This window comes from Solirubrum puertoriconensis, from assembly GCF_001483135.1.
Classification (GTDB): Bacteria; Bacteroidota; Bacteroidia; order Cytophagales; family Hymenobacteraceae; genus Solirubrum; species Solirubrum puertoriconensis.
In genome coordinates, this window is sequence record NZ_LNAL01000007.1 from 57,672 (window position 1) to 113,518 (window position 55,847).

Annotated in this window: 52 protein-coding genes (2 of these 52 cut by a window edge); 22 read left to right on the plus strand and 30 right to left on the minus strand. The window is 59.4% G+C overall.

Annotated elements, in window-relative coordinates:
- Positions 1–346: the 5' portion of an aspartate kinase gene (locus ASU33_RS10605; RefSeq protein WP_059070833.1), read on the minus strand. Its footprint begins 1,010 nt before the window's first position; 346 of the gene's 1,356 nt are visible here — the first part of the coding sequence; the start codon lies at positions 344–346; the stop codon falls past the left edge of the window.
- Between the two features lie 624 nt (positions 347–970).
- Here ASU33_RS10605 and ASU33_RS10610 point away from each other — a divergent pair.
- Positions 971–2,698, plus strand: coding sequence for a beta-helix domain-containing protein (locus ASU33_RS10610; protein WP_059070834.1), 1,728 nt, complete (start codon positions 971–973; stop codon positions 2,696–2,698).
- 288 nt (positions 2,699–2,986) lie between these two features.
- Entirely contained in the window at positions 2,987–3,850 is an 864-nt protein-coding gene (locus tag ASU33_RS10615) for a DUF2911 domain-containing protein (RefSeq protein ID WP_059070835.1), read from the plus strand.
- 101 nt (positions 3,851–3,951) lie between these two features.
- Here the strand turns inward: ASU33_RS10615 and ASU33_RS10620 are convergent, their stop codons facing one another.
- The 4 genes from ASU33_RS10620 to ASU33_RS10635 all read right to left on the minus strand — a co-directional run bounded on the left by ASU33_RS10620 (position 3,952) and on the right by ASU33_RS10635 (position 9,562).
- The gene (locus ASU33_RS10620; RefSeq protein ID WP_059070836.1) at positions 3,952–6,066 is read right to left on the minus strand and encodes a glycoside hydrolase family 97 protein; all 2,115 of its coding nucleotides are present in this window, start codon (positions 6,064–6,066) and stop codon (positions 3,952–3,954) included.
- A 115-nt stretch (positions 6,067–6,181) separates the two neighbouring features.
- The gene (locus ASU33_RS10625) at positions 6,182–7,114 is read right to left on the minus strand and encodes an alpha/beta hydrolase (protein WP_078063130.1); all 933 of its coding nucleotides are present in this window, start codon (positions 7,112–7,114) and stop codon (positions 6,182–6,184) included.
- 102 nt (positions 7,115–7,216) lie between these two features.
- Entirely contained in the window at positions 7,217–8,161 is a 945-nt protein-coding gene (locus ASU33_RS10630; protein ID WP_059070838.1) for a restriction system modified-DNA reader domain-containing protein, read from the minus strand.
- 42 nt (positions 8,162–8,203) lie between these two features.
- The gene (locus tag ASU33_RS10635) at positions 8,204–9,562 is read right to left on the minus strand and encodes a M28 family peptidase (RefSeq protein ID WP_059070839.1); all 1,359 of its coding nucleotides are present in this window, start codon (positions 9,560–9,562) and stop codon (positions 8,204–8,206) included.
- A 165-nt stretch (positions 9,563–9,727) separates the two neighbouring features.
- Between ASU33_RS10635 and ASU33_RS10640 the strand changes: the two genes are divergently transcribed.
- Positions 9,728–10,600 carry a helix-turn-helix domain-containing protein gene (locus ASU33_RS10640; protein WP_059070840.1) on the plus strand — a complete coding sequence of 291 codons (873 nt, stop codon included), beginning with the start codon at positions 9,728–9,730 and terminating at the stop codon, positions 10,598–10,600.
- A gap of 86 nt (positions 10,601–10,686) precedes the next feature.
- The gene (locus ASU33_RS10645; protein ID WP_059070841.1) at positions 10,687–11,646 is read left to right on the plus strand and encodes a phosphate/phosphite/phosphonate ABC transporter substrate-binding protein; all 960 of its coding nucleotides are present in this window, start codon (positions 10,687–10,689) and stop codon (positions 11,644–11,646) included.
- Between the two features lie 10 nt (positions 11,647–11,656).
- Here ASU33_RS10645 and ASU33_RS10650 read toward each other — a convergent pair whose 3' ends face one another.
- From ASU33_RS10650 to ASU33_RS10700, 11 genes are all read right to left on the minus strand, one after another.
- Positions 11,657–12,898: a beta-ketoacyl synthase N-terminal-like domain-containing protein gene (locus ASU33_RS10650; RefSeq protein ID WP_059070842.1), complete on the minus strand. Its 1,242-nt coding sequence runs from the start codon at positions 12,896–12,898 to the stop codon at positions 11,657–11,659.
- Complete coding sequence (bioA, locus tag ASU33_RS10655) at positions 12,891–14,219, minus strand: adenosylmethionine--8-amino-7-oxononanoate transaminase (RefSeq protein WP_059070843.1); 1,329 nt, start codon at positions 14,217–14,219, stop codon at positions 12,891–12,893. Before bioA ends, ASU33_RS10650 begins: the two co-directional genes overlap by 8 nt.
- Positions 14,220–14,421: 202 nt before the next feature.
- Entirely contained in the window at positions 14,422–15,027 is a 606-nt protein-coding gene (gene bioD / locus ASU33_RS10660; RefSeq protein ID WP_286130485.1) for a dethiobiotin synthase, read from the minus strand.
- A 19-nt stretch (positions 15,028–15,046) separates the two neighbouring features.
- On the minus strand, positions 15,047–16,198 hold the full coding sequence (locus tag ASU33_RS10665; RefSeq protein WP_059070845.1) for an aminotransferase class I/II-fold pyridoxal phosphate-dependent enzyme: 1,152 nt from the start codon (positions 16,196–16,198) through the stop codon (positions 15,047–15,049).
- Positions 16,199–16,454: 256 nt separating this feature from the next.
- Positions 16,455–17,462, minus strand: coding sequence for a biotin synthase BioB (gene bioB / locus ASU33_RS10670; protein WP_059070846.1), 1,008 nt, complete (start codon positions 17,460–17,462; stop codon positions 16,455–16,457).
- A 305-nt stretch (positions 17,463–17,767) separates the two neighbouring features.
- Positions 17,768–18,778, minus strand: coding sequence for a 23S rRNA pseudouridine(2604) synthase RluF (gene rluF, locus ASU33_RS10675; RefSeq protein ID WP_059070847.1), 1,011 nt, complete (start codon positions 18,776–18,778; stop codon positions 17,768–17,770).
- A gap of 56 nt (positions 18,779–18,834) precedes the next feature.
- Complete coding sequence (locus tag ASU33_RS10680) at positions 18,835–19,248, minus strand: hypothetical protein (RefSeq protein WP_059070848.1); 414 nt, start codon at positions 19,246–19,248, stop codon at positions 18,835–18,837.
- Positions 19,249–19,346: 98 nt separating this feature from the next.
- Positions 19,347–20,411, minus strand: coding sequence for a proline iminopeptidase-family hydrolase (locus tag ASU33_RS10685; protein WP_059070849.1), 1,065 nt, complete (start codon positions 20,409–20,411; stop codon positions 19,347–19,349).
- Between the two features lie 116 nt (positions 20,412–20,527).
- A complete protein-coding gene (locus ASU33_RS10690) occupies positions 20,528–21,592 on the minus strand; it encodes a serine hydrolase domain-containing protein (protein ID WP_078063060.1) in 1,065 nt (354 codons plus the stop codon).
- 113 nt (positions 21,593–21,705) lie between these two features.
- A complete protein-coding gene (locus ASU33_RS10695; RefSeq protein ID WP_059070851.1) occupies positions 21,706–22,440 on the minus strand; it encodes a YebC/PmpR family DNA-binding transcriptional regulator in 735 nt (244 codons plus the stop codon).
- Positions 22,441–22,599: 159 nt separating this feature from the next.
- The gene (locus tag ASU33_RS10700; RefSeq protein WP_149867161.1) at positions 22,600–22,971 is read right to left on the minus strand and encodes a hypothetical protein; all 372 of its coding nucleotides are present in this window, start codon (positions 22,969–22,971) and stop codon (positions 22,600–22,602) included.
- 267 nt (positions 22,972–23,238) lie between these two features.
- Between ASU33_RS10700 and ASU33_RS10705 the strand changes: the two genes are divergently transcribed.
- The 5 genes from ASU33_RS10705 to ASU33_RS10725 all read left to right on the plus strand — a co-directional run bounded on the left by ASU33_RS10705 (position 23,239) and on the right by ASU33_RS10725 (position 28,339).
- Positions 23,239–24,144 carry an arginase family protein gene (locus tag ASU33_RS10705; RefSeq protein WP_059070853.1) on the plus strand — a complete coding sequence of 302 codons (906 nt, stop codon included), beginning with the start codon at positions 23,239–23,241 and terminating at the stop codon, positions 24,142–24,144.
- Between the two features lie 131 nt (positions 24,145–24,275).
- On the plus strand, positions 24,276–25,424 hold the full coding sequence (locus ASU33_RS10710) for a TlpA disulfide reductase family protein (RefSeq protein WP_059070854.1): 1,149 nt from the start codon (positions 24,276–24,278) through the stop codon (positions 25,422–25,424).
- Between the two features lie 32 nt (positions 25,425–25,456).
- Entirely contained in the window at positions 25,457–26,620 is a 1,164-nt protein-coding gene (locus ASU33_RS10715) for a sensor histidine kinase (protein ID WP_059070855.1), read from the plus strand.
- A 20-nt stretch (positions 26,621–26,640) separates the two neighbouring features.
- On the plus strand, positions 26,641–27,405 hold the full coding sequence (locus ASU33_RS10720; protein ID WP_059070856.1) for a LytR/AlgR family response regulator transcription factor: 765 nt from the start codon (positions 26,641–26,643) through the stop codon (positions 27,403–27,405).
- Between the two features lie 100 nt (positions 27,406–27,505).
- Positions 27,506–28,339 carry a DUF4097 family beta strand repeat-containing protein gene (locus ASU33_RS10725; RefSeq protein WP_059070857.1) on the plus strand — a complete coding sequence of 278 codons (834 nt, stop codon included), beginning with the start codon at positions 27,506–27,508 and terminating at the stop codon, positions 28,337–28,339.
- Positions 28,340–28,500: 161 nt separating this feature from the next.
- Here the strand turns inward: ASU33_RS10725 and ASU33_RS10730 are convergent, their stop codons facing one another.
- The 4 genes from ASU33_RS10730 to ASU33_RS21655 all read right to left on the minus strand — a co-directional run bounded on the left by ASU33_RS10730 (position 28,501) and on the right by ASU33_RS21655 (position 32,527).
- Positions 28,501–29,520 carry an MBL fold metallo-hydrolase gene (locus ASU33_RS10730; RefSeq protein ID WP_059070858.1) on the minus strand — a complete coding sequence of 340 codons (1,020 nt, stop codon included), beginning with the start codon at positions 29,518–29,520 and terminating at the stop codon, positions 28,501–28,503.
- An 89-nt stretch (positions 29,521–29,609) separates the two neighbouring features.
- Positions 29,610–30,848, minus strand: coding sequence for a glycosyltransferase family 4 protein (locus tag ASU33_RS10735; protein WP_078063061.1), 1,239 nt, complete (start codon positions 30,846–30,848; stop codon positions 29,610–29,612).
- 621 nt (positions 30,849–31,469) lie between these two features.
- Entirely contained in the window at positions 31,470–31,778 is a 309-nt protein-coding gene (locus ASU33_RS10740; RefSeq protein ID WP_059070860.1) for a hypothetical protein, read from the minus strand.
- 308 nt (positions 31,779–32,086) lie between these two features.
- On the minus strand, positions 32,087–32,527 hold the full coding sequence (locus ASU33_RS21655) for a hypothetical protein (protein ID WP_059070861.1): 441 nt from the start codon (positions 32,525–32,527) through the stop codon (positions 32,087–32,089).
- A 357-nt stretch (positions 32,528–32,884) separates the two neighbouring features.
- Between ASU33_RS21655 and hutU the strand changes: the two genes are divergently transcribed.
- Positions 32,885–34,654: a urocanate hydratase gene (gene hutU / locus ASU33_RS10750; RefSeq protein WP_173664839.1), complete on the plus strand. Its 1,770-nt coding sequence runs from the start codon at positions 32,885–32,887 to the stop codon at positions 34,652–34,654.
- Positions 34,655–35,832: 1,178 nt separating this feature from the next.
- Positions 35,833–36,570: an NADPH-dependent F420 reductase gene (locus ASU33_RS10760; protein ID WP_059070863.1), complete on the plus strand. Its 738-nt coding sequence runs from the start codon at positions 35,833–35,835 to the stop codon at positions 36,568–36,570.
- 206 nt (positions 36,571–36,776) lie between these two features.
- On the opposite strand, the gene ASU33_RS10765 is transcribed toward ASU33_RS10760, so the two are convergent.
- A complete protein-coding gene (locus ASU33_RS10765; RefSeq protein ID WP_078063062.1) occupies positions 36,777–37,346 on the minus strand; it encodes a cupin domain-containing protein in 570 nt (189 codons plus the stop codon).
- A gap of 270 nt (positions 37,347–37,616) precedes the next feature.
- Positions 37,617–38,156: a hypothetical protein gene (locus ASU33_RS10770; protein WP_059070865.1), complete on the minus strand. Its 540-nt coding sequence runs from the start codon at positions 38,154–38,156 to the stop codon at positions 37,617–37,619.
- A gap of 331 nt (positions 38,157–38,487) precedes the next feature.
- On the opposite strand from ASU33_RS10770, the gene ASU33_RS10775 reads away from it, so the two are divergent.
- Both ASU33_RS10775 and ASU33_RS10780 read left to right on the plus strand, forming a co-directional pair.
- Positions 38,488–38,961, plus strand: a complete 474-nt coding sequence (locus ASU33_RS10775) for a hypothetical protein (RefSeq protein ID WP_149867162.1) — start codon at positions 38,488–38,490, stop codon at positions 38,959–38,961.
- Positions 38,962–39,063: 102 nt separating this feature from the next.
- On the plus strand, positions 39,064–40,257 hold the full coding sequence (locus ASU33_RS10780; RefSeq protein ID WP_059070867.1) for an acetyltransferase domain-containing protein: 1,194 nt from the start codon (positions 39,064–39,066) through the stop codon (positions 40,255–40,257).
- Positions 40,258–40,295: 38 nt separating this feature from the next.
- Here ASU33_RS10780 and ASU33_RS10785 read toward each other — a convergent pair whose 3' ends face one another.
- On the minus strand, positions 40,296–41,237 hold the full coding sequence (locus tag ASU33_RS10785) for an NmrA family NAD(P)-binding protein (RefSeq protein ID WP_059070868.1): 942 nt from the start codon (positions 41,235–41,237) through the stop codon (positions 40,296–40,298).
- Positions 41,238–41,729: 492 nt separating this feature from the next.
- Between ASU33_RS10785 and ASU33_RS10790 the strand changes: the two genes are divergently transcribed.
- Complete coding sequence (locus ASU33_RS10790) at positions 41,730–41,927, plus strand: cold-shock protein (RefSeq protein ID WP_059070869.1); 198 nt, start codon at positions 41,730–41,732, stop codon at positions 41,925–41,927.
- Positions 41,928–42,067: 140 nt separating this feature from the next.
- Here the strand turns inward: ASU33_RS10790 and ASU33_RS10795 are convergent, their stop codons facing one another.
- On the minus strand, positions 42,068–43,630 hold the full coding sequence (locus ASU33_RS10795) for a flavin-containing monooxygenase (protein WP_059070870.1): 1,563 nt from the start codon (positions 43,628–43,630) through the stop codon (positions 42,068–42,070).
- A 354-nt stretch (positions 43,631–43,984) separates the two neighbouring features.
- On the opposite strand from ASU33_RS10795, the gene ASU33_RS10800 reads away from it, so the two are divergent.
- Positions 43,985–44,581: a hypothetical protein gene (locus ASU33_RS10800; protein ID WP_059070871.1), complete on the plus strand. Its 597-nt coding sequence runs from the start codon at positions 43,985–43,987 to the stop codon at positions 44,579–44,581.
- A 91-nt stretch (positions 44,582–44,672) separates the two neighbouring features.
- On the opposite strand, the gene ASU33_RS10805 is transcribed toward ASU33_RS10800, so the two are convergent.
- The 3 genes from ASU33_RS10805 to ASU33_RS10815 form a co-directional block, all read right to left on the minus strand.
- Positions 44,673–45,389, minus strand: a complete 717-nt coding sequence (locus tag ASU33_RS10805; RefSeq protein ID WP_059070872.1) for a 3-ketoacyl-ACP reductase — start codon at positions 45,387–45,389, stop codon at positions 44,673–44,675.
- Positions 45,390–45,567: 178 nt separating this feature from the next.
- A complete protein-coding gene (locus ASU33_RS10810; RefSeq protein WP_059070873.1) occupies positions 45,568–45,939 on the minus strand; it encodes a DUF3140 domain-containing protein in 372 nt (123 codons plus the stop codon).
- Between the two features lie 48 nt (positions 45,940–45,987).
- Complete coding sequence (locus ASU33_RS10815) at positions 45,988–46,455, minus strand: DUF5872 domain-containing protein (RefSeq protein ID WP_059071448.1); 468 nt, start codon at positions 46,453–46,455, stop codon at positions 45,988–45,990.
- A 182-nt stretch (positions 46,456–46,637) separates the two neighbouring features.
- On the opposite strand from ASU33_RS10815, the gene ASU33_RS10820 reads away from it, so the two are divergent.
- The 6 genes from ASU33_RS10820 (at position 46,638) to ASU33_RS10845 (ending at position 51,729) form a co-directional block, all read left to right on the plus strand.
- Positions 46,638–47,069 carry a hypothetical protein gene (locus tag ASU33_RS10820; protein ID WP_059070874.1) on the plus strand — a complete coding sequence of 144 codons (432 nt, stop codon included), beginning with the start codon at positions 46,638–46,640 and terminating at the stop codon, positions 47,067–47,069.
- Between the two features lie 111 nt (positions 47,070–47,180).
- A complete protein-coding gene (locus ASU33_RS10825) occupies positions 47,181–47,966 on the plus strand; it encodes a hypothetical protein (protein ID WP_149867163.1) in 786 nt (261 codons plus the stop codon).
- 323 nt (positions 47,967–48,289) lie between these two features.
- Entirely contained in the window at positions 48,290–48,943 is a 654-nt protein-coding gene (locus ASU33_RS10830) for a class I SAM-dependent methyltransferase (RefSeq protein WP_059070876.1), read from the plus strand.
- Positions 48,944–49,396: 453 nt separating this feature from the next.
- On the plus strand, positions 49,397–50,203 hold the full coding sequence (locus ASU33_RS10835) for a class I SAM-dependent methyltransferase (protein ID WP_059070877.1): 807 nt from the start codon (positions 49,397–49,399) through the stop codon (positions 50,201–50,203).
- 15 nt (positions 50,204–50,218) lie between these two features.
- On the plus strand, positions 50,219–51,139 hold the full coding sequence (gene ctlX / locus ASU33_RS10840; RefSeq protein ID WP_059070878.1) for a citrulline utilization hydrolase CtlX: 921 nt from the start codon (positions 50,219–50,221) through the stop codon (positions 51,137–51,139).
- 164 nt (positions 51,140–51,303) lie between these two features.
- A complete protein-coding gene (locus ASU33_RS10845) occupies positions 51,304–51,729 on the plus strand; it encodes a BLUF domain-containing protein (protein ID WP_059070879.1) in 426 nt (141 codons plus the stop codon).
- A gap of 86 nt (positions 51,730–51,815) precedes the next feature.
- On the opposite strand, the gene ASU33_RS10850 is transcribed toward ASU33_RS10845, so the two are convergent.
- Both ASU33_RS10850 and ASU33_RS10855 read right to left on the minus strand, forming a co-directional pair.
- The gene (locus ASU33_RS10850) at positions 51,816–53,339 is read right to left on the minus strand and encodes a malate:quinone oxidoreductase (protein WP_059071449.1); all 1,524 of its coding nucleotides are present in this window, start codon (positions 53,337–53,339) and stop codon (positions 51,816–51,818) included.
- Positions 53,340–53,637: 298 nt separating this feature from the next.
- Positions 53,638–54,225: a hypothetical protein gene (locus ASU33_RS10855; RefSeq protein ID WP_059070880.1), complete on the minus strand. Its 588-nt coding sequence runs from the start codon at positions 54,223–54,225 to the stop codon at positions 53,638–53,640.
- A gap of 172 nt (positions 54,226–54,397) precedes the next feature.
- Here ASU33_RS10855 and ASU33_RS10860 point away from each other — a divergent pair, with 172 nt between their 5' ends.
- Positions 54,398–55,138, plus strand: coding sequence for an SDR family oxidoreductase (locus ASU33_RS10860; protein ID WP_059070881.1), 741 nt, complete (start codon positions 54,398–54,400; stop codon positions 55,136–55,138).
- A gap of 390 nt (positions 55,139–55,528) precedes the next feature.
- Here the strand turns inward: ASU33_RS10860 and ASU33_RS21270 are convergent, their stop codons facing one another.
- A protein-coding gene (locus ASU33_RS21270; protein WP_149867164.1) for a hypothetical protein crosses the window boundary here: on the minus strand, positions 55,529–55,847 show its 3' portion. 95 nt of this gene lie beyond the right edge of the window; only the last 319 of its 414 coding nucleotides appear in the window; its start codon lies off the right edge, out of view; it ends in the stop codon at positions 55,529–55,531.

The window sequence follows — 55,847 nt, forward strand, 5'->3', positions numbered from 1 at the left end:
CCAGAATCACCTTTTCGCCCGAGGCCGACAGCGGCGTGCGGGTGAGGTTGAAGATGGTTTTGAACGACTCGTCGAGCAGCTTGGTGGCCTCCTGGGCCACGGCCGCATCGGGCAGCAGCTCCTTGGCTACCATGTGGTAGTGCTGGCGCAAAATCTCGGTTTGCGAGGTAGCCGCCGTGATTTCGCCTTCGAACAGCAGCTTGGCAATGGCTACCAGCGCATTGGTGGTGCCCGACATGGCCGAGAGCACCACGATGCGGGGCTCCTGGGCCTTAATAAGCTCGGCCACGGCACGCATCCGCTCGGCCGACCCGACGGACGTGCCGCCGAACTTGAGAACTTTCATGAGAGTAGAGAAAGTGGAGTGACAAGGACTCAACCACTTGCAGGGTGGTTGCTAGGTGAAACGCAAGAAAAAAGCGCCGGTTGGAGGACCGGCGCTAACTACTTTGAAGTAAGATTAAACAAGTGGCAGGGCGACGGTCAGCTACGGGTACGTTTCACCCGTTTAGCGCACTTACCCTTTTTGCCCATAGCACACACGTCAGCCGCAGCCAGGGTAACCAGGCCGGCCGAAGCGGTTTGCGAAGCGAAAATGAAAGCGGTGCTGAACATGCTGATGCAAATGTAACTCTGCCGATGCCCCGATAAGCTGGGATTAGCTGAGTTTGCGGCCGCGAAGTACGGACATAAAGCCGCAACAACCAGCACCCCGAAAAAATATATGTGTTACACAGGGCCAGGCACAAGGATGTACTGCGGTGCCCTAGGTGCTAGGCGGGGCGCTAAAACTCGGCGCCTAGGACTCAGTAACCCGAATTGTCGTTGAGTGCTGAAAAGTAAGCATCAGAGCAACAGGTTTGTAATTGTATCATCACCAGAATATGTGATTGTGGCCTGCGGAGCTTGCAAGTAGGTTTGGGGCACCAATCTGACCTAGGGTCAGCCACGCACCCCAACCTCCCTACCTATGAAAACGCTTAGCAACTCGGCGCTGCGCACGGCGCTGCTTGGCAGCTTTGGCCTCGCCGCACTGATCGGCTGCAACAAGAACAACGAGCCGGAGCCCAACAAGCCCACTCCCGGCGGCAATAATACCTGCAGCTACACCGTGGTGTCGGTTACCAACGCCATAAACACGCCTACTACTTGGCAGAGCTGCAAAGTGTATGTGGTAGGGCCCAACGTCACGCTGGGCAGCACGCTCACCATCGAGGCTGGAGCCATCGTGAAGTTTCAGGCCAACGCAGGCTTGTCGTTAACGGCGGGTGGGCGCATTGAGGCGGTGGGTACTGCCGATAACCCTGTGGTGTTTACCTCGGTTCTCGACGACGCCAACGGCGGCGACACCAACAACGACGGCACCGCTACCACGCCGGCCAAGCGCAATTGGGGCAGCATTGCTCTAGCGGGCCAAAGCGGTTCGCGCTTCGAGCACTGCCGGTTTATGTACGGTGGGGCGGGGGCGCCCAACACAACGCTCGATCTGTTTGGTGCCTCGGCCACGGTGCGCAACTGCCGGTTTGTGCGCAACGGCGGTGGTGCTCCCAACTTTAAAGGAGCCCTCAGTGCCAGCCGTGCGCCTACCAACACGGTAATCGAAGGCAATACGTTTTACCTGAACGAAATGCCGCTGCGCATCACCAATCTGTATAGCCTCAACAACTCCAATACCTTCAGCAACCCCGCCAACGCGGCCGAGAAAAACGACTACAACGGCATTTGGGTAGAGGACGCCACCAGCACCTCGGTGGCGTTGACTTGGGGCGAAACCGAAGTGCCCTTCGTGGTGGGCGGCCTCACGCTTGATGCGCCCATGACCCTGGAGCCCGGCGTAATGGTGAAGTTCGACGACCTAGGCAACCTGGTGCTCACGGCCAGCTCGGGCCGCATACTAGCCAATGGTACCGCGGCGCAGCCCGTCGTGTTCACGTCCATCCACGACGATGCCACGGGCGGCGACACCAACGCCAACGGCAATGCCACCGCCCCGGCCCGCAAAAGCTGGCGCGGCTTGGTGCTGAACACCACCACCGGCTCGGTGCTCGATAATTCCCGCTTTTACTACGGCGGCAGCGGTGGCACGGTACTCAACCTAACCGGCGCCGTGGCAGAAGTGCGCAACAGCGTATTTGCCCACAACGGCGACGATGTGAGCACGGCTACCCGCGCCGTGCTCGATGCCCACGCCTCGGCGGGCGGTACCGTTATCCGCAGCAACACCTTCTTCGACAACGTGCGCCCCTTGTCGATTACCTCCAACATCGACCTCGACGACTCCAACACCTTCAGCAACCCCGCCAACGCAGCCGAGAAAAACCAGTACCAGGGCATCTACGTCGACTGGAACGCGAACCTGCTGAAGCCCAACGTGAGCTGGGGCGAAACAGAGGTGGCATTTGTGAACCTGAGCAACATCGACCTGGCACCTGCCAACACGCTGGCCCTTGGCAACAACGTGGTGCTGAAGTTTAACCCCGGCCTGCAAATGACGCTGCGCACCGGCACCAGCCAACTGCTCAACCACAACGGGTCCGGCGTACGCTTTACCTCCGTGAAGGACGACGCCCTAGGGGGCGACTCGAACGGCAACGGCACTGCCAACGCGCCCGCCGCCAACGATTGGCGGGGCATCTACATCGATACGCTACCGGGCGTGTGGGTGCAGGGTAGCCACATCCTGTACCAGAGCCACTAAGCGCCGCGCATCTAGGCTTAGCTACTATTCAATTGTTCTATTTCTGTGTAGCCGCTTTGGTGCCAAAAGGCACCAAAGCGGCTGCCATGTTTGGGCCTTGTGGTCCTAAGTCGGGCACGCGCAATACCCACACCGGAGCAGCGTTGTAGGCCCCGGAGCTCTGTGGCGTGTGTATTTCGGCGGCATTCGGCTACCTTACCGAACGTTTGTTGGGCTTCTTGCTAATTTTCGGCCTGTACTGGGACGATGTTTGCTTGTAAGTTCGACTGAGTTCCACACCCGACCTGCATGAAACTACTTCCCACTCTGGTTTTGGCTGGAGGCTTGTGTAGCGTAGCCGCGCTGCCGCTGCAAGCCCAACAACTGCGGCTGCCCGTGATGAGCCCTACCGTGCGCATGCGGCAGGATTTCTCCACGTCCTACATCGAGCTGGCGTACGGCCGCCCCTCCAAGCGCGGCCGCGACATCTTCGGTAAGCTCGAGCCCTACGGCCAGGTGTGGCGCACGGGGGCCAACTCGTCTACCCGCATCAAGTTTGGCGAGGAAGTAAAGTTTGGTGGCCAAGTGGTGCCGGCCGGTACCTACGCCTTGTTCACCATTCCCGACCCCAAGGAGTGGACCATCATCCTGAACAAAGACACCTCGCAGTGGGGTGCCTACGACTACCGGCCCGAACTCGATTTAGCGCGCGTGAAGGCCAAGCCGCGCACCTCTAACACCGCCGCCGAGTCGTTTTCCATTATGCTGGAAAACCTGCAGCCCGCCGCCGCCGACCTCACCCTGCGTTGGGACAAAGTGCGCGTGAGTGTGCCCATTGAGGCCGATGCCGACGCCCGCATCATGGCGCAAATTCAGGACGCCATGAAGACGGACAAGAAGCCGTACTTCGCCGCCGCGCAGTACTACTACAGTACCGGCAAAGACCTAAACCAAGCCATTACCTGGCTCGACGAATCCATTAAGCAGCAGCCCAGCTATTATGCCTATTACTGGAAGGGCAAAATGCTGCAAAAGGCCAACCGCAACTCCGAAGCCGCCGAAGCCGCCCGCCAGTCGCTGGCCTTGGTGAAGCAAGAGAAAAACGAGCACAGCCGCGACGAATACACCCGCCTGAACGAGCAGCTGCTTAAGGAGGTGAAAGGCAAAAAGTAAGCGGCATTTTTAGCCCCCAGAAGCCGCAGAGGGCTTACGCGGAGGACGCTGATATCAGCGCCTTCTACGTAAGCCCTCTGCGGCTTTTGCGGAAAACCGACCTAGCGCCGCGCGGGCTTAAAGCTGATGGCTGTACCACCACCGGCAGCCAACTGCAGCTTTAAATTCGATTTGCTGGTTACCCGCACATTCCGGATCTGGTACACCATGGGGTTTTTCTCCCAATCGGCGCCTTTACCGTCGGCGTAGATGGTGGCCTCGTAGGTGGTGTTGGGCGAGAGGAAGTCGAGCTTCACTTGCTGGTTGCGGGCCTGCTCGTCGGTAATGGCACCTAGGTACCACTCGTCTTTGCCTTTGGCTTTGCGCGCGATGGTGAGGTAGTCGCCGGGTTCGGCCAGCAGCACGCGGGTGTCGTCCCAATCCACAGCTACGTCCTTGATGAACTGAAAGGCATCGAGGCGCTGCTCGTAGGCTTCGGGCAGGTCGGCGGCCATTTGCAGCGGCGAGTACATGGTAACGTACAGGGCCAGCTGCTTGGCAAGGGTAGTGTGCACTTGCCGGCCTTTGTTGCGCTCGGGGTTCCAGCTTTCCAACTTTATCTGGAAGACGCCCGGCGTGTAATCCATGGGGCCGCCCATCAGGCGCGTGAAGGGCAGAATGGTTTCGTGCTCGGGCGGGTTGCCTTCGCTCCAGGCGTTGAACTCGTTGCCGCGTGCGGCCTCGCTGGCCAGCCAGTTGGGGTAGGTGCGGTGCTGGCCCGTCGGCCGCACCGATTCGTGCATATCCACCATAATCTGGCGCTTGGCCATGTGCTCGGCGGTGCGGTTGTAGTGGTTCACCATCCACTGGCCATCGTGGTGCTCCCCGCGCGGAATAATGCGGCCCACGTAACCGGTTTTCACGGCGTCGTAGCCGTGGTCTTTCATAAAGCGCAGGGCTTCGTCTTGGCGGCGCTCGTAATTGGTAACCGAGCCCGAGGTTTCGTGGTGCATAATCAGCTTCACGCCCTTGCCCGTGGCGTAGCGCTGCAGCTCCTGCACGTCGAAATCGGGATAGGGCGTCACAAAGTCGAACACCTCCTCCTTCCAGTTGCCGTGCCAGTCTTCCCAGCCCACGTTCCAGCCTTCTACCAGCACGCCCTCAATGCCGTGCTTGGCTGCAAAATCGATGTAGCGCTTCACGTTGGCGGTGTTGGCACCGTGGCGTCCGTTGGGCTTAAGCGCGTTCCAATCGGTGGAGGCCAGCTTTAGGTTGCCCGTGTCGGAATAGTTCCAGGAGGCTTTGTTGACGTGCATTTCCCACCACACACCCACAAACTTCTGCGGCTTTATCCAGCTTACATCCTGCAGCTTGGTGGGCTCGTTCAGGTTCAGAATAAGCTTCGAGGCCAGTACCTCGGTGGCTTTGTCGCTTACCACCACCGTGCGCCAGGGCGTGTGCTCGGGCGCTTGCAGGTAAGCCGCGGCCCCGGTAGCCGAGGGCACCAGCTGCGCACCTAGGGCGTAGTTCTTGGTGTCCACGTTCAGCATCATGGCAGGGTAGTTCACCAAGGCTGCTTCGTGGATGTTCACGTACAACCCGTCGTCCGATTTCAGCATTAAGGGCGTTTGCACCGTGGTTGGCGCTGCCTTCAGCTGAATGGGCGTAATGGGCAAGGTGTTTACCTCGCTCAGGCGGGTGGTTTGGTAAGCGTACTCGTTCGAGTCGTAGTCGCCGGGTATCCAGAAGGCTTTATGGTTGGCGGGCAAGTTGAACTCGGTACGCTCTTGCTGCACCACAAAGTACTGTAGGTTGGGCTGCTGCGGCCACTCGTAGCGAAAACCTAGGCCGTCGTCGAACAACCGGAAACGCACCTGCATCTGCCGCTTTTCAGTGCCCGGTTGCTGCAGCGTTACCAGCAACTCTTTGTAGCGGTTGCGGATTTGCTTCACCTCGCCCCACACCGGCGCCCAGGTTTCATCAACCTGCGCCGAATCAACTTTGATTACAGTTAGCCCTTTGTCGAACCCTGGCTGGCCTTGCAGCAACACACCTAGGCGGCTGGGTTTCAGCACCTGCTTCTGCCCGAAGCTGAGCTGGTACAGCGGCTCGCCCTCGGGGCTTAGCCGAAAGTTGAGCGCGAGCTTATTGGTAGGGGAGTGGAGGGTTTGAGCCAGCGCGGGCCCGGAGGCAAGCAGCGCGGCGGCAAAGGCAAAGGCAAAGGCAGCACGGGTCATAGGGCGCAAGGTAAGGCAGCTGCGGCAGTTTAAGTTGCGCAGTTTATTTGCAAGATGCCTGTTTTATCGACTGTGCCACCAACCTGTTTTTGCAACACCGACTACCCATCGGCAGTTACCCCAAGGCTACCGCCGATAACTTGGTGGCACTTGCTCGCTCTCTGATAATCTTCCCGATTTCATCCAGAGCCTGCCGGGCCTCACGCATTACGGGCAGCAAGGGCCAGATGTGCGGCATACCTGCGCCACGTACCACCCGTAGCGGTACCTCTGCGGTCATCAGTTTTTGAGCCAGCAACTCTTCGTCGGGGCGCGTGATGTCGCGCTCGGCAATGAATAAGTAAGTAGGCACGAAGCCCTCGAACGAGCCGTAAAGCGGCGAAATATCAGAGCTGCGCAACGACAACGGGCCGGCACACATGCGCTTGGCCGACAACACGCCCGCCGTAGCAAGCATGATATCCTGCTGATCCAGCGACAGTATTGCCGGGTTGGTCATGCTTGCATCGGCCACCGGCGACACCAGAATGAGGCTATTGGGCAGTTCGGCCACAGCTCGCTGCAGCAGCCGTTGGACCAGCAGCGTTAGCAGCGTGCCGCCCACCGAATCACCGATGAGAATAATGTTGCGGGCGGCGTAGCGCGTGAGCAGGTGGGCGTAGGCGTCGTCAAGGCTGCGGTTGAGCGCGCCGATCTGGTTTTCCGGCGCTTTGGGATAGTCTACCAAGTAAGCCGTCAGCTGGGTTTGCTGCGCAAGCCGGGCAATGCTGTGCCAGTTAATTTCGGTGGGGCCGTAGACAAAGGCGCCGCCGGGGCAGTACAGTACAGCCACGTCCGGCTGGCTGACGGTGGCGGGCAATATTTCCGTCAGCGTGGCTAGCCCGGCCTTTACCGTCCGGAACTCTTGCCCCAGCGTATGGCGCGACGTGGGCACGTGCACATCATCGCGGCGCAGCTTAGCGTAGTCGATGGGGGAGCCGGCAAAGGTTTTCTTCAAGCCTTTGAGCTTGATGACGGAGGCAGTTAGGTAGTAGGTCAGGCTAGGCATGTTGCAGATAAGGGTTAGCTGTTGTGCACTGACCAGCAAAGCCATTGCCCCGCTGCACTACGCACGAGCAATTCACCCTTTTATGTGGTGCTGGGCTAAGCTCTAGATAGCCTTAAGATGTGTGCTCAGAAGTTTATCTCGAAGATCTGCAATGAGTTCACCATTAATGGTTTTCCAAGCTGTCCATCCATTTACTGTCTGTCTATTGCTTCCAGCGTTCTTTATCCCAGCTAAGGCAGCATAGCTTGGACTTGTAAATACTTGACCTAAGACTGCAAGTGAGCCGTCATCTTGTATCACAGCTTCATACTTATTCTGACTTCCGTTCTTAGGCTTGTACGTCATAAATAACTTATCAAATGGTTGTATGTAGCCAGCAGCTATTAGATCAAATATCTCAATATTGTTTTTAGATAAACTACCCGATAATGTTTTATATTTTTCTTCTTCCTCTATATCTATTGTAGGTTTAAATTCCTCGGGAAATTCGTAAATAATATTGTTTGGATCTCCTAATTCTACAAACTTGCTAAGTGTCCAAAGTTTTAATTTTAGTTTTTGCTGCCTGGCCCAATCACTTAGATCATTGGGGATAAAGTCTATTGGAATGCCTATGACAGGATCTTGATTTAATATCTCGCTAACTATTTTTCTTACATCAACTGAGTTGATGTTTAGGTTGTCAAACTTTTCTTTGGTTTGAGAATTTACATCGCTATATAACTTTACTGCTGCATCTTCAAGGATGCGTTTAGTTGACGTTTGTTGAGAAGCCACTATCTGCTTAGATACTTGTTTGGCAATATGATTCCATACATCATGATGACCTAGTTCAGCCTCAACGATGTACCATTTGCGCTGACCTATATCGATAGCAAATACATCTGGTATGGTTCCTAAACCATCAGCGGTTCTAATTTTAGTCTTAGGCAAGTAGAATGAATCAGGCCCAAACAAGTATTCGTAATTATTTATTACAACTTGCTCAAGTTCTGCTTCGTTCTTGAAGGGTGTTTTTAGGTATTTTCTTGTAGCAAAAATTAACATTGTTTTATTGTATTATCACATCAAATAAATTGAGTCAATTAATTACCGCACCGGCTTCGGTATTACCGGCAAGCTTTCGTGGCCTTGCTCATCCACCGATGCCACGCCGAAGATGAAGTTATCCTTGCTATGGGGCAAGTCGGCGGTGGTGCCTTGCACGGGGAAGCGCTGCTGCCATACCGGCGACGAAGTTTCGCGCATCAGCACCACGTAACCAGCGGGCTTGCGGCCGGTAGTGGGAGCGTCCCACTTCAGCTCGGTACGGTTGGTGAGGTTGGCCGTGAGCACGCCTACGTTTTGCGGCGCGGCGGGCGCCAGAGCCAGGCTAGCCATGGTGGCCAGGTTTACGCCGGTGTTCTTGCGCAGGTACTCGTAATCCACAAACTCGGGCAAATCACCGTACTGGCGGCCGTTTTCGGTGCGCAGGTCCTGGTGTTGGTGCGTAAAGTCCTCGTTCATCTCGGAGAAGCGCACCGCGGCGTAGCCTTGCTGGTTGAAGGGCGTGTGGTCGCCGCCGCGCAGGAAGCGGTCGGGGCGGTACTCCAGTGCTACGGTGTGGCCGGCTACGTACTGCTCGCCGGCTTGCTTGGCATAGCGGGCCAACTGGCGCGAGGGCGAGTCGTTTTCGGAGGAAAGCTGGCGGCGCAATTGGGCCTGCTCGGGGGTTTCGTTGGCGGGCACGCCTTCGCTAAACACGCGTACTAGGTTGGGTTGGTGCAAGTCGGGGTCGTGGCCGTGCGAGTTGCCCACAATGTCGTTGTTGAGCATGCCCACTATGTTCCAGTTGTTGGCCTTGGCCTTGCGGGCCAGGTAGCCCGAGCCGATCAGGCTTTGCTCTTCGCCCTGCACGGCCACAAAAATGAGCGTGCACGGGAATTTGCGGGTGCTCATCACGCGGGCCATTTCCATTACTACGGCTACGCCCGAGGCATCGTCGTTGGCGCCGGGGGCGTCGGCCGTGCGGTTCATTACGTCGGTCACGCGCGAATCGAGGTGGCCGCTCACGATGAACACGCGGTTGTCGTTGGGATCGGTACCGGGCAGGGTAGCCATTACGTTGGCCATCACGGTTTTCACGTCCACACGCCGGCCGTCGGGCTTCACCGTAAAGGTGTCTTGCTCCACCTTCAGGCGGCCGCCGCTGGCCTTGCTGTACTTCCAAAACTCGTCTTCGACCCAACGCCGTGCCGCGCCAATGCCACGCTTCTTGCTCTTGGTATCGGAGAGGGTGTGGCGCGTGCCAAACGACACCATTTTATACACGTCGTCCTTGAGGCGGTCGGCCGAAATTTCGGCTACCATTTTCTGGATTTCGGCGTCGGTGGGCGGAGTGGTGGGGGCTTGGGCGAAAAGGGCTAGCGGGAAGAGGAAAGCAGCAGACGCGAGCAGCGAAAATTTCATGGCGGGGCGTAGGGGAAATTGGGAGCCTAACTTACGTTGCTACCCGCAATTTCGGCTGCTATGCACCCATTAAAGTGCACGCAGCGCAACCACATAGAGGCCGCAAACGCGGAAACTATGCAGCTCAGCAGGCCAAACGGCAACCAACACGGGTTATCTTGCTGCATGGTTATTCAGTTACCGCACTACTTCCGGGAACAGGCCGATACCTACCGCACCATCGAGCTGAACGCGAGCACGCTGGCCTCGTACCGGCGCAACGAAGACTCGCGCAACAACCAGGTGCACCTCAGCGAAAACCTGCTGTTGCTGGTAGTAGGCGGTCAGAAAATTGTGCGCACGCCAGGCCAACCCGATCTGGTGGTAAAGGCCGGCGAAGGCGCTTTTATCCGGAAGGGCTTGTACCTGATGTCGTCGTTGTGCGCCGATGAGCAGCCTTACGAGAGCGTGCTGTTTTTCTTGCACGAAGAGCCGGTGCGACAGTTTATCGGTCAGTACGCCGGCCACTTCGCCGCCGATGCCGCACCCGATGATCATAACCCGCCCGCAGCGCTACCCTTTGCCATTGGCCCAGTGCTGGAGGGCTACGTGCGCTCGGTGCAGCCCTACTTCGAGCAGCCGGCCGCAGCGCCGCAGCCGTTGCTGCAGCTAAAGTTTCAGGAGTTGCTGCTGCACTTTGTGCTGGCACCCGATGGCGCGCGGTTTCGGGAGTTTCTGCTGCGCATCAACCACGCAGCCAGCTACGATTTGCGCCTGCTGATGGAGCAGAACTTTCAGCGGCCGTTCAGCTTGGCGGAATTTGCGTTTTTGTCGGGCCGCAGCCTGTCGTCGTTTAAGCGCGACTTCAGCAGCACCTTTGGGCAACCGCCGGCGCAGTGGCTAAAGGCACGCCGGCTCGAGCAGGCCAGGTTTTTGTTGCGCACCACCTCGCTCAGCGTGGGGCAGGTGGGCGACGAAGTGGGCTTTGCCAGCACCTCGCACTTTGTGCAGGCCTACAAAGAGCGGTTTCAGCACACGCCGGGGCAGGCGGTGGCCTGAGCCGCTGGGGACATTCTTTGGCCCGCAGCCGCTACCCGCTGGCCTGGCACTCAAACTAGCTTTGTCGGAGAGAAAACGACTTAGCTATGAAGACCTTGCTCGCCCTGTTTGCCGTGGTGTTGCTGCTGGCAGCACCTGCCTTTGCCCAACCTTACAAAGCACCCGCGGCCGCGCCCTTGGTGGTGGCTACCTACGCCTATGGCGGCAACGACCGAGTAGCCAACATCAGTCCCTTAGCCGAGGAGCTAGCCCAAAAACTGGGGCGAAAAGCCCAGGTAAAAAGCTATCCAACCGTACCTGCGCTATTGCAAGCCGTGCGGGCCGGGCAAGTTGATGTGGCCCTGCTGAATACCCTAGGTTATTTGCTGCTCGATGCCGAAGCGAAGGCAGCCGTGGTACCTTTGGCTATGCTGCAACAACCCACGGGTGGCAGCGGCAATTACCAAGCGTGCCTGGTAGCCCATCAGCGCAGCGGTGTAAGCTCGTTGGCCGATCTGACGAGCAACGCAGGCAAGCTGCGCTTGGCATTCGCTGGCGAGCATTCTACCTCGGGTCACGTGGTGCAGCGCCTGCAGCTAAGTGCCTTAGGTATCGGGGAGCCCGAGAGCAGTTTCGCGGCCATTAGCTACAGCGGCAACCATGCGGCCGTGCTGCAAGATGTGCTACAAGGCCGCGCCGACCTAGGCGCCTGCGGCCTAGGTGAGTATCTGCGTCTGCAGCAACAAGGAGCCGCCCAGGAGCTGCGCTTGCTGTGGGCTTCCGAGGACATTCCGCTGGGCCCCGTGGTGGCGCGGCCGTCGTTGGGTAGCATACAGCTCCGCCGGTTGCAAGAGGCGCTGCTTGCCCTGCACGAAACCAACCTAAATGCGCTGGCACAAGTGCGGGCTGCTTGGGCTGAGGCCAAACATGCGGAGCGCTTTGTGCCGGTACAGGCAGGGGCATACCGGAGCCTTTACCAAATTGCTGATAGCCAGGATCAGCGCATGCACAACCTGCCGGGCCAAGCCGATGAGCTGCGGCGCATATTGGCGCACTACGGGCAGTAGCTCTTAGGTGCTAATCGGCCAGCGCAACGATGGTACTGGCCGCGTTGCCGCCAAAGCCGGCCGCATTCACCATGATACGGCGCAAGGGCTTCTGTACGGGGTGTTCGTTGATCCACGTTGCAAAGGGCAAGGCAGCTGGAGCCGCGCCCAACAGCAGCTCGCAGGCGTAGTTCAGGCTGAGCGCAGCGGAGGCACCTAGGGTATGGCCCACGAGCCACTTGTTGGAGGTACACGCCGGTAGCTGCCCGCTAAATATGGCATGTACGGCCCGCCGTTCGGCAGCGTCGCCGGCAGTGGTGCCGGGGCTGTGCAGCACCAAGGCATCTACTTCGTGGGGCTGGCAGTTGGCTTGCTGCAGCGCCTCGCGCATGGCTCGCTGAAAGTGCTGCCCATCGGGCGAGAGGCCGGTTTTGCTGGGTATGGCTTCGAAACCAAAGCCTACGCCTTCGAGCACAAGCAGCGGGGCGTTACGTTGTTTGCGTTCGGCTTGCAGGGCTTCGGGGCCGAGGCGTTCCAAAGCAAAAACAGCAGCGCCTTCGCCTAGCACAAAGGTGTTTGGGGCACCGGCACCCGGCTGGCAAGGCCACTGCTCGGCCCCAAAGGGCGAGTAGATACCTAGGGCTTGCATTTGAGCCAGTGTGAAGTTGGTGAGCGGAGCCTCGGTGCCACCAGCCAAAAAGCGCTGCGCCATGCCGGCGCGGAGCCACGCCACCGCATTGCCGAGTGCCTGAAATGCGCTGCTGCAAGTGCTGGAATGGCTGAGTGCTGCGCCTTGGCTGCCGGCATCAAAAGCAACCCAGCTGGCAACGTTGCCCAATGTGGTGAGGGGCGAGGCCGCAGCGGGTACACTACCCTCGGTTAAGTAGCTGTTGTGAAACTCCTCGAACCGACCCGTAGCCCCGCGCGATGAGCCAATGCTTACCGTGAGTAGAGCGGCTTGCATATCGGAAGATGGATTGCCTGATAATTCATCTTCTGAATGCCAGCCGGCTTGCATGCGGGCAGTGCGGGCGGCCAGCAACCCAAGCAACACGGTACGGTCGAGTTGGCGGAAAGCGGGTTGCTGCCGACGCAAGGCCTGGAGTAGCTCTTCCTCGGCCGCGGGTATGCTGCCAACGGGTGCTTGCTGCGCACCTAGGGAACGAGCAGTAAATGGGGAGGCTGCCGAGACGGGCGCAACCGCCGCTGTACCTAGGGCCGAAACGCTGCCGCGGCCACGAATTACAATGGCAGTCCGGGCGAAATCAGTCATGCGGAAACTCAGGAATCGAAGCCGGCGTGGTTTCGGTAGCGGCGCGCAACACCAGCTCGCGCATGGCTAGCAAGGTGTCGTACACCAGGCGCAACTCGTCGTTGCTGATGCAGTAGGGCGGTAGCACGTACACGATGTTGCCGAGCGGACGCAGCAGCACGCCGCGCGAAACAGCCAAGGCGTAGAACTCGTCGCGCAGGCGGCTGAAGTACGAAGTGGCTTCGTCGGGGGCGTACTCCACGGCCAGAATGGTGCCGAGCTGCCGTACTTCCCGAATGCCGGGCAAGCCGTGCAACTCCTTCGCAAACTGCGCGTGGGCAGCGGCAATCCGCTCGCGGTCGGCAAACGACTCGGGCGCCAGCAGCAGATCGAGGCTGGCCAGGCCGGCGGTGCAGGCTACCGGGTTGGCCGTGTAGGAGTGCCCGTGGAAGAAAGTCTTGGTCCGGTCGCTGCTCAGGAAAGCCTCGTAAATAGCGGCCGAGCAGCTAGTCACACCTAGGGCCATGGTGCCGCCCGTGAGGCCTTTCGACAGGCACATGATGTCGGGTTGCTCGCGCAGGTGGTCGGAGGCGAACAGCCGGCCGGTGCGGCCGAAGCCGGTCATTACTTCATCGGCAATGATGAAGATGTCGTGGCGGCGGCAAATGCTCAGCAGCGCATCTAGAGCTTCGGGCTCGTACATCACCATGCCGGCCGTGCCGAGCACCAAGGGCTCGAAGATGAACGCGGCCACGTCGTCGCGCTGGGCCAGGGAAGCCATTTGAGCAATTACCTCGGCTTCGCGGCCGCGCACCGGCACGTCGATAAACTCCACGTTGAACAGCAGCGGGGCAAACGGCGCCGTGAAGGCCGAACGCGCACTTACGCTCATGGCGCCGAAGGTGTCGCCGTGGTAGGAGTCGCGGAAGGCAATGATGGTGCGGCGCTCCGGCTGGCCTAGGTTGTGGAAGTACTGCAAGGCCATTTTGATGGCCACTTCAACCGACGTAGCGCCGTTATCGGAGTAGAAAACGCGGTTCTGTGTGCTGGGCAAAATCTGCAGCAAGCCTTCGGCTAGCTCCACCGCCGCCGGGTGCGTGAAGCCGGCGAACATAACGTGCTCCAGGGTAGCCAGCTGCTCGCTTACGCGCTTGGTAATGTGCGGGTGCGCGTGGCCGTGCAGGTTCACCCACCACGAGGCAACCGCATCGAGGTAACGCGTGCCGTCTTCGGCAATCAGCCACGCACCTTCGCCGCGCACCACCGCAATGGGCAGCGGCGCGGTTTGCATTTGGGTGTACGGATGCCAGAGAACAGCGGCGTCGCGTTGGGCTAGGGACATGGAAGCAGTAGGTAATGGAACCGCAAAGATGGCGCACAAACCGCCGATGTAGCGCGACTGGAGCGCGGGCTTGAGCCCGCGTTTGCCAGAACGAGGCCGTTCCCTGTAGCGCGGACTTTGCAGTCCGTGTCCGCAGATAGTTACTTCTAATCAGCTAAAGGATTGGGAATACTATCCGTGGACGCGGACTGCAAAGTCCGCGCTACAGCTGCACTTGTTCGGCGTAGCGCGCCACGGTAGCGGCGTTGAGCTGCACTTCTTGCTGCAGGCGGAAGAGTACCGGCGCAGGCGTGTGGTGCAAAATGGCCTCTTCAGAAGGCGCATCGAGTTGGCTGTCGCCGTTGAAAACAAGGCCGCGCAACGGAATACCACGTTGGCGCAGCACCTCAAGCGTAAGCAGTGTGTGGTTAATGCTGCCTAAGTAGTGGCGGCTTACCACCACCACTCCGAGCCCTAGGTGCTTTACCAGATCGGCTACGAGTAGGCCGGGGGCCAGGGGCACCAGCAGGCCGCCGGCGCCTTCTACTACCAAGTGGTTGTTGGTGGCGGGTAGCCGAAAATCATTGAGCTGAATGGTAATACCCTCGGCGGCAGCAGCGCGGTGCGGCGAGGCCGGCATCTGCAGGCGGTGCCGCTCGGGGTGGAAGTGCGATGCCGAATTGCTCACGAGGCTACGCACGGTGTCGGAATCGGTGAAGTCGAGGCCGCCGGCTTGTACGGGTTTCCAGTAGTCGGCACCTAGGGCTTGCACCAGCACGGCGGCGGCAACGGTTTTGCCCACATCGGTTCCGATACCGGTAACAAACAAACGCTGAGGAGGGGTAGAGCTAGGCAGCGGCGAGAGCGGCGCGGAGGGCGTCGGCGAATGCATCTATTTCGGCAGTGGTATTGTAGGCATGAACAATGGCGCGCAGGCATTGTTGGCCCGCAGGCACCGTAGGCGGCACAATAGCCCGCACATCAAAGCCAGCTTGCTGCAGGGCTAGGGCAAGGGCGCGCACCTGCGCCGGCGTAGCATCGGGTAGCCTGATGGGGTGAATAATCTGGCTTTCGGCGGGCATTTGCACGCCAGGCACATTGGCTAAGCGTTGCCGCAAGTAGGCCGATAGCGCAAACAGCTGCTGGCGCTCGGCGCCTAGGTGCGGCAGTAGCTCGTAGGCGGCAGCCAAGCCAGCCAGCGTGAGGGGCGGCAGCGAGGTGGTGTAGATGAAAGGCCGACTGAAGTTCAGGAGGTAGTCGTGCAATACGGCCGAGCCAACTACGGCGGCACCCTGGCTACCCAGGGCTTTGCCGAACGTAACTACCCGCGCCAGCACCTTATCATCCAGCCCCAACTCAGTTACCAGTCCTTCGCCGTTGGGGCCGTGCACGCCCACGCTGTGGGCTTCATCAACTACCAATTGCGCATCGGATTCGGAGCAAACAGCGGCCAGTTCGGTCAGCGGAGCAGCATCACCGCCCATCGAGTACACGGCCTCTACCGCCACAAACACTACGCCGGTACTTGGTTGCTGGCTTAAGCGGCGGCGCAGATCACCTAAGTCGTTGTGCCGGAAGTTGTAGGCCGTAGCAAAGGAGCTGCGGATACCTTCCTTAACCGAGGCGTGCGAGGCCTCGTCGTACAGAATCACGTCGCCGCGGCGCGGCACCGCCGAGAAGAACCCCAGGTTGGCGGTGTACCCTGAGTTGAAGAGCAAGGCCGCCTCGGTACCGTGGAAGGCGGCAATGCGCGTTTCCAAGGCTTCGGCTTCGGTTGAATTACCTGTGAGCAAACGGGCACCCGTGCTGCCGATGTTGGTAGCCTGGGCCGCAGCTTGCCGCACAGCCGCCGCAAGTTGCGGCGAACGGGCCAGCCCCAAGTAGTCGTTGGAAGCAAAATCAACCAAGCCTTGCGCGGGCAAGGTTAGGCGGCGGCGCGTGCCTTCGGCCTCGCGCTGTTGCAGCTGCTGCGCAAGCCGCGAAAGGAGAGGAGAGGCCATGAATACGCGAATCGAATGCTAGAGCTAAAAACTAGAGGCTAAGGCTGAGTTAAGACTAGTTCCCCTCCTCAGATGAAGAGGGGCTAGGGGTGATTGACTTCTCCTTGAACGTCATGCTTCGGCGGAGCTCAGCATGACAGACGAGAAAATTAGACCTAGGTACTTTTAGCTCTAGCCTTTCAACCACCCCTAACCCCTCCTCATCTGAGGAGGGGAACTAGTTTTAGCCTCTAATTCTAAGCTCGAGTGCTAAGGATTAGGCCTCTACCGTGGCGGCTTTAGCCAGCACGGTAGCGCCTTCGGGTACGTGGTTCTTGAACGACTGACGCGGCTTCAGACCTAGGAGTGCGAACATCTCTTTGTCAGCGTCGAAATCGGGGTTGGGAGTGGTCAGCAGCTTCTCGCCCGAGAAAATGGAGTTGGCACCGGCCAGGAAGCACAGGGCTTGCTCCGTTACGGGCATCTCCTGGCGGCCCGCCGACAGGCGTACCATCGTGTTGGGCATCAGAATCCGGGCCGTGCCAATCATGCGCAGCATTTCCCACACGCTCACGCGGGGTTGCTCGGCCAGCGGGGTGCCCTGTACGGGTACCAGCGCGTTCACCGGCACCGACTCTGGGTGGGCCGGCAGCGTGGCCAGGGTGTGCAGCATTTTCACGCGGTCCTCGTCGGTTTCGCCGAGGCCGATGATGCCACCCGAGCAAACCGACAGGCCAGCCTTGCGCACGTTTTCGAGCGTGTTCAGGCGGTCGTCGTAGGTGCGGGTGGTGATGATATTGGAGTAATTTTCTTCGCTCGTATCGAGGTTGTGGTTGTAGGCGTACAGGCCAGCCTGCTTGAGTTTCTCAGCCTGGTAGTCGTTTACCATGCCCAGGGTGGCGCACACCTCCAGGCCTAGGTCGTTTACCTGCGACACCATGTTCAGCACGCGGTCGAAGTCGCGGTTGTCGCGCACTTCGCGCCAGGCGGCACCCATGCAAAAGCGCGTCGAGCCCGATTCTTTGGCGCGCTGGGCAGCCGCTAGTACTTCGGCGTCGGGCAGCAGTTTGTGCGCTTGTACGCCGGTGTGGTAGCGGGCAGCCTGTGGGCAGTAGGCGCAGTCTTCGGGGCAGCCACCGGTTTTAACGCTCAGCAGGGTGCACACCTGCACTTCGCCGGTAGTTTGGTGCTGGCGGTGTACCTCGCTGGCTTGGGCCACCAGCTCGAGCACGGGTTGGTAATAAATGGCTTTTACTTCGTCGAGCGTCCAGTCGGTGCGGAGCATATGAGTCGGTGGGAAGGGGTTGTGGTCAACTGAGAAAAGGCCGTAAGCGGCAAACCAAACGGCCCGCCGCAGCTGCAGGAGCTGCGGCGGGCCGCAAGTTACACGCGAAGCCGGTTTTGAAAGCAGTTTTGCCGTGTCAGGTGTCGCCAATAGAACGGCCTAGTCTTGGGTAAGGCAATGATCTGGTTCACCTAGAGACTTCCGAGGAGGCTCACAATCAATATTCTCGCCACATCTGTAATCAGCAACGATGCATCTGAATACTCACCTGTTCAGCATTGATAAATGGACGCCTAGGCAGCGTGTTACCTACCGCTCGAATGCCTGCCGCGCGGCTTGCTACTGCGGCCACCGGTTTTGCCACCAGCCGCTGGCTTTGCCGCTTTGCGGCTGCCCTCGTTGGCGGCTTTGGGTTTAATGCTACCGGGGCGGTGGCGGCCCTTGGCTTGCGCATCTTTGCCGTAGGTAGGCAGGGCACCGGGTTTGCGTGAGCCCGACTTACCTGTACCGGTTGGTGTAACTGTTTTGTGGGGCGCCTCGCTTAGCCATTCTTCGCTGGCTATTTGCTGCGGCGTTTTGGCCCGCGAGCGGCGCTTGGGAGCGGTGCCGCTAGAGTGCTCGATGGCTTCGAATATCCCGGCCAATTCTTTCTCGGTCAGTTCGCGCCAGTCGCCCACGCCCAGGCCTTTGAGCGTTACGTTCATCACGCGCCAGCGCTCCAGTTGTACTACCTCGTAGCCGAAAAACTCGCACATGCGGCGAATCTGGCGGTTGAGGCCCTGCACCAGAATAATGCGGAAGATGTAGTCGGTTTCCTTGCGTACCTCGCATTCGCGGGTAACCGTACCGAGCATGGGCACGCCCTTTCGCATGCCCTCCAAAAAAGCTTCCGTAATGGGCTTGTCCACCATCACGATGTACTCCTTTTCGTGCTCGTTGCCGGCGCGCAGGATTTTGTTCACTATGTCGCCGTTCGAAGTCAGCAAAATCAAGCCCTGCGAGTCTTTATCGAGGCGCCCGATTGGGAAGATCCGCTCCGAGTGCTTGATGTAGCGGATGATGTTGTCCTTAACGCTGCGCTCAGTGGTGCTGGTGATACCCGGCGGCTTGTTGAAGGCAATGTAAATGGCGTCTTCCTCGGCGCGTGGCTCAATGAGGTTGCCGTTCACCATCACGCGGTCGGTGCGGTTCACCTGGTCGCCGATGTTGGCGCGCTTGCCGTTGATGGTCACCTGCCCCATTTCGATGTAGCGGTCGGCTTCGCGGCGCGAGCAAAGGCCGCTTTCGCTGATGTATTTGTTGAGACGAGTAGCCATGGGCAGAGAGTTGGAATGAGTTAAGAGTCTGGAGGGAGAACTGGCAGCAGGGGCTGCTAGGGAACCCTGGTGGTCAGGTAATCAAGGTCGTTGCGGAGCAACGCGTTCAGGTATTCCCCGGCCTCTTGCAAGGTTTGGCCATGTATCTCCGACAGGTAATTCGGGTGCAGCACCTCCACTAACCCAAACAGCTTCCTCACCTTCTTCGGGCGCTTATAAAAAACGTAGAATTCGTATTCCTGGGGCTCGCCGGCTACCGAAATACTGAGGCCATGCTGGTTGGCCTGGTTTTCTACCTCAAACGAAGGAGCGTAAAAAATCGCGTCGTGCGAAGCACCTGCCATCCGCTCCAAGTAGTTGAGCCACGGGACTTGCTGGAAGAACGATAATGCCTCGGCAGCAGTGGTTATGCCCTTCAGTTCAATTATTTCGGGCTGAAAAGGGTCGCAGAAGGAGGCTCGAAACCGCATGGATGCAGAACTACGATTTCTGGAAAAGGAAACCGCACAAAAGTACGACGGGCTGCCTGGAGTAGGTCAGCCCGTCGGTTGTAGTTGAAAACTTAGCGTTATAGCGCCACCTTCTTCTCGCCCTGGTCTACTCCCTTCAAGAACTTGATCAGCCCTGTCATGTACGTCTGCTGGTCGTCGTAGAAGCTCATGTGCGAGCCGTTGGGGCAAATGAGCGCCGTGCCGTTTTGCACCTTCTGTGCCACCATGCGCATATGCTCCGGATCCATCGTGTCGTACTTGCCGCCAATGCTCAGCACCGGTACCGCGAGCTTGGGCAAATCGGGTACCCGGTTCCAGTTCACCAGTTTGCCGGCCACGCCAAATTCGCTGGGGCCTTGCATGGTAACATATAGCGACTGGTTCATCTTGGCGAACGAGCGGTTTACCGGCTCGGGCCACTTATCGAGCGGTAGGCGCAGGATGTGCTCCACGTAGAAGTTGGGCAGCAACAGCTCCATGTAGCGCGGGTTCTGGAAGTCCTTTTTGGCTTCAATGGCGCGAATTTCCTTCAGCACCTCGGGCTTTAGCTGCGGGGCCAGCACCTCGTCGGCGTAGCGGCCGTAGGCGGGCACATCCATCATCATGTTCGAGATGATGAGGCCTTTCATGTTCTGCTGGTACTTGAGGGCGTACTCAGCGGCCAGGATACCGCCCCACGAATGGCCCAGCAGGTAAAAGTTGTCTTTGTTCAGGTTAAGCGCCTGGCGTACCTGCTCTACTTCTTCTACGTAGCGGGGCAGGCTCCACATGGCCGTGTCCTTGGGGTTGTCGGAGTTGCCGCAGCCGAGCTGGTCGTAGTAAATGAACTCGATGCCCTCTTGCGGCAAGAAGCTCTCCATGCACTCGAAGTACTCGTGCGTGGCGCCGGGGCCGCCGTTGAGCAGCAGCAGCTTGATGCGCGGGTTGTTGCCGAAGCGCTTCGTCCAGACGTTGAACTTGCCCTTGGGCGTGTTGATGGACACCATCTGCACGCCGCCGTCTTTGATGCGCGTGGTGTCGCTGGCAAAGTAGCTAGCGGGTGCGGCGGCGTTGTCGTCGGCATCATCAACGGTTTTTTGCTGAGTGCAAGAAGCGGCGGCGAGCAGCAAGCCAGCCGCAAAAACAGTAGCAGTGAACTTCATAGAACAGGTAGGTGGGGTTGCGGGTATGGGCAGTAAGTGTACCGTTGAGCTAAACGTACTGATAAATAAACAGCGCCCCAACGCCGCCTCGGCGCTTACCGCCCGCTTCGCCTAGGTTACTTTTCTTCCGCGAGCCACTGCATGGCGCGGTACTCGCCGGGGCCCACAAACAGGCGCAGCAACTCATCGGTAAGCTTAAGGCCGTTGGCGCTGTTGGTGAAGAACACCAAACTGGTTTTCTGGGCCGGAAACGTCATAAAGAAGGCCTTGAAGTCGCCGTTGTCGCCCCAGTGCCAAAGGGCGGTACCGGCACTGGTATTGGCCAGGCCCACGCCGTGTGCCCAAGATATGTAAGGGTCGGTGGGGGTGGGGCCCAGGCCGCAACGATTGGCCGGGTTGGCGGTTGTGGCGAGTAGCTGCGCTGTAGCGGGTTTGAGGCCTTGGCCCACCATCAGGGCTTGCACAAAACGGCTGTAGTCGCTGGCGGTGGTGAGCAGGCTAAACCCCGCATTGGGCGCGTTAAACTTGCGCACTTCTGTAGGCTTGCCGCTCGCATCATGCCCAAAACTGGCATCGCGCGCAAAGGCTTCGCGCCACACAAAGCTGCTGTTCTTCATGCGCAAGGGGCCAAATACCTCTTCTTGCGCCAGTACTTGCAACGACTTGCCCGTGACGTGCTCCAGGGTTTTTTGCAGCCACACGAACCCTTCGCCGGAGTAATTCCAGCAGCTATCGGGGACGTACTTCAGCTTTAAGTGCGAAGTGGCCCAGGTGGCACCTAGCGGGTTTTCGGCCCAGTTGGGGAGGCCGCTGGTGTGCGTAAGCACCATGCGGGCCGTAATGGCAGCGGCGCGCGGCTGGGTGCCAAGCCGCGGGTAGTTGTAGTAGCCAAGCAGGGGCTTGTCGAGGTTGATAACGCCGCGGTCGTGCAGGCGCAAAGTGGTGTAGGCCAGCACCACTTTGCTCAGCGAAGCGGCCTGCATGATGGTGTTGGCCGTGAGAGTCTTCGTAGTACCGGCCTCGGGCGCACCTAGGCTGTACTGCACAGTTTCGCCCTTTTTGCTGAACACGAGCTGTAGACCCGGCACGTTTTCTTTTTGAAGCAGGGCTGTTAGTTCGGCTTGTTGGGCTGTGGCTGCAAAAGCACTTAGCCAGAGCAGCATGGTTAAGAATAGTCTCATCGGGGATAAATAGGAGAGCCGACAAAGGGCGGAAAACAGGGCCAATGTAAAGCCAAAGCGGGCTGCCCCTGTAGGAGCAGCCCGCTTTGGTAAATAGTTAGGTGCCGAAACGCTTAGCCCAGGGTGTGGTACACGGCCTGCACGTCGTCGTCGTCCTCGAATTTCTCGATCAGGTTCATCACCTCGTCCAGCTGTTCGCCTTCCAGGTGCACGGTGGTGTTCGGAATGCGTTGCAGCTGGGCGCTGATGACGTTCAGGTTTTTCTGCTCCAAGGCTTTCTGCATCTGGCCGAAGTCGCTGAAAGCGGTTTCTACCACAATGAAGTGCTTCACGTTGCCCTGCTCGTCTTCCTCCGAATCTTCGTAGATGTCGTCGGCGCCGAAGTCGATCAACTCCAGTTCCAGCTCGTCGCGGTCGAGGCCCTCGGCAGCCAGCTTAAACACGCCCTTGCGGGTGAAGGTGAAATCGGAGGAGCCGGCGGTACCTAGGGCGCCGTTGCCGCGGTTGAAGTACATGCGTACGTTGGCCACGGTGCGTGTGGGGTTGTCGGTAGCGGTTTCAACCACAATGGCCACGCCGTGTGGCGCGTAGCCCTCGTATACCACCTCCTGGTAGTTGCCTTCTTCCTTCGAAGAGGCGCGCTTGATGGCGGCTTCTACGCGGTCCTTGGGCATGTTCACGCCTTTGGCATTCTGCATGGCCGTGCGCAGGCGGGAGTTGGTATCGGGGTTGGCGCCGCCTTCCTTCACGGCAATCACGATTTCGCGCCCAATGCGGGTGAAGTCTTTCGACATCCGGTCCCAGCGCTTCATTTTGCGGCCTTTGCGGAATTCAAACGCGCGTCCCATAGTATGAGTGTTGTGCTAAGTGCTTAAGAGTTAAGGCTTCGGCGAGAGGCGCCTAGGTGCCTGCTGCCAAAGGGGCTGCAAGTTAGCCGAAAGCCAAGCCCAGGGCAACACCAGCCCTAGGTGCCCGGCGTGGTGGGGCGCACAGGCTGCAGGGTGCGCCTAACGCAAGGGGCCTGCAGACTGCAGCACGTACACCGCCTTGCTGCCCTCTGGGAAGCCCTTTATGGTGAGTTCAAGGGTTTGCTTCTTGGCGTCGTACCGAAACGTGCCGTTGTCTGCTTTTGGCGTCTGTTGGCTATCGAGGTAGGCAAAGCTGATGTTTTCGCCATTCACGGTAAAGCGGCCGCGCTGCGAAAACGTAACCTGGCCGTTGGGGCCCGTAAGCTGCATGCTCTTCTCGAACAGGCCCGTTGGCAATAGCTTAAGCGTGCCGCCCACGCCGTTGGCTTGCACCGGCTCCTCGCCCGAAGAGTGCACCGTGTAGGAGCGGTAGGTGTAGGTGCCGAAAAACGACTTTGGCAGCTGCGACATACCTACCGAGGTTGGCGGCGGTGCCGGTTTGGAACCGGGTTGCTGCGCCACTGCCAGCCCCGGGCCAATAGCCAAGCAAAGCAGAGCCGCGGCCGATCGTATCATTTGAACTGTCATGTAGCGAAGGTAGGCAGAGGACTTATTCGGTTGTGCGTTGCCAAGGGGTACAAACTCGATTAAGTAAGTTGCCGCACCAAAGCCAAGCCGAGCAAGCCCTTGCCCCATTTGGCTGCGTTGGCCTGATAACCGATTATCCAGCAACTTCCCATGCCCACGTTTCTGCGCGAACTAATCCGCCCCGTTGCCGAACTGCCCGAAGCCGATGTGTGCCTGGTAGGCCTGCCGCTCGATCATGGCACTGTGCTCGAGGGGGGCAGGGCAGGGGCCGTGGGCGCTCCGGCGGCCATCCGGCGCGAGCTGCGGCGCTACCACAAAACCTACAACCTCGAGCACAACGTGCGCCTCGACGGCCTGCGCATTGCCGATGCCGGCGACATTGCGGGCCCCCAGCCGTACAACCACACCGAGCACCACCAGCGCATCCGGGAGCGGGTGGCCGAGCTGCTGCGCCAGTACCCGCGCGTGGTGGTGCTCGGCGGCTCGCACGATGGTACTTACAGCACCGTGCGCGGCCTTTATGATGCAACCGGTAGCCAGGCCCTAGGGGGAGTGAACGTGGATGCCCACGCCGACGTGAAAGACCGTGCCGACCTAGGCAGCGGTACGCCCTTCGGCAAGCTGCTGCGCGAAGGGTTTGTAAGCGGTCAGCGCTTCACCGAAATCGGATTGCATTCCAACCTCAACACCTTTGAGGACATCGAGTTTCTGCATCAGCAGCAGGCTACCATTGTGCCCTTGGCGCACGTGCAGAAGGATGGCATGGCCTTGTACATGGAGCGTGCGGTGCGCCGCGCCGCCGCTGGTACGGCCTTTGTGAGCTTCGATACCGATGCCGTAGCGCAGGCGTTTGCCCCGGCTGTAAGTGCGCCCAGCGCCGATGGCCTCACGCCAAGACAGGCCGTGGAAGCTGCTTTTGAAGCAGGTCGCCACACCGAGGTTCGGCTGTTTGAAGTAGTGGAGTTTAACCCCGTTTTCGACCGCGATTTTCAAACGGCGCGGCTGGCGGCTACGGTGATTACCGCCTTCCTGACGGGAGTAGCCTCAAAGACCTAGGACGCTTAAATTTCTTCGCGCTCGAACGCCGCTGCACACCATTCGCCGGCCGTGGCTGCAACTCGCCGATTAGCATTGGGCGGCCGCATACGCCCTAGGTAGGTTAGCGCCGAACCTACCCTGCAACGGCCATGCTTTCTGCCCGCTTAACCCTGTCCATCTGGTTCCGGCACCTGCTACCTTTCTTCACGGTACTTCTGTTAATCGTCCTAGGTGCAGGCGCTTGCCAGCGCCAAGCAGCACCAACGGTAAGCGCCAGCAGCGGTCCTGCCCAGTTCGAGGTGAAAGGGCAACTTAGCAATGCCACCGCTGGCACGCGCATTGTGCTGGCCGATGGTACAGATTCGGCGTGGCGCCGCCTCGACTCGACCAACACCGACGCTGCCGGCCGTTTTGCTTTGCGCGGGCAAATTGCCGAGCCGGCCGTGTACACGCTGCTGGTTGGCCCCAAAGCCGAATCCGTGCCCGTGGCCCTCGATAATACCGCCCGGGTGTTGCTGACTGCCGATGCCAACCAACTGGCCGCTAGCGCTCAGCAAGGCGGCACCGCCGATGCGCAGGTGTTGCAGCGTTTTCAGGAGGTGTTGCGGCGGCACCGGCAACGTACGCAGGAGCTCATCAAACAAGGCGAGCAGCGCTCCGGCCCCTGGAACGACGCCTGGAGCGAGCGAGTTGTAGGAACGAAGCAGCTGATATCGCAACACCCAACCTCCTTGGTGGCCGCCTACGCCACCGTCGACCTCAGCGGGTACTCGCGCGAAGAGGCCCTGCTCGATTCGCTTACCAACCACTTTGCCGCCGCGCTGCCCAACTCGCGCTACACGCAGGTGCTCCTAGATCGGCAACAGGCCCGGCAAGCTACGGCCGTAGGCAAGCCTGCCCCCGAGCTCAGCTTGCCCGGCCCCGATGGGCAACCCGTTGCCTTGTCCTCGCTGCGCGGCCGCTACGTGCTCGTCGATTTTTGGGCCTCGTGGTGCAAGCCCTGCCGCCAGGAGAATCCTGCCATGGTAAAGCTCTATCAACAGTACAAGCAGAAGGGGTTTGAGGTGTATGCCGTGTCGCTCGACGACTCGCGGGAGAAGTGGCTGAAGGCCATAGCCGCCGATCAGCTGCCCTGGATTCAGGTATCCGACCTGCAAGGCTTTAGCAGCCCCAGCGCCGAGGTGTACGATGCCCGCGCTATTCCGCTTACGGTGCTGCTTGATCCGCAGGGGCGCGTAGTGGCCAAAGATTTACGCGGCAAACAGCTGGAAGAAAAGCTGGCGAAGCTGTTTCCTTAACTTACGCCTGCACCGCCAACTGCCGCCCTCTCATGGAAGTGGAACTGCTTACCCCGCCTGCCCCCGCGCCCCCGGCCTGGGCACCACCTACAACGGCCGCTGTGCACCTAGGCGCGCCGCCGCTTACGCCCGAGCAGCCCGCCCGCCTTACGTGGCGCGGCCTGCTCGCTATGGCGGGCTTTTACATGGGGTTTGCGGTGTTGTATGCCGGCACCATCGCCTACACCGCGCAGGATGTGCAGCCCGATGCCTTTGCCAATTACCTGCGCCGGGTGCTGTTGTTCGATTACCCGCTCAAAGCCCTCTGGACGCTGCCGGTGTGGTGGGTGTTTTTCCGGACGCCGCTCGAGCGCGCTTCGTGGCCGCTTAAGCTGCTGGCGCACGCGGTGGTGTGGCCGCTGTGGGTAGGAGCGTGGTTTGTGAGTTATTACGGACTGCTGAATTGGATGGGCGAAGCTACCATGAGCGGCAACGGGCGGGTGTGGGATGTATACATTCCGGCGCTGTTTTATGGGGTGCAGTTTGGCGTGCTGCACGTGCACCGCTTTATTCAGCAACTGCGCCACCACAACCTGCTAAACCAGCAGTTGCAGGCGCAGGCCCACGCCAGCCAGATGGCCGCGCTCAAGGCCCAAATCAACCCGCATTTCCTGTTCAACACGCTCAACTCCATCAGTGCTTCGGTGCCGCCCGAGCTGGAAGGTACCCGCGAGCTGATTGTGCGCCTGGCCCACACCTTCCGCTTCGCGCTCGATGCCTCGCGGCACGAGCGGCTGCCCCTCGGTGATGAGCTGCAGTTTTTGCAGAGCTACCTCGAACTGGAGCAAGCCCGTTTTGGCAATCGGCTGCGGGTAAGTTTCGAGGTGGACGAAAGCTTACTATCGATACCCGTGCCGCCCATGCTCGTGCAGCCGTTGGTAGAAAATGCCGTGCGGCACGGCCTGGCCCCGGCCGTGCAGGGTGGCGAGGTACACGTGGCCGCCCGGCACCTAAGCAGTAATCAGCTCAAAGTCATCGTGGCCGACACCGGCGTGGGCCTGCCTGCCGGATGCACAGCGGACACGCTGCTCGGCTCGGCGCGGGGCGTAGGGCTGCGCACCACCCACCAGCGCCTACTGGCCCTAGGTAGCCACGGCCTGCACATCGAAGGCAACCAGCCGCAGGGCTTGGTGGTGTCGTTTGTACTGCCGATCTAGCTTGCCAAACCACTGCTTGCATGACCACGCTCATCATCGACGACGAAGCGCCCGCCCGCACCATTGTGCGCCAGTACCTGGCCGATTTTCCGCAGGTACGCATTGTGGGCGAGTGCGCCGATGGGTTCGCCGCCGTGGAAAGCATCGCCCAGCTGCAGCCCGAGCTGGTGTTTTTGGATATTCAAATGCCTGGCCTCAACGGCTTTGAAGTGCTCGGGCGGCTCGAGCAGGTGCCACGGGTGGTTTTCTCCACGGCCTACGATCAGTACGCCCTCAGTGCCTTCGAAGCCGGCGCCCTCGATTACCTGCTGAAGCCCTACGACCGCACCCGGTTTCGGCGGGCCGTGGATCGCGTGTTGCAACACACCGCCGATGCACCCGATGCCAACCTGCAACGCTTGTTGCAGCGCCTCGAGGACGCGCGCAGCACAATGCCGGCACCTGCCGCACCGGCCGCTTTTCCGCCTAGGTTGTTTGTGCCTCAAGGGGCACGGCTGGTGGCAGTGCCCGTCGAAACCATCCGGTGGGTTGAGGCTGCCGGCGACTACGCTACGCTGCACACCACCACGGGCCAGCACCTAAGCAACCTAGGCATTACGGCACTGCAGCACCGGCTCGATCCGCAGCGCTTTCTGCGTATTCACCGCTCGGTGCTGGTGGCACTAAACGCCGTATCGGAACTGGAGCGCGACGGCAGCGGGGGCTATTATGCCACGCTCGAAGGCGGAAAGGTAGTGCGCGTAAGCCGCTCGTATGCTGATGCTTTGCGGCCCTTGCTCGGGTAGCTAATACAAGAAGTACGAAAAACTTCGTTGTATATGCAGCCTTTGATATTTGGTTTTCGTCAGTGAGCTGAACATCTCAACCAATTGCCTTTCTGAAGCTATGAAACATGTACTAGCTGCCCTGCTGCTCAGCTCCGCTGCCTTGGTTGCCCACGCCCAAACGGCGCCGGCCTTTACCTCTACCTGCGAAGAGGGCAAGTGGGGCAACTCGGAGCAAAAGCGCTACTGCGAAACGCGCGACTTTACCCTGCCCGCCACCAAGGGCGAGAAGCTGACCGTAGATGGCCTGCGCAACGGCGGCATCTCGGTAAAAGGCTACGACGGCAGCGAAATTCGGGTGCGGGCCAAAGTACAAGCCTGGGGCCGCGACGAAGCCACCGCCAAAGCCACCGCGCAGCAAGTAAAAATCAGCACCGAAGGCAACACCCTGCGCGGCGCCGGGCCCGATGGCAGCGGCAGCAACTCGGGCTATGCCATGAGCAACGGTGGCTATGCCGTGAGCTACGAAATCTTTGTGCCCCGCAAGCAGGCACTGGCCCTTACTACCCACAACGGTGGCATCAGCCTCGAAAACGTGCAAGGCCCGGTAACCTTTGAGGCGCACAACGGCGGCGTGAGCATTACCGGCAGCGGCGGCGACCTGAAAGGCCGCACCCAAAACGGTGGCCTAAGCATCAATCTCACGGGTACTAAGTGGGAGGGCAATGGCCTCGATGTAACCACCACCAACGGGGGCATCTCGTGGCGCGTACCGGCCGACTACTCGGCGCAGCTGTTCACCAGCACCCAACGTGGCCCCATCAGCACCGATTTCCCTACCAAAGTGCAAGGCACTATCGGCCGCGAAGTATCGGTAGCCCTAGGCAAGGGCGGTGCTCCGGTAAAGGCCGTTACCACCAACGGGGGCGTAACCGTGAGCCGCGCTGGCAAATAGCCAATGCTCCTTTTCAGGCAACAATCGGAGGCGCAGGTGGTGGAGCCGCGTGGTTGGTTAGAGCCCGCCGATCGTTCCCTAGGTCATTTCCCGCTCACATGAACAACAAGGGCCCTGGCTGCAGCCAGGGCCCTTGTGCTATTTACCACCTAGGGCGGCAGTTACAAGCGATACTCCTTATAGCCGTAGGAACTCGAATCGAGTTCGGGCGGCAGCGTAGTAAGCCCAATTGGGCGCTTACCGCCGCGCCGCTTGCGGTTCTTGGTTTTGCGCCGGCGGCCCAGCAACGCCAGCGCCCCAATAGCCAAAGCTGCTCCTGCGCCTACCAAAGCAGCTTTTTGCGGGAAGGTATCGGCCGGGGCAGGAGGGAGGTACTGCACACCGTCGGCGTCGGCTACGGCGGGCTGCTCCACGTAGCGGCCGTACAGGGGCATCGGGAAGTTGTTGGCCAGGGCGAGCAAACCCGCTGCGGCTTCGGGCCCTTTGATTACCGGGCCGTGCCCGCAGCCCACGGCCTGCGGCTGCAACGAAGCCAGCAACTGCACCGACTGCTGCACCTCCTGCCAATTGTAGTTGAACGGGGCGCCCGCCACACTGATTTTCGGCACCTGCATCAGCAGCGCCGGCACCGATTCGTGGTTGGCCGTGGCAAAAGCATCGGCACCTAGGAGCGTGCGGTCCGACTCGCGAAACAAAGCCACCTGCCCCGGCGCATGGCCCGGTACGTGCAGCCAGCGCCACTGTTCCAGGTACGGCACGGTGTTGTCCTGCGTGGGCAAGGCCTGCACCACGTCGCTCAGCTGAAAGGACTGCGGCGGGAAAAACCGCGCCACAAACGCCAGCGAGCCGCCTTTATCAACGGTAGGGTCGGCGGGCGGATACACGGCCCGGCCTTGCAAAAAAGGCAGCTCCAGCGGGTGGGCCAGTACCGGCACTTTCCAGTGCTCGGCCAGCTCGCGGGCCGAGCCGGAGTGGTCCATGTGGCCGTGGGTGAGCAAGATGGCCTGCGGGTGCGTGCCGGGGTAAAACAGCTTGTCGGCCGCGGCAATAATGGCCTTGGCCGAACCGGGCAGGCCGGTATCAACCAGCACCCATTCGCCGGCCAAGCCAGCTTCTACAAAGTATACGTTTACAAAACGTTGAATCTGGAGCTGGTGTACACCAGCGGCTACCTTTTCCATCGCAGCATCTGTTGGTTGATGATACAGGCAGTACGCAAAGTAGCCCGGCTAAGTAGCAGCCGATGTGGTGTTGGGGCAGCGAGCGTGCTTCAGGAAGCCGTTTGGTAACGGGCACGCCGGATGGGAACGGTAATGCGCGGATTGTAAAAAGCGGAGGCAAAATGCGCATGTAAAACTCGCCGCACCTGCCGGCCCCAAGCATCCCAGTTCAGGCGCTGCTCGTACAGATTTCGCGACTTTTCACGCAAGCTGTAGTACAGCGCGTCATCGTCCCACACGCGTTTTATGGCTTGGGCGTAGTCGTGCCCTCGGGCCGATAAGCTAAGCCGGTAGCCATTCTCATTGTTCACAACAAAATCGGCAATGCCGCCCGTCTCCGTGGTAAACGAAGGCACGCCGAAAGCACTGGCCTCGCAGAACGCAATGGCGGCACACTCGGCCCGCGTAGGCAAAATGAAAAAGTCAGCGGCCTCATATAGCGCATTCAGGCGTTGCAGCTGAACGGGGTCGTTTTTATCCAGAAACGGAATCACCGTAAGCTTATCCTGCATGTTGTGGATAAGCTCCGGAGGCGGCACGCAGCCGCAAATAGTGAGATGAGCATCCACCTGCAGTCGACTTAGCTCGGCCAGCGTTTCAACAGCAATTTCACCGCCTTTCCGCTTCCATTCTACGCCGACAAATAGCAACTCGCAGCGGCTTGTCTTGGTGTGCTGCAACACGGTTTGGCGGTCAGGAATCTGGGTAAGATTTGCTCCAAAAGGCACCACTTCAACCATCCGTTCCGGTGCCCCGAACGTGTCTTTAGCCGATTGCGCTGCCCACTGCGACGAATACAGCAGCAAACTGGCCTTGTTGATGGCTCTTTGCTCGATGTAATTCAGTTCCTTTTTGGAGATGGGCAGCAGCGCCGACATGCCATCGTAATAGCCAATAAGTTGTGCCAGTGTCGAATCGGCGCAATACACGATTGGAAGGTTGGTGCGCAGAAATGCAAACTCGGTGTAAGCAGCGGGAGCGAAGATGAAGTCGTACCGCTTGCGGCGGAGCTTAAACCAAAACAGCGCCGCGTACAACCAGCTCACCAGCACGCTCGTGCTGTAGTGGTAGCGTTTGCCGCCCGTGAGCCAGCCAATCACGCGGTTCAGCCGGTCGCCGAGTGCAAACAAGTAGCGCAGCGAAACCGGGCCTAGGTAATCTACATCGCCCACGTGTTCCTCGAGGGTGTGCCCTAACATGCGGTGCAAGCCAGACCAAGAACGCCTATCCTTCGGGTCAGTCGACGTTAGAAAAGCGATGCGCGGGCGGCGCGAGGTATGTTTTGGCATAGCTCAGGTAGAATTAGGGCGAGGTATACGGTACGGGTAAGCCAATGCCGAACGCAGAGTTCGACCCAGCAAACACCAAACGCTTCCGGCGGACTAGCCCAGGCCAGACCGAAACAGAAGCACCAATAGGATTACGGCGGTAGGCATTACGGCCTGCCGCCGTTTAAATCATCGCGTAATCGTCTCTCTCCATTCCAATGTTCGGCTTTATCAAACTCAGTTTTGCAATAGCTGAATGATGTTACACTGGACCTACTCTGTGCTCCCCTCCACACCCCGGCAAAGGAAGCTAACCGTGCTGGGCAGCATCAGGTTTTTGACGCTTGCTGCTGCTTTTAGGCGCCCGGCTAGTTAGGTGAAAATAGAGCATGTTTTCGAAAACTGCGAGCTGAAGCGTTGGAGGTAGATCAGGTTCGGCAGCGTAATTCCCAAAGCATATGCTTAGCAACCCATTAAACCTCAATTAGTTAAGTTTATACGGCTGGTGCTTGTTAAGGGATAGTTATTTATTTGATAATTCATATTCAGACGCCCGCTTTTACCCGGCTTGGCAAAAAGTACCACAACAAAAAAGCCCTCCGCGCTGGCGGAGGGCTTGGGGGTAAGCTAGGTAAGCGGGACTTACTGGCCGGTAGTAGTGCCAGCAGCACCCGTGCCGCCACCCGTAGTTACAGCGCCGGCTGCGGTGGTGCCAGCAGCGGTGGTGCCGGTGGTAGCGGTGCCGGTAGCAGTAGTGGTGCCACCAGCAGTGCCGGCCGAGTCGGCAGTAGCGCCGGCTTCACCGCCGCCCATATCCGTAACAGTAGTCGAGTCGGTAGCGGTGGTTTCGGTGCTAGTGCCTTCAGCGCCTGCGCCAGATTCCTGCTGGTTGCCGCACGAAGCGAAGGTGAACGAAGCGGCGGCCAGAGCCAGGAACAGTACTTTTTTCATGATTGGGGTAGGTGAATGGTGAAGAATGGCAAGAGTACTTTTCGGCTCGCAGATACAATTGGTGCAAGCTGCACGCAAGTAAGGAATCGAAGTAAGTAAGTTCCAAATTTGAACTTCGTTAAGGATACTTATTTCGATATATACAGCTGCTTAGGCTTGCGGCATGGCTTGTTTTGTAGGGCGCGTAAGTAGCAGTTTCTTTCTGCTTGCCTTGCAATGCAATGGTCGTGCGCTTCGGCTAAGTCCCAGAAACAGCAAAGCCCCCCGCGGCGCGAGGGGCTTTGCGTATTGGAACAGGATAGGGACAATTAACGGCCCGTAGTGCCACCCGCGCCGGTAGAGCCCGTGCCGCCGGCGGTAGAGCCGCCAGCCGTGGTGCCACCTGCAGTGCTGCCGCCCGTAGTAGAGCCGCCAGCCGTGGTGCCGGTAGTGGAGCCCATTGTGGAGCCGCCCGTGGTGCTGGCCGTAGTAGTGCCGCCTGCCGTCGAGCCACCCGTGGTTGAGCCGCCGGCCGTGGAAGCGCCACCCGTTGAGCCGGTGGTACCCATATCGCCGCCGGTGCCGCCCATACCGCTGGTGTCGCTGCTCATGCCGCCACCCGACTGATCCATGGAGCCCGTATCGCCGCCCGTAGCTTCGGTGCCGCCGCCGCCCGTGCCGCCGCCTTCAGCGCCGCTTTCTTGATTGCCGCCGCATGAGGCGAAAGTGAAGGAGGCTGCTGCCAGTGCTAAAAAGAGTGCCTTTTTCATGGTGATTGGTTGTATAAGGGTAAGATGTGACTGCTGCAAACCATCCACCGGATGCTCTGCAAGGACTTTATACTGATTCGGGCCTGAGGTAACCTAGATTTTATAAGAAAATATTTACAATGTTGAACAATCTCAACAATAAGCCAAGTGCAATAGCATTTATCTAATGTCGAGCTTGCGGCTGAATTGTCGGCATTTCGCAATAGTGGGCTGGCAAAGTAGCATCAGCTAAGCTGCCTGCACTGGCCGGTGCAAAGCCAACCTAGGAGTGTAGTAAGCAACGGTGGAGCCTGTTTGGGCATGCGGCCAAAATCATATCTTGCCGCTCCACCCAAGCTCCTAGTTCTCCCACCCATTATGTCGAACTCTGCTCTCCAAACCCCCGAGCTCAACCTCGAAGCCACCAGCGTTTCCGACGACGCCAACCAGCAGCCCAAGGCCAAGCGGCCGATGTACTACGAGTACAAGCCCCAAGAAACCGTGCGCGCCCAGCACGGCACCACGTTGCGCTGCAAAACCTGGGAAGCGGAGGCCGCCCTGCGTATGCTTGAGAACAACCTCGACCCGGCCGTTTCGCTGGTGTACGACGAGCTGATTGTGTACGGCGGGGCCGGCCGCGCGGCGCGCAACTGGAAGGAATACCAGACCATTGTTAACACGCTCCAGAACCTCGAACCCGACGAAACCATGCTGGTGCAGTCGGGCAAGGCGGTGGGCGTAATCCGCACCTGGCCCCACGCCCCGCGGGTGCTCATCGCCAACAGCAACCTAGTGCCTGCCTGGAGCACCCAGGAGTACTTCGACGAGCTCGACCGCCAAGGCCTGATGATGTACGGGCAAATGACCGCCGGCTCCTGGATTTACATTGCCACGCAGGGCATTCTGCAGGGTACCTACGAAACCTTCGCCGCTGTGGCCGATAAGCATTTCGACGGCACCTTGGCAGGCACTATCACTGTTACGGCTGGCCTAGGTGGCATGAGCGGCGCGCAGCCCTTGGCCGTTACCATGAACGACGGCGTGTGCCTGGTAATCGAGCCTATCGATGCCCGCGTAAAGCAGAAGGTGCGCGAAGGCTACGTGGACGAGCAAGCCCGCGACCTGGAGCACGCCCTCAAGCTGTGCCAGCAATACAAGCAGGAGCGCAAGGGTTGGAGCATTGGCCTCACCGGCAACGCCGCCACCGTGCTACCAGAGCTAGTGCGCCGCGGCTGGCGGGCCGATGTAGTAACCGACCAAACCTCGGCCCACGACCTGATGGACTACATCCCCGAAGGCGACATTACGGAGGTGCTGCAGCTGCGCGAGCAAAACCCCGAGGAGTTTAAGCGCCAGGCCCTGCAAGCCATTATAAAGCACTGCCAGGCCATTATTGATATGCAAGCCGCCGGCGCCGTAGCCCTCGATTACGGCAACAACCTGCGCGGCCAAGCTGAAAAAGGTGGCCTAAAGGTGCGCGACGAAAACGGCCAGTTCCTATACCCCGGCTTCGTGCCCGGCTACATCCGTCCGTTGTTCTGCGAAGGCAAAGGCCCCTTCCGTTGGGCCGCACTCAGTGGCGACCCGCAAGACATTCTGCGCATCGACCGCGCTCTGCTCGAAACCTTCCCCGAGAACCAGATGCTGCGCCGCTGGATTGAGAAGGCCCAGGCCAAGGTGCCCTTCATCGGCCTGCCCGCCCGCGTGTGCTGGCTGGGCTACGGCGAGCGGGAAAAGTTCGGCCTCGTAATCAACGACCTCGTGGCCCGCGGCGAAGTAAAAGCGCCCATCGTCATCGGCCGCGACCACCTCGATTGCGGCTCCGTGGCCTCGCCCAACCGCGAAACCGAAGGCATGAAGGACGGCTCCGACGCCGTAGCCGACTGGCCTCTGCTCAATGCTCTGGCCAACTGCGCCTCCGGCGCCGACTGGGTAAGCCTGCACAACGGCGGCGGCGTGGGCATTGGTAACAGCACCCACGCGGGCATGGTAATCGTGGCCACTGGCACCCCCGAAAAAGCCGAGCGCCTGCGCCGCGTGCTCACCACCGACCCCGGCATGGGCGTGTTCCGCCACGCCGACGCGGGTTACGAGCTGGCGCAGCAGGTGGCCGAGGAGCGTGGGGTGAAAGTTCCGAGTAGGGAGTAAGAAATAGTTTTATGTAAACTAAGCGGCACTGCCGTTGCTGGTCTCTAATGGATGAGCAACGGCAGTGCCGTTTTGGGTAACCCTGGACAAGCTCTTAATGAGGTTCATCGAGGGCTGGGCGGCTTAACAGGAGACCCAGGTATTAGGGCCGCTGTTGTACTTGCGTGCCTCGGCTTAATAAATGCGGCCGCAGTAGCAGTCCAATTCCCATAATCGGCGAGGAGGTGTTTAACTCGTATTCCATGTGAGGTTGTGCAGCTGGTAGCGGGCGTGATGCTCCCACCTGAATCTGAAGCTGGATAGGACCGCTTCCCGCTCGCATGTACCAATAGTTGCCGAGATACAAGTCGCCGACGGCACCAGTCGGTGCCTGTCCGTTGAATTCTAGCTCAGTGTACCGTAAGCTGGTGAGCCTTAGAACCGTGCCTAGGGCGAAGTTTTCGTGTTGAAATGCAAACTGGGCCTGCCCATATGCTGGATTGTAGCGCAGACTGTACACTTTGCTAGCCGAGGCGGAGCTCGATGTTTCAAACCGTGAGTGCGTACGGGCCCTGCCATAGCCGCCCAAGCCGCTGATGTACCAATGTTGTTCGCGACCAAGGACGGTGTAGTACCCTAGGGCTGCATCAACTTGGTGGAAGGTGATTTTTGTGTCACCTCCCGAGACGTCCCAGGCTCTTGAGGCACTTCCCGCAACCAGCAGATGATTCAAAGGGGAATAAGCTGCGTAAACCTCGCCCATAACCAAGGGCCGATAGAAGCCTCCCACTTCAGCCTGCCCGCGTGCTTGCACCATGGATGTCGGTCCTAGGGTTGGCACGTACAGTCCGCAGCCTATCAGGTGCAACAACAGGAAGCCAAATAATCCCCACACCAACAAGCTACGGAAAGAATAGACCCGCGAAATCATTACAACAGGAGGAGTGGAAGAAACGGATAAAGTAAGGAAAATAATTAGCCCCTTGTTAATCGGTGCTTTGTACCACCTGGTCAGCAGCAACCTGTAGCCTATCCGGTGAAACCAGGCGGCGCTGATTGATGTAGCAGACAATGGTGCAACTGCTTGGCTTAAGCTTACCTCTGCAACCGACCGCCCAAAAAGCATTTCCTAGCCTCCGCAGTTTAGCTACTTGCGGCGGCAATGTGCCAATGCGCAAACCATGTAAACCTTCCCAACTATGAACATCGGAATCATTGGAGCCGGCCACATTGGCAGCGCCCTGGCCGTGCGGCTCACCGGCCTAGGTCATAAGGTATACATCGCCAACTCCCGCGGCCCCGAAACGCTGATGGACGTGGCTCAGAAAACCGGCGCTACGCCCGTAACGGTCGAGGAAGCCGCCCGGCGCGGCACCAACCTGATCGTGGTAACCATTCCGCTGAAAAACATTCCCGACCTGCCCAAGGACCTTTTCGCGGGCGTGCCAGCCGAGGTGCCTGTCATCGACACCTGCAATTACTACCCGCTGCTGCGCGACGGCCGGATACCGGAGCTGGAAAGCGGCAGCCTCACCGAAAGCGAATGGGTGCAGCAGCACCTAGGGCGCCCAGTGGTGAAGGTGTTCAATAATATCCACGCCGAACACATCGTAACTAGGGCGCTGCCTGCTGGCACGCCGGGCCGCATTGCCCTGCCCGTAGCCAGCGACGATGATGCCGCCAAGCAAAAGGTAATGGCCTTGGTGGAGGAACTGGGCTTTGATGCCGTGGACGGCGGCAATCTGCACGCATCGTGGCGGTACCAGCCCGGCACCCCCGCATACGGCGAATACAAGCCAGCTGACAAGCTGCGCGAGTACCTGGCCGACCTAGGCATGGAGCGTACCGAGGCCCAACACGCCGAGTTCCGGGCCAATCACACCCGGCAGGAGCAAGAATTTCTGAAGCAGATGCAGCAATCCGGTGGGGCGGAATAGCTGCCATAATTCGCTTTTAACTTATAGCGGTTCACCATTCGCACAAAGCAGAAAATACATCTGTAGCCGCTGCCGAACTGTGGGCGAGCATCGCTTCCGCTTTGCAACGCCAAAGCATCATTCCTCGCTTGGAATCGGAAGAACGTGCTGATTTGTGAAACTGACTAACGGCAGACCTAGCGGAGCACTGTCTTGCAAGAGCCGCTTCAATCCGGCTTAAGCGGTGGGCCGATAAAATGAATATCGTGCTTGGCGGCTAGGTTTTGGCGGGCTTCCAGGGTTTGATCGGGGAGCTGGCTGGCAGTGCGGAAATACTCCTCCATAGAGCCGGCAGGCTGGTGCATCAGCAGCAGGCGGGCCACGCCTTCGCTGATTTTGACGAACGCGTGGGCCATGCCGCGCGGTATCAGCAGCGAGTCGCCGGCTTGCAGGCGCAGGGTTTCCTGGCCAGCCTGAAACTTGAACTCGCCTTCTTCCACATAAAACCATTCGTCGCAGTTCTTGTGGTAGTGTAGGGCCGGGCCCACCTTGGCTGGGCGCAACGTATCAAAAATTACGCAGCGGCCTCCCGTATCCTGCCCCGATACCTTAACGGTAAACGTAGCTTCCAAAAACTTGAACGGCTGATTCCGGCGGTCGTGCTGGCGCCGCACCAATACCGCTTTGCCGGGGGCCACATCGGGCAGAGCGTGAACCAGCGGCGCCGCCCACATCGGCAGAGGCGCTAGGGTTGCCGGAGCCGCGAATGACAGGTGCAGGAACGTCCGACGTTGCATCGCATAAGGCCGGCTTGGTAATGCTAAGAATATACCAGTTATAGGTGTCAATAACCACAGCAATCGTTGATAATCAAAATGATTGGTGCAAGAGCTGATCTGAAGTGGTAGTGATGCTCATCTGTTTGCTAGAAGCAACCTTTGCAGTGTTTGCCCATTTAGGCGCTCTGCCTGCAGGCACTGGGTCAATAACAAGCGGCTCCCGCCATGGCCGCCAGCTAAATGCTTGCGTCAAAGCGGGAGCCGCTGAACCCTAGGCCGTAGGCTTACCTAGGCCGAACGGAGACTGCGTGCCTGCCGGTACAGCCACCCCGAGACGGCCCACATGCCCACAAAAATCATGTTGCCGGCCATGCCTTCCATATCCATCGGCTCCGATTGCCAAATCAGCAGCGCAACCACCGGAACCAGGAACTGCACAAGCGCCGCCGCAAACATGGTTTGGGCCATGCCTCGCGGCTGCAAACGCGCTCGGGCCGAACCAATGAACACCGTAACAAACACGGCGGCAAACATGAGGTTGGCTCCATTGGGGCCGCTGCCGATAATGCCCACTGCAAGATTCACCCACAAGGACAGAAAACCAGCTGCCACGGCCAGTGCGCCGGCTAAGCGGTGCATAAGGGTGCCCGACTGGCTTACCAGCAGCTGACCCACCAACCCGGTGATGAAAATAAGCGCCCCGGCAATGGCGAAGTCAGACCCAGACCAGTTCACACCCGTGTCAAACTTCATGGCCACAAACGGAATCAGCAGGAGGAGAGTAGTTACCAGCGCGGTGCCAGCAATGTTTTTGATGCGCAAGGTCATGGGAGTATGGGTTGGTTGTTGAAAAGCAAGGAAGCGTCAGGTAAGCAAATGCTTAGGTGCAGAAAGCGCCGGCAGCAGCAGGAGCGCATGTGGCGTAGCTGATGTTGATGCGAAGTAATGTAAAGAACTTTGTGTTGCAAAGTGAATACGTAAAAATTTCTGCGCAGTTCCGCGTTTGCCTCTCGGATGACGCACTGGCGCAGCCGATAAGCAGTGCTTACCGACGAGCTTCTGCAGTGAAAAACGTTATGTTGCGTTGGCTGGCAGCGCCTGAGGCAATGTTGCGACGCCATTCGTTACCATCCAGCCAAACTCACCCGCTCGTTAGCCAATGCTGAAAAAGCTATTCCTTCCGTCATTATTCTTAGCTGCTGTTTCGGGAGCACATGCCCAAACCGATTGCCCTAAGCCCATGGTATCGGTATTGCGCGAGGGGCAAGCCATTACCACGGCTGGTGCCGCCATGGCCCCAACAATTAAGCTGCAACTAACCTCCGACCCAGCCTGCTCCGACAAGGCAAGCTACCGGTGCAAGTACGCCGAGCTAACGCTGATGCGGGCCGGGCGCCCCGTGTTTCCGGCCATCCGAGCCTACAAATCCGATGTTGGCCTATCGGCTTGGGTGCGCGCCGCCAGGCCCGGCGACAAAATCTACGTGTTCGTGCCTTACCAGAACCTCACGGTGGTTGCAGCCGATGGTTCGCAGCAGCCATACACCTTGCCCGAGCCGGCCAAACCCAAGTATCCCGATTTGCGCACCGACGAGGCCAAGGGCGTAAGCTTCAGCTGGCAGCTCCTAAAGTAGCAGCACTGCGGTTGGGCGCTGGCCGAGTGCCAATAGGGTAGCTAATGCAATGCCCGCGCTATACCTTGGGCGGATTGGTTAACCGCACCACGTGTAGCACTTATGCAAGTAGTAGCCCAATTGCCCGCAACGCCCGCGCAAAGCAGGGCTACCAGTGCCCGGGTGCAAGCCATTGATGTAGTACGCGGCCTGGTAATGGTTGTAATGGCCCTCGACCATGTGCGCGACTTCTGGAGTCCTACTACCTTCCGTCCCGAGGATGTAGCTCAAACCACGGGCCTGCTGTTTCTTACCCGCTGGGTTACGCATTTCTGCGCGCCCACCTTCGTATTTTTGTCGGGCATAAGTATTTGGCTATATGCCCAAAAGCAGCCCCGCCTAGGTGCCACCAGTCGCTTCTTGGTGACGAGGGGCTTGTGGCTGATTGCGCTAGAGCTGTGCGTCATCAGCTTGGTGCTGTTGTGGGGCTACAGCATGTTGCTGCTGCAGGTCATTTGGGTAATTGGCTGGGGCATGGTGTTGCTGGCCGGGCTGGTGTGGCTACCGAGGGCAGTACTCGCCGGAGTGGCCGCTTTAATATTGCTCGGCCACGATGCGCTGCCGTTTATTCAGCCTGTTACTGCTGCCAATGCCGGGTGGGCGCTGCTGCACAACAATCCTTTTTTGCTGCCCCTGGGCAAGCTGCCGCCGCTGCTGGTAGCCTACTCTGTGGTGCCGTGGCTGGGCGTAATGCTGGCGGGCTACGCAGTGGGCCCCTGGTTTGGGCTAGCACTGCCCGAGCGCAACCGCCGGCTGCGCTGGGCCGGCGTGGCGCTGTTGGTGCTGTTTGTAGCGTTGCGAGCCACCAATTGGTACGGCGACCCAGTGCCCTGGAGCGTGCAGCCCCGCGGTTGGGGCTACACGGTGCTGTCGTTTCTGAACGTAACCAAGTACCCGCCCTCGTTGCTGTTTGTGTGCCTGACGTTGGGCGTTGCGCTGCTGCTCCTGAGCGTGGCCGAAGGTGCCACAAGCCGACTTAGCCGCTGGCTGCGCACCTTCGGGCAGGTGCCGTTTTTCTACTACTTGTTGCACCTAGGGCTTATTAGCGCCAGTGCTTGGCTCTGGTCGCGCGTAGCCTTCGGGCAAGCCATCAACTTGTCGTTTTCGCCGCCGCCAACCTGGCCCCAAACCTACGCGCCTAGTTTGCTGCGCGCCTACTTGGTGTGGCTGGGCGTGGTGCTAGTGCTCTACTGGCCCTGCCGCTGGTACCAAGGCTACAAGCAGCGGCATACGCATTGGTGGCTTTCGTATTTGTAAACCTTAGGTAGCTGGCCGCCTGGGAGGCAGTGCAATGGCTACCCACGCGCGGTTGCCAGCACTTCGCGCACGGTCGTAAACCGAATTTCGGGGTAGCGGTGGTTATCGAGCGGTTCAAGCTTGGGCAAGCCACTGAGCATGTTGTGCATGTACTGCATGCCCTGCCAAGCCGGAAACACCTCGCCGTGGCTGGGCGCCAGCGCGCGGGTAAGCTTAGCAAGAGCCCCAAACGCACCTAGGCCGCCGGGACGCAGCAACTTAAACGGCTGGCCGGTGGCGGCGGTGGCGGCCGTTTGCAAATCGCGGGTGGTGGCCACCTCGCCCGCCACGCGCAGGTACCTAGGCGTGTTGGCATCGAGGGCCGCTGCGGCCGTAAAGGCGGCGGTATCGTCGAGCGTGGTGAAATCCATGGGCTGATCGGGGCTGCCCCAGTACAGTACCCGCCTCGGACCAAACAGGATAACCGGTGCTTGCCCCGTAAGCAGATCGGTGAACATGCCGTTGAAGATGGAAGTAGCCTGAATGGGCGCTTGATCGAGCCTTTGGCTGAACTCGCGGCGCAAATCGAGGTTGCGGTTGGAGCCCTCGGGCAGCTTGGTGTAGTCGATGCAGTAATCGGATGGAATGAAGCGGGGCGCGCCGGCCTCCACGGCAGCCAGCAGCAGCAGGCGCTGCGTTTCCACAATTACCTCGCGCAGTCCCGATAGCGCCGATACCACGCAGCTTGCTCCAGCACACACCTTCGCCATTTCGGCCACGCTACCGTAGTTTACTTCGTGCACCTCTGCGCCCAGCTGGCGTAGCTCCTCGGCTTCGGGTTTGGTGCGGCTGCCTAGGCGTACCAAGGCCCGCACCCTAGCACCGCGCTGCCGCAGGTGGTAAGCAATGCGCCGACCTAGGGCACCGGTGGCGCCGGCTAGCACGACAACCGAAGCGGCTGACTCGGAAGTATTGGAAGCTGAATAGGTATTGGCAGGCATGAGCGAAAAGCAACAGGTGGGTGAAGCGCCCCGCGCACTGCGGCAGCTAATGATGCAAGCCAGCACAACGGGACAGATGCGGAGGTAATACCGCAAACCCCCGCGAAAGTTGTTGCGCGCTTCGCCGCACTGCAAATCAGCGAAATACCCGCCGGCGCATTTCTGAACTAATTTGTTGCTTGCCTGTAGGCGCTTGCAGCTGCAATAAATGGTTGCTTATATTGATTTATGATTTGGTTATCAATGGATTGCAATATATTTAATCGTTAATATATGCGCGTTTTGAACTTAAGAAAGTGCCGCTTGGTTAGCTCCCCGTACAACGCAGGCAAGCTCGGTGCTGAATAGTTTTCGCTAGGCAGTTCGAATAAAAAGCTTACGTTTACATTGTTTAAGGCAAGTTGCCTCGTGTTACCTACCATCATTCGCTTGCAGAATCGCAGTAGTGTTCCGTTGCCAGTTGCTTTGTTTTCACCCATTTCCTAAAGCATCATGTCAACAGGAACCGTAAAATTCTTCAATGAAACCAAAGGCTTTGGTTTCATCAACGACGCCACCACTGGTCAGGACATCTTCGTCCACGTAACCGGCCTCATCGACGAAATCCGCGAGCGGGACACCGTAGAGTTCGAGGTAGAGCAAGGCCGCAAAGGCCTGAACGCTGTGAAGGTTCGCCGCACGCAAGCGTAAGCTCCCTCGCTTCGCACAGTACAAAAGGAGCCCACCGTATGGTGGGCTCCTTTTTTTATTGCTCATCGGCAAATCAGGGCAAAAAGCAGAACGGGGCTTGCCCAAAGCGGGGCAACTCGGCCCCGCTGCACCCGGGCAAACTAGGCCAATGCTTCGGCGGGTTGGAGCTGCTGCACCAAGGCTTGCAGCTGCGCGTGGTGCGGCAGCTTGGCGGCCAGCATTTGCAGTTGGCCAAGCTGTTGGTCGCTGAGTTGCGCCGGCATGCCATCGGTAAAGAAGCGCACGTTGCGCTCGAAGCGGGCCCGCGCATCGGGCTGGCTGCCGTGGCCTTCCATCCGGAACTGCGCCGGCGCCAGCAAGCCAAAGAACAGCTCGGCGGCTAGCTCGGGGTAGCGGTGCAGGGTAGGGGCAATGCCCAAATCGGCCGAAATCATTTCGGCAACTTCCTGGCAAGTAGTTGTGCCGCGGTGCTGCTTGAAAAACTGAAACTCCTGCAAGCCGGCTTTCATTTCGGCGGCTGTAGGCAGAGCGCGGGCACCGCTCCAGCAGGCGGCAATCCAGCGGGCCTGCATCTCGGCCGACACGAAGTACGAGCCGATTTGCTCGTACAAACCCATGAAGGCGAAGTTGGGCAGGGCCGGGTGGAAGGTGAAGTGATGCAAATCAAGGTGCTTGCGGTCGAGGTTGACGGTGCGCTCCAGCTCCTCGTTCAGGAAGGGCAGGTTCAGGTCGTAACCCGTGGCCAGAATAATGGCATCGATGGGCAGCTCCTGGCCATCAGTAAGGATAACGGAGTTGCTGGTGTAGGACTGCACGCCGATTACGGCTTTGATGCGGCCTTCCTTCACGAAGTCGAGGTAGTCCTGGCACTGCGAAACGCCTGCTTCGAGCAGGTTTTCGGAGGGGCGCAAGCCGCCGTAATCAGCGGGGTTGCCTACGGCGCTTAGCACTAGTTGCTTGAGGCCTTCGGCAGCCTCGTGCGGCGGCAGGGCTTGGTTGGCATAGGCCCCAAAGCGCGTGAAAGCCAGCTGATCGGTGGGTACGCCGTGCATGATTTTGCGGGCGATGTAGCGCGGCTTGCGGGCCGAGGAAATCACCAGCGTATCGGGGTTGCGGGCCACGTCACTGGCAATTTCGACGCCGCTGATGCTGTTGCCCACCACCAGCACGCGCTGCCCCCGGAACGCTTCGCGGCCACGGTACGCAAACGAGTGGATAACCTTGCCCCGGAACTGCTCGATGCCGGGCGTGTTGGGCAGGTGCGGCTTGTTGTAGCGGCCCGTGGCCACAACTACGTGCGAAAATACCTCGGTGCGCTCTTCGCCATGCTTATTTACCGACCATACCGTGTAATGCCCCTCGGGGCCCCGGCTAATGAGTTGCACGCGGGTATTCAGGCGCACGTGGGCATCAACCCCAAAGCGCCGGGCGTAATCCTTGAGGTAAGCCAGCACCTGCTCCGTGCTCGGGAACATGGGCGTGCCCTCGGGGTAATCGTGGTCGGAAAACGACATTTTGATGTGGCAGGAGTTGGCCGGCATGCCCGGCCACTGGCCGCTGTGAGCCGCTCCTTGGTTCCACTGTCCGCCTATCGAGCTGCTTTGTTCGATCAGTACGGGCGTGAGGCCATCTTCGAGCAGAGATTTGGCAGCCACAATGCCTGCGGGGCCGCCACCGATGATGGCTACTTTGTTGGTTTTCATAGCAGTTGGGTAAGGTGATAAAGCGCAGTTGACGTCGGCTGCTGCAGGGCCCGGGCACGCGCCGCACCTAGGCAGCCGACGGTGCAAGTTTAGGGCATCGGGCGGCTGCTGTCTATAGCATGTGTATGTGATATAAGTAGTTAGCTATGGGTTTCGTATCGCCCTAGGTGCTCGGAGCTACATGTACATGTGGCAGCCAAATGCCGAAACGTATTACCGTGCGGCAAGCTGAGCGGCAGGCATAGCACGCTCATGTGAGGCCCAGCTTTTGCGCTGGGGCGGGGCCTTTGAGTACTTGCGGGGGTGCTGCCGAAGGGTAGTGCATTCACGCTCCTCATCAACCCCATACCCGCTATGAAAACGCTCTTATTTGCCCTGCTGCTCGCCGCCAGCTGCGGCTCCTTAGCCGCTTGCACCGACGGCAACAAGGAAACTGACCCTGCGCCCGACGCCGGGAACTTCGGCAACAACGCGCGCTCCGAGGTACCCGACGAGCTGGTGGGCTACTGGCTGGCCGGCTCCAGCTCCATCGGCAACTTTTGGGGCTACGACGGCCGCTACGCCGGCCCGGCCTACGAAATAGCCCTGGGTTACCGCTTCTACAAAAACGGCACGGCCAAGCAGTACTTCTACTACACCAGCACCTCCACCTACTGCCGCACGCAGGTGCTGGGCTACCGCGAGGGCACCGTGGTGTTCGACACGCGCAACAAAACCTTCGAGTTTTTTGCGGCCAGCGGCAACTACCGGCACTACAACGGCTGCGGCAGCAGCCAAAGCCCCGGCTACGGCGAAACCAAGCCTTACGATTCGAATGAGCTGTACCCCGCCAAAAAGCACCGCTACAACGGCTACGAGGTGGTGCAGCAAAGCGGTAAAACCATCTGGCGCTGCGCCCTCGATGGCGGCGGCAACCAGGACTTTGAGAAATCGACGGAACCGCAGCGCTAAGATTAGGTGGCAAACGCAGCAACGCCCGCCCGGCAGCCGCATTGCGCGGTGCCGGGCGGGCGTTGGCCTAGGTGCGTTGCGGCAACGGCACCTAGGGGTTCGTCGACCACATGCCGGCTTCTTTGATGAAGATGCGGCGGTTGAGCTTGAGCTGGGCAATGATGAACTCGGCCAGGTCTTCGGGCTGCATCACGCGCTCGGGGTTGCCGTCGGTGAGCTTATTGCTGATGGCCAGCTCCGTGGCTACCGTGCTGGGCGTAAGCGCCGACACGCGAATGTTTTGCTTGCGCACCTCCTGCATCAGCGACTCGGTGAAGCCCAGCACCGCAAACTTGGAGGCGCTGTAGGCGCTGGTGGTAGCGGCGCCGCGCTGCCCCGCCGTTGAGGCCACGTTGATAATGTCGCCGGCTTCGCGGGCAATCATATCGGGCAGCACGGCGCGCGTGGTGTAGTAGGTACCCAGCAGGTTCACCTGAATAATCCGTTCCCACTCTTCCACGGGGATATCGAGCAGCTTGGCAAACGTACCGATGCCCGCGTTGTTGATGAGTATGTCGATGGGGCCGAGCTGCTGGCGCACCTGCTCCACGGCCGTTTCCACGGCCTGGCGGTCGGCCACGTCGGCCGTTACTACGGCGGTTTTTACACCTAGGGCGGCAATTTCAGCGGCTACTTCTTGCAGCTGGCTTTCGGTGCGGGCCAGCAGGCCTACGTGGGCGCCTTCCTTGGCCAGGGCTACGGCTACGGCGCGGCCAATGCCTTTGCCGGCGCCGGTTACAAGGGCAACTTTCCCGGTAAGTGATTCCATACGGTTGTTCGGAGTAGTTAGGGATGAGTTGTATAACCGAGGGCTAGCTCCTGGGTTGCTTAAGCCGGCAATAAGTTTTGCGCCTTAGGTGCGCTGCAATGGTTAATGCGCTGGCAACCATAAATAAGCAAGGCCACCCCTGAGCAGGAGTGGCCTTGCGGTCGGCAGGAGCTTGCGCTTATTTGCGGCCTTTGTCCTTCAGTGGGTCGTGGCCCCAATTCATGAGCGAGTAGCGCCAGCGCGAGTTTTCTACGTCTTTGGCGTTGTGGGGGCCTTGGGCTAGGTGGCGGCTCACGTAGCTGTGCACGCGGTGCATGTGGTCTTCGTCTTCGGGCGTGAGGTCGGCCTGCTTTTTATGCAGTATCTGCACAATTCGCTCGCCGGAGTGGCGGCCAATGCTTTTGCCTTCGCCGCCGTCCTGGCCCACCGACTTCGATTCGTCGGTGCGTAGCCATTTCTCCAGCTCCGAGGCCGTCATGTTTACATCGTCCTTGAACTGCTTGCGGATATCGTCGCTGTGATCGGGGCGACTGTTGTGGGTAGTAGCCATGCGGGGTGTGGTTGTGGTTGAAGAATGTATGCCTGCGTGGGCGGTGGGTTAGTCGTGCTGAGTGGTTTTGCGGTGGGCCGTTTTGGCCGCAGCGGTGTTCTCTACATGTTGTTTGCCGGTGCGCGAGCCGGCTCGTTTCTTGGCGTCGGTGGCTTTTTGCTGGGCGGGCGTTAGTTGCTCCCACGCTTCCTTGGGCAGGTAGCGGGCGGTGCCGTTGGCGCGTTTGGCCCGTTTGCCATCAGATGTTTGCCAGTCTTGCTCCGTCCACTCGTGCAGGTGCTCCTGTGCTTCGGTAGGCTTGCGGTTTTTGTAGCCTCCGCCGGCCTTTTTGTACTCGCGGGTGAGCATCTGCGATTTGCGGGCGCTCCACTGGCCCGGTTCGCCGCCTTTATTGCCGGCCATAATCTGCGCCTTCAGCTTTTCGCGCAGCTTGGGGTCGGTGTAGGTGTCGTCGGGCGTCCGTTTGGCGGCGGGTTTGCGCGCAGCGGCGGCTTTGCTGGCTGATTCCTTTGCCATTGCAATAGCTTTGTGGGTGAGAAACACTTACCTCGGAGGAAGGAGCAGCTACTCTTAACGTGCCGAGCATGAGCAGGTTGAGTAAAGTTGAGGCAAGCTCGGCGGTTTATGGGGCCGGTTTGCTTACTTCGTGGCAGCTGGCGCCCAGGGCTTTGCATCGGACACCACACCACCAATCCGTTATGAAAATCCTCTTCCCCGAACGCGTTGCTGCCTACGGCATATTGCTGATTACCGGCTTGTCGGTGGGGTTCCATGTGCTGGTGCTAGCCAGGGTAGTGCCCTCGGAAATTGTGTGGGGCGGCGGCCAAAAAGACCCGCAGCAATTGCTGGTGCTCGAGTCGGTTTCCATCACCATCAACCTGCTGATATGGATGGTAGTGGCCGTGCGGGTAGGCTTGCTGAAGCTGAAGATAAATGCCACGGTAATAAGGGGTGCCTTGTGGCTGATGGTTGGCGTGTTCGCGCTGAATACCGTGGGCAATCTGTTCTCCACCAACAGCTTCGAGAAGGCTGCCTTTACGCCCGTAACCTTGCTGCTGGCCTTATTTAGTTTGCGGCTTGTACTCGGCAACCGCCAGCAGCCCGCTGCCACCCCGCACCCCAGTGCGTAGGGATACCTAGGGCACTAATCTGCGTACGTATCCCTGACACGCAGCAAGCCCGCCCCGACGCCCATGATGCAGCAACCCAAGGCCACAGTACCACTCGTATTCAATCAGCAGATGCCAACACTGCCGATGTGGCTGTTGCGGCTGGGTTGCCGTGCGCAGCTCAAAGCAGTAGGGGGCGTGTTTGGGATGGTGTTGCTAACCACCGCCTGCTCCGACGACAGGCCACGCGACACCGCCGGGCAGCAACGCGAACCAGTTTCAAGCCCAAGCCCAGCAACTTCGCCAATTGCTGAAACCGACGATTACGCCGACGACAACCAGCAGGTAGGGCCGGGTAGTTGGTTTCGGGTGGTAGCGGATAGGGCGTATTTTTTTGATGCACCGCGCGGTAAGAAGCCCAACGGGCGATACCTGCTCCGCGGCGACGTGCTGTACGCCGACGACGTGGTAAACCGCTACGTGAAAACCAGCTTTAAGCAGCCCAACGGCGCTACTGCCACCGGCTGGCTGAAGGCAGAGGACCTAGGCCGCCTTGCCCGCAAGCCCGAGGTGGCCATTGCCCAGCCCAACCGTGCAGCTCAACGCCCGCGGCCCAGCCCCCAACCTACTAAGCAGCCCGATACCTACAGCTACGAGCTAGAGGCCGAGCCGAGTACTCCGACCAGGCAACCGAGCCCTGCGGTTAGCGGTGCTGCCACTGCCGTGGTAGCGGCCGAGCGGTCTTATTTCTACAACTCGCCCGACCTTACCGACCGCCGCAAAGCCCACTGCGTACGCGGCGACAAGGTACGCCTGGGCGAGGAGCAAGGCGAAGCGGTGTACGTAACGTTTACCAACTGGCAAGGCGTAACCTCGCGCGGCTGGATGCGCAAAGATGCTTTGCAGCTCAACCGCTAACAACGCAAGGCAAATGAGCCGGCTGGTAAGGCCGGCTCTTACAAAAACAAGTAAGCCGGCCACCTAGGGCGGCGCTGGTGCCACGAAAATTAGCTGCTCCAGCTGCTTATTCGGTAGCCTGTGGTGTCGCGTAGCCACACGATGATGACTGGCGCGGACGCTTTGGGTGCAGGTTTGGGCCACTGCCGGCAAATACTGGGGCAGCGCAGCACCAAGGCAGCCATTCTTATGCACGAACAAAAGAATGGCTAAGCTTGCGGCCAAGGCCATTCGTCAAACTTCCGGGCCCGGTGGCCGTTGTTGCTACATCAGCCGCTAAGCCCATGAACACCAACCTCGACCAGCCTTTTTCGCCCAATGCGTTTCGGCGCCTGGATGAGACGCCCGATGCCGAGTTTTACCGGCAGCCGCGCTTTGTAACGCACATCGACGAAGGCGCCATTGCAGCCGTAACGCAGCTCTACCGCGAGTACTTTAGCGCTGGCAGTAGCTTGCTCGATTTGATGAGCAGCTGGGTAAGCCACCTGCCGCCCGAGGTGCAGTACGGGCGCGTGGTGGGGCTGGGCATGAACGAGGCCGAACTGCGGGCTAACCCGCGCCTGAGTGCCTACGTGGTGCAAGATCTGAACCAGCAACCCCAGCTGCCTTTCGCCGACGCCGAGTTTGGTGGCGCCGCCATTTGCGTGTCGGTTGATTACCTGACGCAGCCCGTGGCGGTAATGCAGGAGTTGGGCCGCGTGCTGCAGCCCGGCGCGCCGCTGGTCATTACGTTCTCAAACCGCTGCTTCCCATCCAAAGCCATTGCCGCCTGGCACCAGCTCAGCGACCAAGGCCACCTGCAGTTGGTAGGGCAATACTTGCAAGCCGCCGGCAACTGGCACGGCATCAAGCTGCTCGACCGCAGCCCGCGCCCGCCCGGAGTTTCCGATCCGCTGTTTGCGGTGGTTGGCCGGGCTGGGGCCGTTCCGCAGCCCTAGGTGCTTTGCAGTGTTACAACGAATAGATGAGCGCGCAGGCCGCAGCAGCGGCCATGACGAGGTAGAGCACTAAGTCGTTGCGCTTGACGGCTCGTTCGTACTTGCGTGAGGAATACATGGCCTGAAAATCAAAAGGTTGTTTCAGCGCCGGCTTGCCATTGGTGGCGCGCTGGCAACGTGCGGCACATGCGTTGCAGCGCTCTTGTCATTTACGGCTACAGTTTGCTCTTTGTATGTAATTGGTTGTTAAGGCTTTGTTATGTTTTTGAGCTTTCGTCACATAGGCGCGAGTCTTGGGCTAATGGCAGCTGAGCAGGGATAGTCGATTGTCGGAGTGAAATTGTATTGTCCACATTTTCATGTGGATAGCTGTGGATAAATATATTTGCCTACATATACAGTTTAGCGGCCCCGCAACATTGCTGCTTTACCATCCGCCGCCCCTGTTTTGCTATGGATACAACCAATACCTACCTCGAGCTGAACCGTGCCCTCTGGAATGCCCGCACCGAGCACCACTTGTCCTCGGAGTTTTATGATGTGGAGGGGTTTCGGGCCGGTAAATCGTCGCTGAACAGCATTGAGCTTGAGCTGCTGGGCAATGTGGCCGGCAAGCGGGTGCTGCACCTGCAGTGCCACTTCGGGCAGGATGCGTTGTCGCTGGCCCGGCTAGGGGCGCAGGTTACCGGCGTCGATTTGTCGGACGAGGCCATTGCCGCGGCTCGCCGGCTTAACACCGAACTGGGCCTCACGGCGGAGTTTGTGCGCTCCGATGTGTACGAGTTGCCCCAGCACTTGCCCGCCGAGCAGCAGTTTGATGTGGTGTTTACCAGTTACGGCGTAATCGGCTGGCTGCCCGACCTAGGCCGCTGGGCAGAGGTGGTAGCGCGCTACCTCAAACCGGGTGGGCAGTTTTTGCTCGTGGAGTTTCACCCAGTGGTCTGGATGTTCGATAACGACTTCACGCACGTGCAGTACAGCTACTTCAACGCAGGCGCCATCGAGGAAACCGAAACCGGTACCTACGCCGACCGCGAGGCGCCCTTGGTACACCAATCCGTTACCTGGAACCATGGCCTGAGCGAGGTGATTGGCAGCCTGTTAGGGCAGGGGCTGCAACTCACGCATTTCTCTGAGTACGACTACTCGCCCTACGCCTGCTTTGCCCACACGGTACCGGCCGGCGAGGGGCGCTACCACATCGGGCCCCTAGGTGATAAAGCCCCGTTGGTGTACGCCGTGGCGGCAACCAAGCCGTAGGCTACCTTTGGGCCTATGCAGGCAGCCCGTACCGTATTTGTTGTTCGTCCGGCCCGGTTTGGCTTCAATGCCGAAACCGCCCTTTCCAATTCGTTTCAGCAAGCCCAGGGCCACCTAGGCGCCGAACTGGTACAGCAGCAAGCCCAGGCCGAGTTTGAGGCCGCCGTGGCCACGCTGCGCGCCCACGGGGTAGAGGTGTTGGTGTTCGAGGATACCGCCGAGCCACCCAAGCCCGATGCTGTGTTCCCGAACAACTGGCTTACGCTGCACCCCGATGGCCGCGCCGTGTTGTACCCCATGTGCACGCCCAACCGCCGCACCGAGCGCCGCCCCGATATTCTGCAGGCCCTAAGTAGCCAGTTCGAGGTGCGCGAGGTAGTCGACTTATCGGCGCACGAAAACCTGGGGCAGTACCTCGAGGGCACGGGCAGCATCGTGTTCGACCACCCCAACCGCGTGGCCTATGCTTGTCTTTCGCCGCGCACCGATGCCGCGTTGTTGCACCAAGTGGCCGATATGCTGGGCTACCGCTCCGTGGCTTTTCATGCTCACAATATGCAAGGGCAAGCCATTTACCACACCAACGTGATGATGTGCGTGGGCCCGCAGTTTGCTGTGGTGTGCCTTGAAAGCATTACCGACCCCGCCGAACGCGAGCAAGTAGCGGAGGCGCTGCGCAACACCGGGCACGAGCTTGTTGAAATCAGCCAAGTGCAGGTGGCGCAATTTGCTGGCAACATGTTGGCGTTGGAGTCGGATACAGGAAAGGCACTATTGGTAATGTCGGGGCAGGCGCATGCGGCGCTTACCGATGCACAGCGGGCGCAGTTGCAGCGCTACTGCCAGCTAGTGCCGCTGGCCATACCCACCATCGAAACTATTGGTGGCGGCAGCGCCCGCTGCATGTTGGCCGAGGTATACCTGCCCCGGCGTTAGCCGCCCGCGCACCTAGGGTCGGTTGCAGTTTGTATTAGCATTTACCTAGGATCAAATTTGCTTTAAGCAGCAAGGATTGGCATATTGAGTACCAGCTCAAGGGCTGGCAGCAAGGCACTGCAAATGGCTGCAATGCCTGCGGCGGCCCACCTCAGCAGGTTACCATGATGTATCACATTGTGTACCAAAGCACCGCCGTGGAACCGTTTAATTCGGAGCCCATGCAGGCAATGCTTGAACACTCGCGCCGCAAAAACCGCCGCATCGGCATTACCGGATTGCTGCTCTACAGCAACGGAAACATTCTGCAGATTCTGGAAGGGGAGGAGCCTATAGTGCACGAGCTGTACAAGTTGATTCAGCACGACGTGCGCCACACCAACGTCATTACCCTGGCCGACGGCCCCATCAGCCAACGCATGTTTTCGGATTGGAGCATGGGTTTTCAGGACATAGCCGACCAGGATTTTAAGCACATTTTGTCGTGCGTAGAGGCGCGGCAGCTGCCTCCCACCAGTCGTGTTGAGGTTGATGAGCCTTTACTTAACCTGATAAAGTCGTTTGTGGAAGACGAACAGCCTCGGCTGTAAATGCCCTAGGTGCTACCAGTGAGCAGAAACAAACAGGGCCACCCACATGCTTGTGGGCGGCCCTGTTTGTTTTTGGAACGGTTGGGTTACTTTGCCTCGGTGGGCTCGGCAGCCATTAGGTTTAGTACGCGGCCGGTAAACTCGCGGATTTCCTCCACCAGCTGCGGGTTGTCGTGCAGCGACACGCCGTACGAAGGAATCATCTCCTTGAACTTGGCCTGCCACTCGGGCGTGCGGGCTTGCTGCGGAAAGCAGCGCTCAATCAGGCCTACCATAATGCTCACGGCCGTGGAGGCACCCGGCGAGGCGCCCAGCAGCGCCGCAATGGAACCATCGGAAGCGGCTACCACCTCGGTGCCAAACTCGAGCACGCCGCCCGCTTTTTTGTCCTTCTTGATTACCTGCACGCGCTGGCCGGCAATTTCCAGTTCCCAGTCCTCAAAGCGGGCTTCGGGCAAGTACTGCTTCAGCGAGGCAAAGCGGTCTTGCGGCGATTGGCGCACCTGGTCGATGAGGTAGCGCGTGAGCGGAATGTTCTTGAGGCCGGCAATGATCATGGGGCGCATGTTGCTGAGCTTGATGCTCAGCGGCAAATCCAGGAACGAGCCTTTCTTCAGGAACTTGGTAGTAAAGCCAGCGTAGGGGCCAAACAGCAGCTCGCGCTTGCCGTTGATCATGCGCGTATCCAAGTGCGGTACCGACATGGGCGGCGAGCCTACCTCGGCCTTGCCGTACACCTTGGCCTGGTGGCGCTCAATTACTTCGGGGTTTACGCACTTCAGCCACTGGCCGCTTACCGGGAAGCCGCCAAAACCGGCTGCCTCCGGAATGCCCGAGCTGATGAGCAGCGGCAACGAGCCACCGCCCGCGCCAATGAACACAAAGCGGGCCCGCAGCTTTAGGGTGTCGCCGGTGGCAAGGTCTTTGGCCTTGATGCGCCACGAGCCGTCCTCTTTGCGGCGGATTTTGCTTACCTCTTTGTTGAAGTGAAACGCTACGTTGGGCTTCTCCTGCAGCAAATGGAACATGCCGCGCGTAAGCGAACCGAAGTTTACGTCGGTACCCATATCCATGCAGGTAGCGGCTACCTTTTGGTTAGGGTCGCGGCCTTCCATCACCAGCGGCATCCACTTCTGCAGCTGCTCGCGGTCTTCGGAGTAGCTCATGCCCTTGAACAAGGGCGACTGCGTGAGGGCAGCATGGCGCTTGCGCAGGAAGTTCACGTTCTCGTCGCCCCACACAAAGCTGAGGTGCGGAATGTGGTTGATGAAGCGGCTGAGCTCTTTTACCTGGTATTTCTCGGCCAGGAAAGCCCAAAACTGCTTCGATTGCTCGAACTGATCGGCAATCTTGATGGCCTTGCCCGTGTCGATGGAGCCATCGGCCTTTTCGGGGGTGTAGTTCAGCTCGCAAAAGGCCGAGTGGCCGGTGCCAGCGTTGTTCCAGGCGTCGGAGCTTTCGGCAGCAGCAACGTCGAGGCGTTCTACCACGGCAATGCGCAGCTCGGGCTGCAGCTCCTTGAGCATCATGCCCAGGGTGGCACTCATGATGCCGGCCCCAATGAGCACTACGTCGAGGGATTGTTCGGAGGAGTTATCTATAGAAGTCATGAGGCGTTCGGGAAAGCCTTGCAGAATACGTGCAACACGCAAAAAGGTATTTGGTTGAGGACCGCAAACTGGTACGAGGCTACACGCAAAAAGGCCGGCTACACTGGCCGGCCACAGTAGCTATGTGCGGGTTTGGCCAATGCCGCAACCGGGTACTTGGCCTGCCACGCAGGCCGTGGCTGGCGCCAATAGGCCCCCAACAGCACCTTTTCGGGCCGCAAATGTAGAGCATCAAACAAAGAAAAAGCCCGGAGAAATTCCGGGCTTTGCTTTTCGGCTGAGTATCAGGCCGCCTAGGTTAGTACCCCACGGGCGAATACAGCATGGGATTGAGCCCCGGCGCCGAGGTACCGCCCTGCACCACGCGCACCCCACCCGAAACCGAAATGTTCTCGGTGATTTTGTAGTCGGCGCGCAGGTTTACGCCCTGCCCTAGGTTGCTGAAGCCCGAGTAGGGGTTAACAGCCGAACCCATGTTGGGCAAGCCGGGCGTCATGTCTTTCCAGGCACTGCCGGTAAGGGCTAAGCGCGGGCTGAGGGCATAGGTGCCGCCACCGTAGAGCAAGTAGTGGTTGGTGCCAGTGCGCAGATTAGCCCGCGGAGCGCCGCCCTCGGTAGTGGCGGGGTAGTACGCCGCGCCCGGCATAAAGCGCATAAACGTGCCGCCCGCAAACAGCGTGAGGCGGTTGCTCACCTGAAAATTGGCTTGCGGGCTGAGGTAGGTGGCTGAGCCGTAGCGGCCCGCAAACGAAGCCCCGGCCTGCAGGTTGTACGACACGAGTGGCTTGCGCAAACCCAGCGCGGGAGCCTCTTGGGCATCCTGCGCCAGCACCGAGCCGGCCGTTAGCAACAAGGTACCTAGGGCAACTGAAAAGCGAAAGTTCATAAGGCAGCGGAGTAGAGGAGCCGAGCCAGTTGGCATCCACAAGATACGCAATGCGAAACGAACAAGATTGGTGCCTCAAGCACCCGGGCCGCCGCGCACCTAGGGCCCGGCAAACAAAACCGACCGGCCGCGGGTACAACGCTCTCAGCTGTCAACCTTACCCCGCAAGCGCATGAACCTATCCGAAAATACCGTGCTCATTACCGGCGGCGCCTCCGGCATTGGGCTCGCCCTGGCCAAACGTTTCCAGCAGGCGGGCAGCCAGGTAATTGTGTGCGGCCGCCGCGCCGATAAGCTCCGTGAAGCGCAGCGTGAAGTACCCGGCCTGCTCACCCGCGTGTGCGACGTGGCCCAACCCGCCGAGCGCGAGGAACTGCTGCGCTGGGTGCAGCAGGAGCACCCGCAGCTGAATGTGCTGGTAAACAACGCTGGTATTCAGCGCCGCCTGCAAGTGGCCGATGAGGAGCCCTGGGAAGTGCGGCAGCAGGAAATTGCCATCAACCTCGATGCGCCCATACACCTGTGCTCGTTGTTTGTACGGCACCTGCAGCAGCAACCTAGGGCGGCCATCATCAACGTAACCTCGGGTTTGGCTTTCACGCCCATGGCTATTGCGCCGGTATACTGCGCTACCAAAGCCGCGCTGCATTCCTTCACTCAATCGTTGCGCTACCAGCTGCAGGATACCGCCGTGGAGGTACTCGAGATTGTGCCCCCGGCCGTGAACACCGACCTAGGCGGCGCCGGCCTGCACACCTTTGGCGCCGACGTAAACGAGTTTGCCGACTCCGTGATGGCGCGCCTGGCCAACGGCGAGCAAGAGGTAGGCTTCGGCACTTCGGAAGTGCGCCGCTTGGCTTCGCGCTCCGAGTTGGACGCTGCTATGGAAGCCATGAACGCCCGCTTCAGCTAAGAAGCTTCGCGCACATCTTCGCAGTATTGGGCATTTCACGCCCGAGCTCGACCAACATGTTGTTATTGCATATGGCAGCCGTGTTGGCACCGGCGGACGTCCTTACAAAAGTGTTTGAGGCACTTGAGGAGTCGCCGTATTTCTGCCCCGCTGAATTCGGCGCTTGCGCATCGGAACTGCTAATACCGGGCAGTACTGCGCCTTGGCATATGTGTTCAGCACGACAGGCGTGTGGAGTTACGCCTTGAATTGGATGTTGTCTTCGGGCAAGCTATACTCGCGCCCTGCGGCTGTCGGGGGCGAACAGGCTGAAACCGTGGTAGCGGCACCGGCCTTGCTTCCCCGCCGCCACTCATGAATGACGGCTGTAGCAGCGGGGAAAAATAGGGATTAGCGCAGCATGAAGCGCGAGAGCCGGCGCTTAAGGAAGTTGTTGACGCCTGCATGGTCTTTGCGCGACACCAGCCCAACAATTTGAGCTGATTGTCCATTTTGCAACAAGTCGATGGTCAAAAAAGAATCACCAGAGGTTTCTTTTTCTAGGTTAATGCGCTGGATATCCGCAAAAGGAACTCCGTATTTGCGCATCTTCATTTTGTACGGCGTGGACAGCTCCAATCCCTCCGGACGCATTTTTAGATTTAGAAACAGTATTGTGGAATCCCACATAGTGGTTCGATATTCCTCAAATTCAGGAATACCATCTTGG

Bases quoted from the DNA above. Each gene is read 5' to 3' on its own strand.
- ASU33_RS10615 (WP_059070835.1), top strand. From the start codon at position 2,987: ATGAAACTACTTCCCACTCTGGTTTTGGCTGGAGGCTTGTGTAGCGTA.
- ASU33_RS10845 (WP_059070879.1), top strand. From the start codon at position 51,304: ATGATGTATCACATTGTGTACCAAAGCACCGCCGTGGAACCGTTTAAT.
- ASU33_RS10820 (WP_059070874.1), top strand. From the start codon at position 46,638: ATGAAAATCCTCTTCCCCGAACGCGTTGCTGCCTACGGCATATTGCTG.
- ASU33_RS10785 (WP_059070868.1), bottom strand. From the start codon at position 41,237: ATGCCTGCCAATACCTATTCAGCTTCCAATACTTCCGAGTCAGCCGCT.
- ASU33_RS10740 (WP_059070860.1), bottom strand. From the start codon at position 31,778: ATGAAAAAAGTACTGTTCCTGGCTCTGGCCGCCGCTTCGTTCACCTTC.
- ASU33_RS10640 (WP_059070840.1), top strand. From the start codon at position 9,728: ATGGTTATTCAGTTACCGCACTACTTCCGGGAACAGGCCGATACCTAC.
- ASU33_RS10815 (WP_059071448.1), bottom strand. From the start codon at position 46,455: ATGGCAAAGGAATCAGCCAGCAAAGCCGCCGCTGCGCGCAAACCCGCC.
- ASU33_RS10830 (WP_059070876.1), top strand. From the start codon at position 48,290: ATGAACACCAACCTCGACCAGCCTTTTTCGCCCAATGCGTTTCGGCGC.
- ASU33_RS10805 (WP_059070872.1), bottom strand. From the start codon at position 45,389: ATGGAATCACTTACCGGGAAAGTTGCCCTTGTAACCGGCGCCGGCAAA.
- ASU33_RS10825 (WP_149867163.1), top strand. From the start codon at position 47,181: ATGCCAACACTGCCGATGTGGCTGTTGCGGCTGGGTTGCCGTGCGCAG.
- ASU33_RS10850 (WP_059071449.1), bottom strand. From the start codon at position 53,339: ATGACTTCTATAGATAACTCCTCCGAACAATCCCTCGACGTAGTGCTC.
- ASU33_RS10710 (WP_059070854.1), top strand. From the start codon at position 24,276: ATGCTTTCTGCCCGCTTAACCCTGTCCATCTGGTTCCGGCACCTGCTA.
- ASU33_RS10610 (WP_059070834.1), top strand. From the start codon at position 971: ATGAAAACGCTTAGCAACTCGGCGCTGCGCACGGCGCTGCTTGGCAGC.
- ASU33_RS10790 (WP_059070869.1), top strand. From the start codon at position 41,730: ATGTCAACAGGAACCGTAAAATTCTTCAATGAAACCAAAGGCTTTGGT.
- ASU33_RS10780 (WP_059070867.1), top strand. From the start codon at position 39,064: ATGCAAGTAGTAGCCCAATTGCCCGCAACGCCCGCGCAAAGCAGGGCT.
- ASU33_RS10720 (WP_059070856.1), top strand. From the start codon at position 26,641: ATGACCACGCTCATCATCGACGACGAAGCGCCCGCCCGCACCATTGTG.
- ASU33_RS10620 (WP_059070836.1), bottom strand. From the start codon at position 6,066: ATGACCCGTGCTGCCTTTGCCTTTGCCTTTGCCGCCGCGCTGCTTGCC.
- ASU33_RS10760 (WP_059070863.1), top strand. From the start codon at position 35,833: ATGAACATCGGAATCATTGGAGCCGGCCACATTGGCAGCGCCCTGGCC.
- ASU33_RS10665 (WP_059070845.1), bottom strand. From the start codon at position 16,198: ATGGCCTCTCCTCTCCTTTCGCGGCTTGCGCAGCAGCTGCAACAGCGC.
- bioA (WP_059070843.1), bottom strand. From the start codon at position 14,219: ATGTCCCTAGCCCAACGCGACGCCGCTGTTCTCTGGCATCCGTACACC.
- ASU33_RS10680 (WP_059070848.1), bottom strand. From the start codon at position 19,248: ATGCGGTTTCGAGCCTCCTTCTGCGACCCTTTTCAGCCCGAAATAATT.
- ASU33_RS10795 (WP_059070870.1), bottom strand. From the start codon at position 43,630: ATGAAAACCAACAAAGTAGCCATCATCGGTGGCGGCCCCGCAGGCATT.
- ASU33_RS10705 (WP_059070853.1), top strand. From the start codon at position 23,239: ATGCCCACGTTTCTGCGCGAACTAATCCGCCCCGTTGCCGAACTGCCC.
- ASU33_RS10855 (WP_059070880.1), bottom strand. From the start codon at position 54,225: ATGAACTTTCGCTTTTCAGTTGCCCTAGGTACCTTGTTGCTAACGGCC.
- ASU33_RS10690 (WP_078063060.1), bottom strand. From the start codon at position 21,592: ATGAGACTATTCTTAACCATGCTGCTCTGGCTAAGTGCTTTTGCAGCC.
- ASU33_RS10770 (WP_059070865.1), bottom strand. From the start codon at position 38,156: ATGACCTTGCGCATCAAAAACATTGCTGGCACCGCGCTGGTAACTACT.
- ASU33_RS10685 (WP_059070849.1), bottom strand. From the start codon at position 20,411: ATGAAGTTCACTGCTACTGTTTTTGCGGCTGGCTTGCTGCTCGCCGCC.
- ASU33_RS10860 (WP_059070881.1), top strand. From the start codon at position 54,398: ATGAACCTATCCGAAAATACCGTGCTCATTACCGGCGGCGCCTCCGGC.
- ASU33_RS10800 (WP_059070871.1), top strand. From the start codon at position 43,985: ATGAAAACGCTCTTATTTGCCCTGCTGCTCGCCGCCAGCTGCGGCTCC.
- ASU33_RS10735 (WP_078063061.1), bottom strand. From the start codon at position 30,848: ATGCCAAAACATACCTCGCGCCGCCCGCGCATCGCTTTTCTAACGTCG.
- ASU33_RS10810 (WP_059070873.1), bottom strand. From the start codon at position 45,939: ATGGCTACTACCCACAACAGTCGCCCCGATCACAGCGACGATATCCGC.
- ASU33_RS21655 (WP_059070861.1), bottom strand. From the start codon at position 32,527: ATGAAAAAGGCACTCTTTTTAGCACTGGCAGCAGCCTCCTTCACTTTC.
- ASU33_RS10635 (WP_059070839.1), bottom strand. From the start codon at position 9,562: ATGAAATTTTCGCTGCTCGCGTCTGCTGCTTTCCTCTTCCCGCTAGCC.
- ASU33_RS10700 (WP_149867161.1), bottom strand. From the start codon at position 22,971: ATGTCGCAGCTGCCAAAGTCGTTTTTCGGCACCTACACCTACCGCTCC.
- hutU (WP_173664839.1), top strand. From the start codon at position 32,885: ATGTCGAACTCTGCTCTCCAAACCCCCGAGCTCAACCTCGAAGCCACC.
- ASU33_RS10775 (WP_149867162.1), top strand. From the start codon at position 38,488: ATGCTGAAAAAGCTATTCCTTCCGTCATTATTCTTAGCTGCTGTTTCG.
- ASU33_RS10695 (WP_059070851.1), bottom strand. From the start codon at position 22,440: ATGGGACGCGCGTTTGAATTCCGCAAAGGCCGCAAAATGAAGCGCTGG.
- ASU33_RS10835 (WP_059070877.1), top strand. From the start codon at position 49,397: ATGGATACAACCAATACCTACCTCGAGCTGAACCGTGCCCTCTGGAAT.
- bioB (WP_059070846.1), bottom strand. From the start codon at position 17,462: ATGCTCCGCACCGACTGGACGCTCGACGAAGTAAAAGCCATTTATTAC.
- ASU33_RS10650 (WP_059070842.1), bottom strand. From the start codon at position 12,898: ATGACTGATTTCGCCCGGACTGCCATTGTAATTCGTGGCCGCGGCAGC.
- ASU33_RS10765 (WP_078063062.1), bottom strand. From the start codon at position 37,346: ATGCAACGTCGGACGTTCCTGCACCTGTCATTCGCGGCTCCGGCAACC.
- ASU33_RS10715 (WP_059070855.1), top strand. From the start codon at position 25,457: ATGGAAGTGGAACTGCTTACCCCGCCTGCCCCCGCGCCCCCGGCCTGG.
- ASU33_RS10725 (WP_059070857.1), top strand. From the start codon at position 27,506: ATGAAACATGTACTAGCTGCCCTGCTGCTCAGCTCCGCTGCCTTGGTT.
- ASU33_RS10625 (WP_078063130.1), bottom strand. From the start codon at position 7,114: ATGCCTAGCCTGACCTACTACCTAACTGCCTCCGTCATCAAGCTCAAA.
- ASU33_RS10630 (WP_059070838.1), bottom strand. From the start codon at position 8,161: ATGTTAATTTTTGCTACAAGAAAATACCTAAAAACACCCTTCAAGAAC.
- ASU33_RS10645 (WP_059070841.1), top strand. From the start codon at position 10,687: ATGAAGACCTTGCTCGCCCTGTTTGCCGTGGTGTTGCTGCTGGCAGCA.
- ASU33_RS10730 (WP_059070858.1), bottom strand. From the start codon at position 29,520: ATGGAAAAGGTAGCCGCTGGTGTACACCAGCTCCAGATTCAACGTTTT.
- rluF (WP_059070847.1), bottom strand. From the start codon at position 18,778: ATGGCTACTCGTCTCAACAAATACATCAGCGAAAGCGGCCTTTGCTCG.
- ctlX (WP_059070878.1), top strand. From the start codon at position 50,219: ATGCAGGCAGCCCGTACCGTATTTGTTGTTCGTCCGGCCCGGTTTGGC.